The following is a 57,671-nucleotide window of genomic DNA, read 5'->3' on the forward strand; positions in this document are numbered from 1 at the left end:
GGACCGCTCTCCAGGAGCGGTCCGGGGCCCTCGTCGTGCGTAGGCCGGGGCGGCGGGGTTCCTCAGCGCGCCGCCTGCGGGGCGTGCGTACCGCCGCCGCGCGACTGCGGCGGACGCCGGCTGCCCGCGGGGGTGACCGGGGCGCGCTCCGAGCGGGCCGAGTGCGGCCGGGTCTGGAGCTGCGCCTGGGTCTGGAGAGAGGCCGCCTGGTGCGCGGAGCGGCCGCCCGTGTACCGGCTGCCGGCGCCCACCGTCTCGCGGGCCGGGACGGGCTCGGCCGCGCCGGGACGGATCGAGGGAACGACGGTCGGCGCACCGGCAGGAACCGGGGCACCCGCGACGCCCCGGGCGACGGGAACGTACGCCCCACGGGCCCGCCACCGCTCGCGCACCGCGAAGACGAAGGCCTCCGCGCGGGCGATCAGCGGCTCGAACCAGGGCAGCGCCAGCAGGATCAGCAGACCCGCGGCCCAGCCGAGCAGCACATCGCTCAGCCAGTGCGTCCCCAGATAGACGGTGGTCGCGCCGACACCGAGGGCGACCACCGCGGACAGCACCGACAGCCAGCGTCTGGCCCGCGGGGTGGTCGCCAGGTAGGCGAGGATGCCCCAGGTCACGACCGCGTTGGCGGTGTGGCCGGAGGGGAATATATCGCCGCCCGCATACAGCTCGGCCGAGCCGATCTGGGTCGCGTAGTGGGGGCCGAGCCGGCCGAGGCCGATCTTCACCGCGCCCACCGTCACGTTCAGCAGCAGCAGGGCGGCCGCCAGGGCGAGCAGCGGACGCAGGGTGTGCTGGCGCCAGGAGCGCCAGCCCAGCCAGGCCGCCACCATCACCGCCGTCGGGCCGCGCTGGCCCAGGACCACGAAGTAGTCGAGGAAGGCATGCAGCTCGGGCCACTGCTCGTAGGACCGGAAGAGCATCACCTTCCAGTCGAGCAGAACGAGCCAGGACGAGACCAGCACCGCCCAGACGATGGCGATGTAGAACGCCGTCGTCGAGCCGAAGAGAGCCTTGCGGGTCCGGCTCATGCCGGGGATCTCTATCTTCGGCGGCTCCGGTTCCCGGTCCAGCCGGGCGAAGATTCGGTCGATACGCACCCAATCGACATTACCGCGAGTGCGTGACGGGCCCGACCGGTCCCGGCTCTTTGTGATGACCATGTGATGTGGAGTGCGTCTCATCGCGGTGTTATTCCTCGCCGATACGTAAAAGGCCCGGGACCTTCTGCTCTATTCAATGCGTGCGGTTCCCGCAACTCTCCTGGAATCCCGCCGCATTTCCTTGTGCGCGCCGACAGCCGGAATTCTCCTCTCCGCAACCCGCTCCCGGCGGCCGGCGCGGGCACCGCTGCCGCCGGACGCCGGGCAGACCCCCGCCTCCCGGTGGAACCGGGCGCGCCACGCCGAGCGTGGTGTTGCGTGGTGCACACCACACCGGCTCGGACGAATCGGTGAGGGATGGGCCACGCGCCCGAGGGGTGAACTCGCGTACGCTGACGGCTCACTCGCCCGTCGATGCCGGGCCCACCAGGACGTATGGACCGCGTACGTGTCCCAGGGCCTGCCGAGCGCGAGCGTTTTACTGGGAGGTTGTGTAGATGGCAGGGACAGCCACGGCCGGCACGGAGTCGACTGCGGGAGGTCCTTGGCGACGGCTCCTCGCGGGGCGCGGCGCGAACCGGTGGGTCGTCCTCGCGCTGTTGTGCGCAAGCCTCACCCTCGTCGCGCTGGATTCGACGATCCTGCACATCGCGGTCCCCTCGGTCACCGAGGACCTGCGGCCGGGATCCGTGGAACTGCTCTGGATCGTCGACGCGTACCCGCTGATCTGCGCGTCGCTGCTGATCCTCTTCGGCACGCTCGGTGACCGGGTGGGCCGGCGCCGCATCCTGCTGCTCGGTTACGGACTGTTCGGCATCGCCTCCGCGATGGCCGCGCTCGCCGACACCCCGCAGATCCTCATCGCCGCCCGCGCCCTGCTCGGCATCGGCGGCGCGATGATCATGCCCGCCACCCTCTCGATCCTCCGCCAGGTCTTCCCCGACCGGCGCGAGCGGTCGATGGCCATCGGCATCTGGTCGGCGGTCACCGGCATCGGCGCCGCCGCGGGCCCTGTGGTCGGCGGGTTCCTGGTCGAGAACTTCTGGTGGGGCTCGGTCTTCCTGATCAACATCCCGCTGATGGCGGTGCTCCTCCCGCTCGGGCGCCTCCTGCTGCCCGAATCGCGCGGCAGCGGCCAGGGCCCGTGGGACGTCGTCGGCGCGCTGATGGCCTCCGCCGGTGTGCTCGGCGTCGTCTACGGAGTCAAGCGCGCGGGCAGCGGCGACCCCACTCTCTCCGCGCTCACGCTGGGCCCGCTGCTGGTGGGCCTGCTCCTGCTGGTGCTGTTCGTGCGCAGGCAGCGGCGCCGCGCGCACCCCTTGATCGACATGAAGCTGTTCTCCCGGCCCGCCTTCACCACCTCGGTGGGCTGCATCGTGCTCGGCATGCTCGCGCTGGTCGGCCTGGAACTGATCGCCGTGCAGTACCTCCAGCTGGTGCTGGAGCTCAGCCCGCTGGAAACCGGCATGCGGCTGCTGCCGCTGACCTTCGCCGCGATGGTGGCGGGCGCGCTGGGCTCCTATGTGCTGCAGCGCGTCGGACCGCGCGCCATGGTCGCCTTCGGCTTCACGCTCACCGCGGCCTCCGTCACGCTGCTGACGATGATGGGCCAGGAGGACAACCCGGGGCTGCTGGCCTTCGGCTTCGTGCTGCTCGGCTTCGGCCTGCAGGCCACCCTCTTCGGGTCGTACGAGTCGATGCTCAGTGAGGCCCCGGCGGACGCGGCGGGCGGGGCTGCGGCCATCGGCGAGACCTCGTACCAGCTCGGCGCAGGCATGGGCATCGCCCTGCTCGGCAGTGTGATGAACGCCGCGTACGGCCCCGGCCTGAAGAACGTCGACGGCGTCTCCAAGCAGCACAGCGACTACGCCTCCCACTCGCTGGGCGAGGCGTACGAGGTCGCCAGGGAGCTCGGCGGCGCCGCGGGCGCGGCCCTGCGCTCCGCCGCCCGGGCCGCCTTCGTGCACGGACTCCATGTGACGCTGCTGACCAGCGCCGCCCTGCTGCTCGTCGGCGCCGTCGCCGCGCTCAGGCTGCCGAAGAGCATGGAACAGGGCACGGACCGCGAGGACGGCAACGACGGCCAGGACGGACAGGACGGCGGGGGCGCGGCGGACGGCGAGGATGCCAAGGGGGGCACGGACGGGACGGCAGACAAGGCCGACCTCCGCAAGCTCCCGTCCGCGCGGCGCGAGCGCGCCGACGCGTCGGCAGGCCTGGACTGAGGAGGCGGCGGGCCGTAACGTCGGCCCGGAGCTTTAACTACCACCGCTAGTTAAAGGCCCGGTGCCGCTGGTGGAAGCTCCGCAGCCGCCTCACTGACCGAGCCGCCAGTTCCCCGAGCCGCCGGAGGGCCCGCATGTCCGCACGTCCCGCGAAGCTGCCGCCGTTCGACCCCGCCGACCCGCTCGGCATCGACGACCTGCTCACCCCCGAGGACCTCGCGGTCCGGGCGACCGTCCGCGACTGGGCGGCCGACCGGGTCCTGCCGCACATCGCCGACTGGTACGAACGCGGCGAACTCCCCGGAATCCGCGAGCTGGCCCGCGAACTCGGTTCGATCGGCGCGCTCGGCATGTCCCTGACCGGCTACGGATGTGCGGGCGCCACCGCCGTCCAGTACGGGCTGGCCTGCCTGGAGCTGGAGGCCGCCGACTCCGGGATCCGCTCGCTCGTCTCCGTACAGGGCTCGCTCGCCATGTACGCGATCCGGCGCTTCGGCTCCGAGGAGCAGAAGCAGCGCTGGCTCCCCTCCATGGCGTCCGGCGAGACCATCGGCTGCTTCGGCCTCACCGAACCCGATCACGGCTCCGACCCGGCCGGCATGCGGACGTACGCGAAGCGGGACGGCGCCGACTGGGTGCTCACCGGCCGCAAGATGTGGATCACCAACGGTTCGGTGGCCGGGGTCGCCGTCGTCTGGGCGCAGACCGACGAGGGCATCCGCGGCTTCGTCGTCCCCACCGACGCCCCCGGCTTCAGCGCCCCGGAGATCCATCACAAGTGGTCGCTGCGCGCCTCGGTGACCAGCGAGCTGGTCATGGACGAGGTGCGGCTGCCCGCCGACGCCGTACTCCCGGAGGTCGTGGGACTGAAGGGGCCGCTGAGCTGCCTGAGCCACGCGCGGTACGGAATCGTCTGGGGCTCGATGGGCGCCGCGCGCTCCTGTTTCGAGGCGGCGGTCGGCTACGCGAAGACACGCGAACAGTTCGGCAGGCCCATCGGCGGTTTCCAGCTCACCCAGGCCAAGCTCGCCGACATGGCGGTCGAGCTGCACAAGGGCCTGCTGCTGGCCCATCACCTCGGGCTGCGCATGGACGCCGGGAAGCTCCGCCCCGAGCAGGTCAGTTTCGGCAAGCTCAACAACGTCCGTGAGGCGATCGAGATCTGCCGCACCAGCCGCACGATCCTCGGCGCCAACGGGATCTCGCTGGAGTACCCGGTGATGCGGCACGCCACCAATCTGGAGTCGGTGCTCACCTACGAGGGCACCGTGGAGATGCACCAGCTGGTGCTGGGCAAGGCGCTCACCGGACTCGACGCGTTCCGCTAGCGGGAACCGGGGCCGATGGGCGCCCTGCCTGATCGGTGGACACAGTGCCGGTCCGGGGGATTCCCCGGGCCGGTGGCCGGGAGCGGAGGTCCGCCCATCAGCTCTGGTTGAAGAAGCCGCCGGTTTGGCGGCCGGCGGTCTCGCCGTTGACGATGCTCGTGTTGGCGGGGGTCAGCAGGAAGACCCTGGTGGCCACGCGCTCGATGGAGCCGCGCAGACCGAAGGTCAGCCCGGCTGCGAAGTCGACGACGCGCTTGGCGTCACCCGGCTCCATGGCCGTCAGATTCACGATCACCGGGACACCGTCCCGGAAGAGCTCGCCGATGCCTCGCGCGTCCCGGAAGCCGTCCGGGGTGACGGTCGCGATGCGACGGCCCTTGTCCTCGGCCGCCTCGGAGACGACACGGACCCGGGGGTCCGTGACCCAGGGCTCGGGTGTCTCGTTGGTTCCCTCGGCGTACTCGTCGTCGTAGTAGCGGTCGTCGTCGCTGTCCTCGACGAGTCCGAGCCAGGCACTCGCCTTGCGCACCGATCCCATGAACGCCTCCTTTCACCGCGGTCTGCTTGTGTTCCGCTCCCCCCATGGTCGTCCATCATGCGGATTGCGCGCCAAGTGGATAGTCGGCGCGCAGGGTTTTCGTTGCGGTACTGGTGCAGAAGTTATGGCGATTTCTCTGGGTTCCGTCGTTGCGGGAGCGGCCGGGCGGGTGTAAATCGGATCATCGGGCCAGACGGGTGAGCAGGGGGACGGACGGGTGAACATACGCCCTCTGTACGATGCCTGACGGACTGTCCAGTGAGTGAGGCACCGCAGTACGGGGGCGCAATTGTTCGGCATCGTCAGACCCTGCTCGCACCGGCTCGGCGAAGGCCTGAAAACGGAGTGGATGGCTCATCTCTGCGGGCTGTGTCTGGCACTTCGCCGCGACCACGGCCAGTTCTCCCGGGTCGTCACCAACTACGACGGCCTGATCGCCTCGGTTCTGACGGAGGCTCAGTCCGTACGGACCACGGACTGGCGGCGCACCGCGGGATTGTGCCCGCTGCGTGCCATGCGTTCCGCGCCGGTCGCACAGGGTGAGGGCGCCAGACTCGCCGCCGCCGTTTCGCTGGTGCTCGCCTCGGCCAAGGTGCGCGACCACGTCGCTGACGGGGACGGGCTGTTGGCCCGCCGCCCCCTCGCCCTCGCCGCGCGCAGGATCGCCAGGAGCTGGGACAGGGCCGGGGCCAGGGCGGGCGCCTCGCTCGGCTTCGACACGTCGGTCCTGGTGGACGCGGTCGACCGGCAGGGAGGCATCGAGGCCCTCGCGGGCATCGGCACCCCGCTCCTGTTCGTGACCGAACCCACCGAGACCGCCACCGCGGCCGCGTTCGCGCACACCGCCGTGCTCGCCGGGCGGCCGGGCAACGCGGCCCCGCTCGCCGAGGCGGGCAAGCTCTTCGGCCGGCTCGCGCACCTGCTGGACGCCGTGGAGGACCAGGCAGCTGATGACGCGTCAGGTGCGTGGAACCCGCTGACCGCCACCGGTACCTCCCGCGCGGAGGCGCGCCGGCTGTGCGACGACGCGGTGCACGGGGTGCGGCTCGCGCTGCGCGAAGCGGAGTTCGTGGACTCCAAGCTGGTGCACGTACTGCTCGCGCACGAACTCCACGAGTCGGTGAACCGGGTCTTCGGCACGACCGGATGCGCGCACGCGGCCGAGGGCCACGAGGGACGGGTACAGGCCCACGGGTCGCCGCCGCCCGGAGGCGGACAGCAGCCGGGACACCCGGGGCAGGGCGGACCGTACGGTTCCGTCAATCCGTACGGCGGTGGTGGTGCCGGCGATCCGTACAGCGGCAACCCGTACGGCAGCGGACCGGGGCAGGGAGTGCCGCCGGGCGGTGGAGGGGACGGCGGGGGAGGGCTGCCGGGTGGGCAGGCGATGCCGCCGGAGGGGAAGAAACCGCGCGGCTTCTGGGCCGGGTGCGCGGTGGCGATCGGGCTGTGCTGCACGTGCAAAGTCTGCTGCGCGACCGAGTTCGAGGGCCCGTGGTCGCGGAAGAAGCGCAAGGGCTGCTGCGAGAAGTGCGACTGCGGCAACTGCGACTGCGGTTGCTGCGACTGCTGTGACTGCAGCTGCTGAGCCTGCCGCGCGGTGACCGTGCGGGCCGCAGGGGCCGCCGGCCGCCCGGATTCGGGCGATTGTCCGAGCCGTATGGAAGGCTGGCCGCATGACCAGCCGCAGCGACAACAGGGGTGCGCAGGCACCGGAGGACCCGCGGCGGGAGTGGGAGCGCTGGCACGCCCAGCGCGTCGAGACGGTCTCCGCGCCGTACGGACCGCTCTCCCTCTCCGGCACCCACTGGCTCGCCGACCACCCGGACGGCCACATCGGGGGCGTACCGGGGACGTGGCGGCAGGACGGCACCGAGGTGGTGCTGGGCGCGGAGGAGCATGACGGGATCAGTGTCGACGCAGAGCCGTTCACCGGGGAGGTGCGGCTCACCGCCGACCGGGGACCGGTCTCCCGCTCGCGGGTATCCACCGACGGTCGGCGCCTCGTGGTGCTCAGCCGGGAGGGCCAGTGGGCGGTCCGCGACTTCGACCCGCGGTCCGCGGCGCGGCGCGCCTTCGCGGGGATCGAGGCCGCCCCGTACGACCCGGCCTGGGTGCTGCCCGGCAGGTTCGTGCCGTACGGGGAGAGCCGTACCGTCCAGGTCGAGAACGCCGACGGGCGCTCGCGAGGTCTCGGCCTGGCAGGCGAGGTCGTCTTCGGGCACGACGGCGGAGAGCACTCGCTGCACGTCGCGGTCGAGGACGACGGCTCGCTGTGGGCGGTCTTCGCCGACGCGGACAGCGGGAGGAACAGCTACCGGTTCCGCTTCCTGCGGCCCGCCGCCCCGGACGCCGACGGCACGGTGAGCGTGGACTTCAACCGGTCGCTGCTGCCGCCGTGCGCCTTCGCCGACCACTTCATCTGCCCCTTTCCGCCGCCCGGCAACACGCTGCCCTTCGGGGTCCCGGCCGGAGAGCTCAACTCGCGGGAGAGGTAACGCCCCGGGCGCTGCGGGCGGTCCGGCCGGCCCCGGCGGGCGGACGGTCCGGCTCGTTCCCGGCGGGCGGACGGTCCGGCTCGTTCCCGGCAGCCCCGGCAGCCCCCGCAGCCCCACCGGCACCGGGGCTGCCGTACGCCGCGCCCGTCCGTTCGCGCCACTGGGGCCCCGTGCGACCGCACAAGGCCGAAACGCGCCCTTGCGCGGGCCTGGGGCGCGCCGAATACTCCCGAGACAGCGCTTGTCAGGAGCACAGCGAGTGGCCGCTGCACCGCCCGGCTGCCCGCGCGTCTCCTGCTGCGCCTCACGGGCCCCGGGAATGACCCGATTCCGCACCGGGCCCCCGATTCCCCTCGGGAGGAACGCAAGTGAGGAAAGAGCGCACCACCCCCCGCAGTACGGCGAGACGTGTCCGGTTCACGGCCGTGGCGGCAGGACTCGCCGCCGCCGCTGCTCTCGCCATACCGAACGCCCAGGCCCAACCCGCCCCCACCGTCTCCGCACTGAGCGCCGACCAGCTCGCGTCCGCCCAGGCCGCCGTCCTGGCAGCGGACGTGCCGGGCACCGCCTGGCACGTCGACCAGTCCACCCGCACTCTCGTCGTCACCGCCGACAGCACCGTCTCCGGCACGGAACTCACGCGGATCAGGCAGGCGGCGGGCGACCAGGCACGCGGGCTGCGCATCGAGCGCACTCCGGGCAAGTTCTCCAAACTCCTGTCGGGCGGCGACGCCATCTACGCGCCCAGCTGGCGTTGTTCGCTCGGCTTCAACGTCCGCAGCGGCACCACGTACTACGCCCTGACCGCCGGGCACTGCACCGACGGCTTCCCGGACTGGTACACCAACTCCGCCCGTACGACTCGGATCGGGCCCACCACCGGGTCCAGCTTCCCCGGCAACGACTACGGCATCCTGCGCTACGACAACGCCTCGGTCGCCCACCCGGGCACCGTCGGCAACGTCGACATCACCAGTGCAGCCAACGCCACCGTCGGGATGAGCGTCACCCGGCGCGGCTCCACGACGGGCACCCACAGCGGCACCGTCAACGGGCTCAACGCCACGGTCAACTACGGCAACGGCGACGTCGTCTACGGCATGATCCGCACCAATGTGTGTGCCGAACCCGGCGACAGCGGTGGTCCGCTGTACTCGGGCAGCCGGGCCATCGGTCTCACCTCGGGCGGCAGTGGCAACTGCCGGACCGGCGGAACGACCTTCTTCCAGCCCGTAACGGAGGCGCTGAGCGCATACGGGGTCAGCATCTACTGACCGGCGGCGGCCACCGTTCCCCGGCCGCTTCCGGAACAACTCCACCGCAGCCGGCAGCAGGCAGGCCCCCGTTCCGGACTCCTCCGGGGCGGGGGCCTTTCCGCGTGCCGGGGAGGGGGAGAGCCCGGTGACACGAGTGCGTGGTGAGCATGTCAAGGGGAGGGGAGTGAGTGGTGCTTGTCGTGTGCGCGTACTGAAGTCGACCTTGTGTGCGCCCTGTTGCGCTGTGAATAGTGGGGCCTCACCCGGGCCCAACCCCCACACTTCCGGGTCCGGACCCCCCACAGGAGGTCACTTGTGAAGCACCGACGCATACCCAAGCGGCGCGCCGCGGCGGCAGGTACCGCCGTCGTCGCCCTGGTCGCCACGGGCATCACGTTCCAGACCGCGAACGCCAGCGAAGGCAGTGCCCCCACGCCTGCCCCCCAGACGCTGTCCGCGGCGGGTGCCACGCAGCTCGCCTCGTCACTGACCAAGCAGCTCGGCGCCGAAGCGGCCGGTGCGTACTTCGACGCGAAGGCGAAGTCGCTCGTGGTCAACGTCACCGACGAGGCGGCGGCCGAGACCGTCCGCGCGGCCGGCGGACGGGCCAGAATCGTCGCGCACACGCTGGCCGAGCTGAAGTCCGCCCGTACGACGCTGGCGGGCAAGGCGTCGATCCCGGGCACGTCCTGGGCCAGCGACCCGGTCAGCAACAAGATCGTCGTGACGGCCGACCGCACGGTCAAGGGCGCGGCACTCGCCAAGCTCACCAAGACCGTCAAGGAACTCGGCCCGAAGGCCACGCTCAAGCAGTCCAAGGGGGAGTTCAGGCCGCTCATCGCGGGCGGTGACGCCATCTACGGCGGCAGCTCGCGCTGCTCGCTGGGCTTCAACGTGACCAAGGGCGGCGAGCCGCACTTCCTGACGGCCGGCCACTGCACCGCGGGCATCCAGAGCTGGTCCGACAAGCAGGGCGGCGCGGCGATCGGCACCACCACCGACTCCAATTTCCCGGGCAGCGACTACGGCCTGGTGAAGTACAGCGGCGACACCCCCCACCCGAGCGAGGTGAACCTCTACAACGGCTCCACCCAGGCCATCACCAAGGCGGGCGACGCGACCGTCGGCCAGAAGGTGCAGCGCAGTGGTTCCACCACCCAGCTGCACGACGGTGAGGTCACCGGCCTCGACGCCACCGTGAACTACGGCAACGGACAGGTCGTCAACGGGCTCATCCAGACCACGGTCTGCGCCGAGCCCGGCGACAGCGGCGGCGCGCTCTTCGCGGGCGACACCGCGCTCGGCCTGACCTCCGGCGGCAGCGGCGACTGCTCGGCCGGCGGCGAGACCTTCTTCCAGCCGGTGACCGCGGCGCTCGCCGCGACGGGCACCGAGATCGGCTGACCGAGGCCGCACGGGGGCGCAGCCCCGGTCCGCACACGCCGTGCGGACCGGGGCTCTGTCGTGCCCTACCGCTTGGGCCAGTACCAGAGCGGTTCGTCCAGCGGGCCCTCGCGGCCCGCGACCGTCGTCTGCCCGAAGTCCTTCACCAGCTCGATCGTGTGCAGGTCGATGCGGGCCCGGCGCGTCCCCTCGGCCAGGGCGTCGGCGAGGGGGCGGGCGTGGGTGACCACGACCAGCTGGATGTGCTCGCTCGCGGTGAGGATCAGGTCGGCGAGCGGGCGCAGCAGGTCCGGGTGGAGGCTGGTCTCCGGCTCGTTGAGAACCAGCAGCGCCGGTGGGCGCGGGGTGAGCAGCGCCGCCACCCACAGCAGGTAGCGCAGGGTGCCGTCGGAGAGTTCGGCGGCACCCAGCGGACGGAGCAGACCGTGCTGGCGGAGCTCCAGCTGGAAACGGCCACCGTGGGAGGCGACGGAGACCCGGCTGCCCGGGAAGGCGGCGTCCACCGCCTCGTCCATCGCCGCGTGGTCGCCGATCTCGCGGATCGTCTGGAGCGCGGCCGCCAGATCCGAACCGTCGGCGCTCAGCACCGGGGTCCGGGTGCCGACCTGCGCGGCCCGTGCCGGGGCGTGGGCGTCCGTACGGACGTGGTCGTAGAACCGCCAGTCCCGTATCCGCTCGCGCAACAGCAGCAGGTCCGGGGCGAGCTGGGGGTCCGCGAGCTCGCTCAGCATGCTGTCGTACGGGCGGACCGCCCCCTGTGAGCGGTGCCAGCCCCCGGACGCCGTCCGCACCTTCACCGCCGGTCCTGAACGCTCCGAAAGGAGGGCGGCCGGGCGCAGCACCGGGCCCGCCCAGGTGCACTCGCGCTTGATCTCCGGGTCGCCGCCGAACATGGACCTGTCGCCCGCGGACTGCCGGCCGAAGTCGATCGCGTACCCGAACTCGTCGCCCGCGAAGCCCAGGCGCAGGTTCACCGGCTCCTGGCGGACCACCGCCTGCACGGGGTAGCGACCCTCGCGGACGTCGCGGCCGGTCTTCTCAGGACCCGCCCAGAGCGTGGAGTCCAGCCCGCCCTCCCGGGCCAGGGCCGCCACCGCGCCGTTGCGCGAGGAGTCGGCGAGCAGGCGCAGAGCCCGGTAGAGGCTCGACTTGCCGGTGCCGTTCGCGCCCGTGACGACATTGACCCGGCCAAGCTCGACGACCAGCTTCCTGAGGGAGCGGTAGTTCTCGACCGCGAGAGTGGTGATCATGCGGTGCAGCCTCTCAGCCGCCACTGACAATTCGGGACGGGCCTGTGGAAAACCCGCTCCGGTGCGGCTTCAGTGCCCTGCGGGTACGGGAGGCCTCAGGAGCCCTTCGGGTACTGGGTGGCACCGGGGCCTTCGCCGCCCTCCACGACCGGCCTGCGCAGCGAGGACATGACCAGCGTGACGACCGTGCCGACGATTGCCCAGATCGCCAGGACCTGGAGGGGGCCGGAGACGGCGTTGCCCTTGAAGTACGCGATGGAGCGCGCCGCCCAGGTGCCCGCGCCCGGCGGCAGGGCCGCACCGATCGTCTGCCAGAACGGCGGCAACATCGGCGCGGGGAACGCGCCGCCCGCACTCGGATTGCCGCCGATCACCACGACGAGCACCGCGAGTCCGATGCCGACGATCCCGGTCAGCGACTGGAGCGCCAGCGTCAGCGCGCCGACCGCGAACACCACCAGCGCACCCAGCCCCCACAGAGCCATGACACTGCCCGGCAGCGCACCGAGGACCGGCCCGACGATGACCGCACCGCCCAGACCGCCCAGGACCGAGTACACCGCCATCGAGCCGAGACGGATGCCCGCCCGCCGCGGGGTGGCCGCCCGCGAACCGGCGCTGATCGCCAGGATCGACGCGCACAGATAGCCGCCCACGCACCAGCCGACCACCAGGTAGAACGCGGACAGCCCCTCGAAGTCCTCCGAGGAGGCCGGGGCCACGTCGACCGTCTTCAGGGTGCGCTGCTGCGCGGCCCCGAACTTCTCCCCGATCGTGCCGAGCGCCTTCGACAGGGCCGCGCCGCCGCCGGAGGCGATCAGCAGGGTGTCCTGCTTGCCGGCCGGGTCGTACAGCAGAGCGCCGTCGATCTTCCGGTCCATGATCTGCTCGCGGGCTTCCGCCTCGGAGGTCACCTGGCGTGCGTCCAGCGGGTCGCCGGACAGCTGGTTGAGCTGTGTCACCAGCTTGTCGGCGGCCTCGGGAGGTGCCTGCCCCGGCACCACCACGCCGAACGCGACGTCCCTGGGCTTCGGGTGGTGCAGTGCACCCACGTACGACGTGATGAACAGCAGCTGCAGGGCGAGGCAGCCGATCACCAGCAGGGCGGCCCGCGGGGTGACGGCTTGCTTCAAATCGGCGGCGAGACTCATGCCCCCACGCTCGCGGTCCCTCCCCGCCACGGCAGGCGGGGAGGGACCGAACGGGTGAGGGGGCCGTCAGCGCCCGTGCCTCATGGGGTCAGCCCCCGTGCCTCATGGGGTCAGCGCCGTGCCTCACGGGGGCAGCGCCGTGCTCCATGGGGTCAGCGTCCGTGACGCCCGCCCGTGGCCGCCTTGCGGCGCACCGTGCCGAACATCACCGCGGCACCGAGCGCCAGCACCGCCGCACCGCCGACGGCGATGTACGGGGTGGTGCTGTCGCCGCCGGTCTCGGCGAGGTTCTCACCGGCCGGAGCCTGCGCGGGGGTCTGTCCGGCGCCCTGCGGGGCCGGTGCGTTGGCGTCCGGGGCGGTCGCCGGGGCGTCGGCCTTCGGGGCCTGCGGCTTGCTGACCGCGTCGCCGCTGCCACCCGCGTTGCCGGCGTTGGTCGTGTGGTCGGAGTCGCCGTGGCCCTTGTGCTCGACCGAGGACTTGTCGGCGCCCGCGGCGATGTCCGCCTCGGTCGGGGCGGAGGCGACCGGGGCGGGAGCGGTGCCCGCGCCGGTTCCCGTACCCGTACCCGTGCCTGTGCCTGTGCCTGCGCCCGGGCCGGCGGTGTCCTTGCCGAAGACCACGTCGGAGCAGGTGTAGAACGCCTCCGGGCTGTCCGAACGCTGCCACACGCTGTAGACGAGGTGGCGGCCGGACTTCTTCGGGATCGTGCCGTCGAAGACGTAGTCGCCGGCCTCCATCCTGGGGTCGGTGACCTTGGCGAACGGCTGGGCCTCCAGGTCCGACCACTTCAACGGCTTTGCCGGGTCGTAGCCGTCCTTGGTGATGTACAGCTCGAAGGAGCCCTTGTGCGGGGCGGTGCCCTTGTAACGGAAGGTGTGCTTCCCGGAGGCCAGCTTCGACGAGGGCCAGTCGGCGCGCGCCAGGTCCAGGCCCTTGTACTTGTCGTTGCCCGCGCTGCACAGCTTGCCGTCGGGGATGAGCGCCTTGTGGTTGCCTGCGGCGTTGGCGATGTTCACCGCGTTCCAGTCGTAGAACGCCTGGACTCCGCTGGCGGCGACAGCCTCCTTGCACGCCGCCGACTTCGGGCTCTCCGGACCCTCCGCGTAACAGGCGGAGACCCGGCTGACCGGGTCGGTCATGGATCCGTGCGCGGCGGCGGGCGAAGCGGCGAGACCGGTCAGGGCGAGCGGGGCGAGACCGAGTGCGGCGACGGTGGCGGCCTTGCGACGAGCGGTGGACATCGTGAGGAACTCCTTGGCAGGGGATGCATCCGTAGCCGGGGGAGAGGGGGGAAGATCTCTCCCGGCGCAACAGCACGCTAGACCCCTGAAACCGCGAAATCCCCTGCTGAGGGCGGGTGATGGCGTTCTTTATGGCCCGCTTAAGGACCCACTCAGTGACGATTAAGAAGGCTGCCCCAGAGCGCCGGGCACGTAACCGTCAGTGAGCCGCAGGGGAGCCGTCGCCGGCGAGCGGAAGAGGCCGAGTCGCGGAGTGACCGCCGGCGCCCGGCAGTACCGGTGCCGACGCGCGTGGAGGCCTCATGCCACCCACGTGACGCGCGTGACCGTCTCACGCCACCCACGTGACGTGCGTGACCGTCTCACGCCACCCGTGCGACGCGTGGTCGTCTCACGCCACCCACCGGTACCGACGCTCCGGACGCCCCGTGCCCCCGTACCGCAGGGTGACCTCGGCCCGGCCCGTCGCCGTGAAGTACTCCAGGTACCGGCGCGCACTCACCCGCGACAGCGCCCCGCCCTCCGCGCACTCGGACGCCGAGAGCCCGTCCGGGTGGGCCCGCAACGTCCGCTCCACCAGCTCCGCGGTGTGCGCGGCCAGACCCTTGGGAAGCTCCCGCGAGCCGGGCGGCCGGGTCCCGAACAGCTGGTCCACATCCTCCTGCCGCGCCTGCCCGTGCAGGGCGAGCGAGTCGAACCGGGTCCGCAGCGCCGCCACGTGCCGTAGCTGCTCTCGCAGGGCCGCCTGGTGGAACGGCTTGATCAGATAGTGCAGGGCGCCGGCCCGCAGCGCCGCCCGCACGATGCCCGCATCCCGCGCCGCCGTGATGAACAGGGCGTCCGCCGTCGGCCGCTCCGCGTCCAGCGCCTCCGCGGCCCGCAGCCCGCGCAGCACATCGAGCCCGTCCATGTCGGGCAGATACACGTCGAGCAGTACGAGGTCCGGGCGCAGCCGCTCCGCCGCCCGCAGTGCGTCGGCACCGCTGTGGGCGACCCCGACGACGGAGAAACCGTCCATCGCGGACACACAGCGGCTGTGCACCTTCGCCACCATGAAGTCGTCGTCCACCACCAGCACATTCGTCACCCGCCCACGCTAGGGCGCGACCACAAGGACCACAACGTCCGTTGGTTCCGGAACGGCGACAGCTCCTTAACGCCCCGGCAACATGTCCCCACCCCCTACCTCTCCGTAGGACACCCCCCATACCCCGGTATGGCCACCCCCTTCCCCCCCGTACGACTTCCGAAAGGCGGCGCCCGTGCGTTTGCGCACCCCCCTCGCCCTGGCCGGGGCGGCATCCCTGGTGCTCGTGGGGCCACCGCTGCTCACCACGGGCAGCGGCTCCGACACCGGCACCCAGATCCCCGGACTGCGCTTCATGGTCCCCAACACACCCGGCGGCGGCTACGACATCACCGCCCGTACCGCGGCCAAGAACGCGGAGGAGGCCGGGCTCTCCTCCGGCATCGAGGTCTTCAACCTTCCCGGCGCGGGCGGTACGGTCGGCCTCTCCCGCCTCGCCTCCGACCACGGCAACGGCAAGGCCGCCATGACGATGGGCCTCGGCGTGGTCGGTGCCGTGCACACGAACAAGGCGCCCAAGACCCTCGCCGACACCACCCCGATCGCCCGGCTCACCGAGGAGCAGGACATCGTCGTGGTCGGCAAGGACTCCCCGTACAAGAGCATCAAGGACCTCGTCGCCGCCTGGAAGGCCAACCCGGCCAAGGTGCCCGTCGGCGGCGGCTCCGCGCCCGGCGGGCCCGACCACCTGGCGCCGATGCTGATGGCGCGCGCCGCCGGCATCAAGCCGAAGGACGTCAATTACGTGCCCTTCGACGGCGGCGGTGAGCTGCTCGCCTCCATCCTCGGCAACAAGGTCGCCTTCGGTGTCTCGGGCGTCGGCGAGTACCTGGACCAGATCAAGGCCGGTGAACTGCGGCTGCTGGCCGTCACGGGGCCCAAGCGGGTCCCCGGACTGGACGCCCCGACCCTGCGCGAGTCCGGCCTCGACACGGACTTCACCAACTGGCGCGGTGTCGTCGCCCCGCCCGGCATCACCGACGCGGAACGCACCAAGCTGATCGCCCTCTTCGAGAAGCTGCACGCCTCGGGGCAGTGGAAGGACTCGATGAAGAAGAACGGCTGGGACGACGCCTTCCTCACGGGGGAGAAGTTCGGCGACTTCCTGGCCGAGGAGGACAAGCGCGTGGACTCCGTACTGAAGGAGCTCGGACTGTGAACTCCCCGGAGAAATCCCCCAGTTCCCCCGAAAAGTCCCCCAGCTCACCCGAGAAGTCTCTTGGCTCGCCCGAGAAGGCCCCCCTCTCCACCGGGAAGTCGTCGACCGAGATGTCGTCGACCGGGACGTCGTCGACCGGGGCCGCCTCGACCGGGACCTCGCGGGGGCCCGCGCCGGCCAGCCGCGCCGCCTGGCTGCGCGAACACTCCGAACTCGGCGTCGGCGTGCTGCTGTTCGTGATCGGCGTCCTGGTCCTCACCGACGCCCTGACCATGCACGTCGAGATCGCCCAGCGCGGTCCTGTCGGCCCGACCACCGTGCCTCTCGTCGTCGGCGGCGCGCTGATCCTGGTCGCCGTACTCCTCGCCGTCGACGTACTGCGCGGCGGGCGCGGCGAGGCCGAGGGGGGCGAGGACATCGACCTGTCCGAGCCCGCCGACTGGCGCACCGTGCTGCTGCTCGCGGGAGTCTTCCTCGGCAACGCCGTCCTGATCGGCCCGCTCGGCTTCCCGATCTCCGGCGCGCTGCTCTTCTGGGGCTCCGCGTACGCGCTCGGCAGCCGCCACGCCAGCCGCGACCCGCTGATCGCGGCCGGCCTCGCCCTCTTCACCTACTTCGTCTTCAACAACCTGCTGGGTGTCCCGCTGCCGGGCGGCCCCCTGATGGGAGTGCTGTAAAAACTCATGGACTCCCTGAACTCCCTGATGGACGGTTTCGGAACCGCCCTCACTCCGATCAATCTGCTCTGGGCCGCCGTCGGCGTCCTCCTCGGCACCGCCATCGGCGTGCTCCCGGGCATCGGCCCCGCCATGGCCGTCGCGCTGCTGCTCCCCGTGACGTACGGGCTGGAACCCACCGGCGCGTTCATCATGTTCGCGGGCATCTACTACGGCGCGATGTTCGGCGGTTCGACCACCTCGATCCTGCTCAACACCCCGGGTGAGAGCGCCGCGGTCGTCGCCGCCATGGAAGGCCATCCGATGGCCAAGGCGGGCCGTGGCGCCCAGGCCCTGGCCGCCGCCGCCATCGGGCACTTCGCGGGCGGCATGATCGGCACGATCCTGCTGGTCGCGCTCGCGCCCGCCGTCGCCGCGCTCGCCGTCGACATCGGCGCACCCGACTACTTCGCGATCATGGTGCTCGCCTTCATCGCGGTCACCTCCGTCCTCGGCTCCTCCCGCATCCGCGGGCTCGCCTCCCTGCTCATCGGTCTCACCATCGGACTCGTCGGCCTCGACCAGATGACCGGGCAGTCCCGCCTCACCTTCGGCTCGCTCGAACTCGCCGACGGCGTGGACGTAGTGATCGTCGCGGTCGGCCTCTTCGCCATCGGCGAGGCGCTCTGGGTCGCCGCCCACCTGCGGCGCGGTGGCGTGGACGCGATCCCGGTCGGCCGCCCGTGGCTGGGGAAGGCGGACGTCAGGCGCACCTGGAAGTCCTGGCTGCGCGGCCCGCTGATCGGCTTCCCGTTCGGTGCGATCCCGGCCGGCGGCGCAGAGATCCCCACCTTCCTGTCGTACGTCACCGAAAAGCGCCTGTCGAAGCACAGGGACGAGTTCGGCAAGGGCGCCATCGAGGGCGTCGCGGGCCCGGAGTCCGCCGCCTCCGCCTCCGCCGCCGGAACCCTCGTCTCGATGCTCACCCTCGGCCTGCCCACCACGGCCGTCGCCGCCGTGATGCTGGCCGCCTTCCAGCAGTACGGAATCCAGCCGGGCCCGCTCCTCTTCGAGCGTGAACCCGAGCTGGTCTGGGGCCTGATCGCGTCCCTGTTCGTCGGCATGGTGCTGCTGCTCGCCCTGAACCTGCCCCTCGCCCCGCTCTGGGCGAAGCTGCTGCGCATCCCGCGCCCCTATCTCTACGCGGGCATCCTCTTCTTCGCCTCCGTCGGCGCGTACGCGGTCGGCGGCGAGGCACTGGACCTGGTGGTGCTGCTGATCATCGGCCTGATCGGCTTCGGCATGCGGCGGTACGGACTTCCCGTCCTGCCCGCCGTGATCGGAGTCATCCTCGGTCCGGCAGCAGAACAGCAGCTGCGGCGTGCCCTCCAGATCAGTGACGGCAGCGTGAGCGGGCTGGTCAACACGCCCTTCTCGATCACCGTGTACGCGATCGTGGTGCTGTTGCTGGCGTGGCCGCTGCTGCGGAGGCTGCCCTTCCTGCGGCGCGGAGCGGCCTGACGCCGGGGCTGCCGGTTCCGCCCCGACTACCCCGTCCCCCTGGGCGTCGGGGCCGCCCCCGGGGGCGCGGGGGTCCCCCTGCTCGAGCGAAGCCGAGAGCTTGGGGGAGGGCGGGCAAGGGGGCGGCCCCCGGCGGAGCCGTGCACCTGGGCCCCGCCCCACCCCGGCCCCCGCCGCCAAGGTTCCGCTCCGTTCCCGGGCTGGTCCGCTGCGCGGGGCCTCACCCCGCCCCTTCCCGACTGCGACACTTTGCGGCTCCGCCGCGCGGGTGGCTCCGCCCCAGACCCCGGGGTGGCGAGCCCGGCCAGGGCAGGCGGGGGAGTGCGGCTCGCCCGTGGCTGGCCGCGCAGTTCCCCGCGCCCCTGACGGGGCGCACCTGGCGCGGCGGAGCCGCACAAAGACACAGCCCCGCGCGGCGGAGCCGCACAGTGATGCAGCTCCGCGACCCCCGCGATGGATCGCAGTATTGGACTGGGTGATCCATAACCTGTGCTACGGTCCTCCATATGGCACGACCGCGGACATTCGACGAAGGCCGCGCCCTGGAAGCCGCCATGCGCGCCTTCTGGGCGAAGGGGTACGAAGCGACCTCCACCCAGGATCTGTGCGAGGCGACCGGGCTCGGCCGCAGCAGCATCTACAACACCTTCAGCAGCAAGCGGGACCTCTTCCTGCGTGCGCTGACGCACTACGTCGACATGATGAACGCCCGGCAGGCCGCCCTTCTGGAGGATGCCTCGATGTCCGGGGCGGACCGCATCCGCGCCCTGTTCGCGCTGGTCATCGACGGAGAGTTCGAGGTCAGGGAGAAGGGGCGCAGTATCGGCTGCCTGACCGTCAATACCACCGTCGAACTGGCCCGCTACGACGAGCCCGAGGTGGCCGCGCTTCTCGAACGCGACCTCGCCCGTCGCCTCGCCACCTTCCGGGCGGCCGTGGAGGCGGGTCGGCGGGACGGGTCCGTCGTCTCCGGGCGGGGTGCGGACTCGCTCGCCAGGTACCTCAACGCCGTCATCGGTGGCATGCGGGTCTCCGCCCAGGGGGGCGCGGACCGGGCGACGCTGGAGGCGATCGCGGAGTCGGCGCTGGATGCCCTGACGTGCTGACGTGCTGGATGCCCTGACGCCCTGACCGCTGTTCATCTGTGCCGTGCTTTCTTTCCGTGCCGTGCTGTCTGCGGCACTTTCTTTTGTCCTTGTTCTGTACTGATCTATCCAAAACCGCGATGTGAAGGAGCAACCTGCCGTGCCTCTCGCCATATACGTCCTCGCCGTGGGCGTCTTCGCCATGGTGACCAGTGAGTTCGTGGTTGCCGGACTGATGCCGCAGATGGCGGCCGGTCTGGACGTCACCATTCCGCAGATCGGCTACCTCATCACCGCGTTCGCGGTGGCGATGGCGGTCGGCGGGCCCGTCCTGACCATGACGGTCGTCAGACTCCCGCAGAAGAAGGCGCTGATGCTGCTCTTCGCGGTCTTCCTGCTGGGCAACGTCGCAGCCGCCACCGCCGTCGACTACACGGTGATGCTGCTCGCGCGTCTGGTCACCGGCACCGCGTCGGCCGCCTTCTTCGGGGTCGCGCTCTCGCTGTGCGCCCAGCTCGTACGCCCCGAACTGCGCGGCCGGGCCGCCTCCGTGGCACTCAACGGGCTGATGCTCGGCACCCTCCTCGGGCTGCCCATGGCGACGCTGATCGGGGAACGCCTGGGCTGGCGGGCCGCGTTCTGGGTCATCACCGGGCTGACGGTGCTGGCCGCCGCGGCCACCGCCGTCGGGGTCCCGGCACTGGGGCGGGCCGAGAGCGGTGGCGACCTCCGTCAGGAGCTGACGGTGTTCCGCGACCGACGCTTCTGGCTGGCCGTTTCCACCAGCACCCTGATCATCGGCGCCACCTTCTCCGCGTTCTCCTACTTCAATCCGATCCTCACCGAGATCACCGGCTTCGCCACCGGCACAGTCCCCCTGCTCCTCGTCGCGTACGGAGCCGCCACCGTCGTCGGCAACATGATCGTCGGCCGTCTCGCCGACCGGTACACCTTGCCCGTCCTCGCCACCGGCCTCGCTCTGAACCTCCTCTTCCTCACCGGCTTCGCCCTGCTGGCCGAACTCCCGCTCCCTGCCGTCCTGTTCATGCTGGGCATCGGTTTCGTCGGTGTGACCATGAACCCGGCGATGATCACCCGGGTGCAGCGTGTCGCGAACGCCCGCCCCTTCGTCAACACCGTCCACGCCTCCTTCATCACGCTGGGCGTCGTCATCGGCTCCTCGGCCGGCGGTCTGATGATCGGCCTGTGGGGGCTGCGGTCGCCGCTGTGGCTGGGGGCGGCGCTGGCGGTGCTCGGCCTGCTGACGCTCGTACCGGAACTCACGAAGCGGCGGCCGACCGCCCCCGCGCCCTCCGCGGACCGGTTGTCGGAGGCGGATGCCACCATCGGTGCATGAAGCGCGAGAACCGGCATTCCGTGCCCGTGCCCCGGCACTCCGAGGTGGTCGACGTCCATCTGATCCTCCGCAGGGGCGCGGACGTGCTCCTGGCCCGTCGCGCCAACACCGGATACGCGGACGGGCTGTTGCACGCCCCGTCCGGGCACGTCGAGGACGGCGAGGACGTGCGCGCCGCAATGATCCGAGAGACAGCGGAGGAGGTCGGCGTCACGCTCGCCCACGCCGACCTGTCCGTGGCCCTGGTGATGCAGCACCGGGGCCCGGGCGGCCGGCCGCGCACCGGCTGGTTCTTCGAGGCGCGGTACGACCCCGCGGCCCCGCCCGCCAACCGCGAACCCGACAAGTGCTCAGGCCTGTCCTGGCACCCGCTCACCGCGCTCCCGGACGACATGGTGGCGTACTGCAGGGCGGGCCTCGACGCGTACCGGCAGGGGCAGCGCTTCGTACTGCACTGGCACGAGGACGACGACCCGATCGCGTACGAGGAGTCGGTACGCGCCCGTAAAGTGCCGCTCCGCGAGTCCGGGGCATCGGGCTCGGTCCATCACATCGAGCTCTGGGTGCCGGACCTGGCCGCGGGGGAGCGGAGCTGGGGCTGGCTGCTCGGCGAGCTGGGTTACGTGCCGTACCAGCACTGGGAGTCGGGGCGGAGCTGGCGGCTCGGGGGCACGTACGTCGTCCTGGAGCAGTCGCCCGCCCTGCACGGGGACAGACACGACCGCCTGGCCCCCGGGCTCAACCACCTCGCCCTGCGCATCCGGGACGCGGCGGCGCTGGACGCGCTGGTGGCGGCCGCCCCGGAGCACGGCTGGACCCTCCTCTTCCCGGACCGGCACCCGTACGCGGGAGGGGAAGGTCACCGTGCGGCCTACCTGGAGGACCGATCCGGATACGAGGTGGAGATCGTCGCCGACAACGACCAGTAGGGGAACGGGTGTGCGGTTGGATGGGGTGCATGAGACATGGAGTGCGGAGGGCGTCGGCCATGCTGCTGCTTCCCCTGGTGCTGGCCGGGTGCGGGAGCGAGGTGGCCGGCGGGGCGCAGGTGGACCGGGCCACGCTGGAGGAGCGGGCGGGGGAGTCCGTGCTGGAGCACGTCTACGTCACCGAGATACCCGGGTACACCCTGGCCGAGCAGTCCGTCAACGTCGTCGGCCACGACGGCTTCTCGGGCACCTATGTGTCGAAGCAGGGCGGACGGGTCCAACTGTCGGTCGATCGGGGACAGTTGCCGGTGCACGGCTGCGACGGGTGCGTGCGGGACGGAGACCACTGGTACAGCTCCACCGGCGGTGACAGCGTGTACCTGCGCGCCGAGGGCGGACACGTCGTGCGGCTCACCGGCTCCGGCGGCGTCGCACGGGACGTCGTCAGGACGGCCGCGGAGAATGCGCACCACGCGAGCCCCGAAGAGATGGACGCCGTCCTGCCGGAGGCCGGATCCGGAACGCAGAGCGGTGGCGGCCCCACCGACGGCGGCACAGCCACGAGTGGGGGACCGGTCGAGCGGGGCGACCTGCCGCCGGTGGGCGACGGGGCGCCCCGTAACGACGTGGGAGCCAGCGGCTGAGGCAGGCCGCCGACCAGGTACTGGCGACTGAGGCGGGCGGCTGACCGGGGGCGGCTGAGGCGGGCGGCCGACCAGGTGCCGGCGGCCGAGGCGGGCGGTCGACAGGGGGCCGTCGGCCGGACCGGATGCCGGTGGCCGTGGTCAGCCGGCGTCGCCGCCGAGCAGCAGATCGGTGAACCGCTCCGACCGGGCGGCGAGTTCGAGGGAGTCCAGGGTGCGGGAGGCCTCGGCGGCCGCCGCCGGGTCGCGTTCCGCGAGGCCGCTCGCGGCGAACTCGTCCTCGTCGAGCCGCAGCACGGTAACGCCGTCCGCCGAACGCCACAGATCGAGGTCCAGGTCCTCGACCTCCACCGTGCCGTCCGCGTGGACGACGGCGGGGCGGGCCACGTCGCAGTACCAGCCCTTGAGCGTGCCGTCCCCGGTACGGACCTCCTTCACCGCGTACCACCGGTCCCGCCAGTAGTGCTCGGTGAAGACGTCGCCCGGGGCGAACGTGACGAATCCGAAGTCCTTGACGGTCTCCCGGGCCCAGGCAGCGCGCACGGTGAGGTGGGTGCCGTCGTCGGAGAGCAGGGTGGCGGGGTAGCGGATCTTGGTCCGGCCGGCCTTGGTGAGGGCGATCTCCACGGTGGCGGTACCTTCCGTCGGGCGAGGTGTGTCAGGTGAGTGCACGGGTGTACTCCACAGCGGTGGCGCAGCGCTCGTAGCCGAACCAGGCGTTGACCGCGAGCATGGGCTTGTTGGTGTCGTCGTTGCTGGTGAAGGCCTCCACGAAGCCCGCCGCACGCGACCGGTGCAGTGAGTCGACCTTCGCGGCCTTTGCCAGACCGAGCCCCCGGAACTCCCGCCGCACACCGGTCATGCCGGACACGTAGCGCGCCCCGCCGTCGGTGTGGGCGAAGGTGAAGGCCGCGACCGTGCCGTCCCCGGACCGCACCAGGGTGCTCAGCGTGCGGTCCAGGAGCGGATCGTTCCAGGTGCTGTTCAGCCAGTCGTCGTAGTCGTCGAGGACGGTCTGCGTCGACCCGGGTTCGTCCAGGGTGACCTCGGCGTCCGCGTCGTAGAGCGGCCGCGGGTCGTCACCGAGGGCGGTGGCGCCGGTGAGGACCAACCCGGCGGGAAGTGCCGGGGGCGTGGGCAGAGTGCCCGCCGCCAGATCCAGCCGCTGGTAGTGCAGGGAGTGGGCCCTGGTGTAGCCGCGCCGCTCCGCGAAGTCCCGGTCCGCGGGGCCGCTCGCCCAGGCGTGCAGGGTGGTCGCACCCTGGGCGGTCAGGTACTCCTCCGCCGCGCGGAGCAGCGCCGACCCGACGCCGCGGCCCCGGTGGCCGGGGTGGACCTGCGGGGAGCCGAAGCCGTGGCCGGGCTCGGCGCTCTCGTAGACCATGCCGCAGTGCACGACACCGACCACTTCGCCGGTCGCCTCGTCCTCGGCGAGCAGCAGGTGGTTCCTGGCGGCCGGGTTGTCGGTGGCCATCCCGACGGAGACGGCCTCGGCGGTGGTGACGATGTACGGGGTGGTGAGGCTGCGGATCCGGACGATGGATTCGGCGTCCTGCGAACCGGGACGGTACTCGCGGAAAATCACGGTCATGCGCGGGACGTTACGGACCGCCCGTGGCGTGCGCCTCTTCTTTTCGTACGTTCTTTTCGTACGGCGCGTACGGCTTGCACGGCTCGTACGGCATGCACGGCGAGGTCGTGCGGTGCGCGAGACTTGGGGGGTGACCTCGCAGAAGCAGACCCTGAGGATCGTCGTGGACGTCGACGACTCCGTCGCCCCGTACGAGCAACTCCGCGGCCAGGTGGCCGAACAGGCCCGCTCCGGCAGGCTGCCGGTCGGCTACAGACTTCCGACGGTACGTGGCCTGGCGGCGGAACTGGGACTCGCGGCCAACACCGTGGCCAAGGCGTACCGGGCCCTGGAGTCGGACGGCGTGATCGAGACGCGCGGCCGGAACGGAACGTTCGTCGCGGCGGCGGGCGATGCGGCGGAACGGGAGGCGGCCCTGGCGGCGAGGGAATTCGCGGACCGGGCACGTCGGCTGGGCCTCGGCCCGGAGTCCGCCCTGAAGGCGGCCAACGAGGCGATCCGGGCAGCGTACGCGGGCTGACGCGCTTGTCCGGGCGCCGCCCGGCCCAGGCTCCCGGGCGGGACTCTGCCCCGGCCCCTGTACCGGGGCTCCGCCCCGGCCCCCGTGCCGGCCCGGCCACGGTCGGTGTGCTGTCCGCGGGTTCGAGGGGGCTGGTCGCGCAGTTCCCCGCGCCCCCGACCCCCCCCCGCCGGGCAGCCTCTACAGGTACAGCCCCGCGCCTTCTCCCTGCCCCCTCTCCACCGCCCCCGGTGACGCCCCCCTGCGCAGAGCGAAGAGTTCCGCCAGGGTGGCCCCCTCGCGGCCGATCCCCTCCTCCGTGCCGAGCCAGTCCACCGACTCGCGCCGGGTGAGTCCGCCCACCTCGATCCGTGCCAGGCACCGCCCCGGCCGTACCACCGCCGGGTGCAGGCGCTCCAGGTCCTCGTTGGTGGTGACGCCCACCAGGACGTTGCGGCCCTGGCCCAGCAGGCCGTCCGTCAGGTTCAGCAGCCGGGACAGCGCCTGGCCCGCCGTGTGCTTCGCCTCGCCCCTGATCAGCTCGTCGCAGTCCTCCAGCAGCAACAGCCGCCAGCGGGACTTGCCCGCCGGACCCTCGTCCTCGCCGATGGCGATGTCCATCAGGTAGCCGATGTCGTTGAACAACCGCTCCGGATCCAGCACGCAGTCCACCTGGCACCAGTCCCGCCACGACCGGGCCAGCGTCCGCAGCGCGCTCGTCTTGCCCGTCCCCGGTGGCCCGTGCAGCAACAGGAGCCGGCCCGAGATGTCGTCCGGGGTCACCTTCATCAGCCGGTCCATCGCATCGGCCACCGGCGCCGCGTAGTGGGCGCGCACCTCCTCCCAGGTACCGGCCGAGATCTGCCGGGTCGTACGGTGCGGGCCGCGCCTCGGGGACACGTACCAGAAGCCCATCGTGACCGCCTCCGGCTCCGGCTCCGGCTCGTCCTGGGCGCCCTCCGTCGCCTCGCCGAGCACCTTCTCCGCCAGCTCCGCCGAGGTCGCGGTGACCGTGACGTCCGCACCCCGGTTCCAGCGCGACACCAGCAGCGTCCAGCCGTCGCCCTCCGCGAGCAGCGCGCTGCGGTCGTCGTCCCTCGCGGCGCGCAGCACCCGCGCCCCGGCCGGCAGCAGGGCCGCTCCCTGCCTGACCCGGTCCACCGAGGAGCTGTGCGCGTACGGCTGCTCCCCGGTGGCGAACCGGCCCAGGAACAGGGCGTCCACCACGTCCGAGGGCGAATCGGAGTCGTCGACGTTCAGCCGCAGCGGCAGCGCGGCTTCGAGCCGTACGGGCTCGTTTCCCAGCTCATCGCTCTCCGGACGCACGTACTCACGGTTCGCAGACATGCCGGACATGATCCGGCACCCGGCCACCGGGTGCACGGTCTTTTCCCCCGGAACGCGACCCCGCACCGGCAGTTCCCCACAGTGCCGCCGCAATCACAACTCCCGCGGCTACCCTGGCAGGTGATGGGACGTCATGGGTGGCACACGGGGGCTCGGCGGTGGCGGTTCGCCGCGCTGATCGGTGTGGGCATGGCCGCACTCGCACTCGTCCTGACCATGTGCGCCGGCTGGCCGCCCGGCGGCGACGGCAAGAACGACGACGCCGGCACCTCGGCCGACGGCGCACGCGTGCACGGCACCCCGCCCGCCGCCCCCCGGCAGCCCGTCCCCGAACTCGGATGGGGCTTCACCCACACCCAGTACAGCGCCGACAGCGGCAACGAGGCCGCCCGCGCCCGCGCCGGGAAGCTGCTCTCCGACGCCCGGCTGCCGCAGATCCAGCACCTCATGGGATGGGGGTCGAACAACCCCGAACCCTCCCCGGGCCGCTACCAGTTCGGCGAGATGGACAGCCGCATCGACCTGATCCGCAGGTCCGGCGGCACTCCTGTCGTCACCCTGTGCTGCGCCCCGGACTGGATGAAGGGCGGCAGGGCCGGTGCCGGTCACACCGACTGGAGCAAGGAGGCCCTGGAGACCGCGCCGAGCCGTGAGCACTACGCGGACTTCGCCAAGCTTGCCGGGGTGGTGGCCCGCCGCTACCCGGACGTCAAGCACTTCATCGTCTGGAACGAGTTCAAGGGCTTCTTCGACGACGGCGCCAAGCGCTGGAACCACGAGGGGTACACCGAGCTCTACAACCTCGTGCACGCCGAGCTGAAGAAGGCCGGCAAGGACATCCTGGTGGGCGGCCCCTACCTCGTCATGGACAGCCACGAGCCGCGCGCCCAGGAGAACGCCTCCGCCGTCAAGGGCCCCTGGGGAAGCATCGACCAGCGCTCGCTCGACGCCTTCACGTACTGGAACAAGCACAAGACGGGTGCGGACTTCGTCGTCGTCGACGGCTCCAGTTACACCCGCGACGACGAACTGCTGCCCGACCCCTTCCTGGCCACCGAGAAGTTCACCGCCGTCAGCAAGTGGGTGCGCCGGCAGACCGGGGGCGGGCTGCCACTGTGGTGGGCCGAGTACTACGTCGAGCCCGGCGACGACAGGGACGCGCGCGACGGCTGGAGCGAGCCCCGCCGCGCCGCCGTCCACGCCACCGGCATGATCGCCCTGGTGCGCGGCGGCACCGGCACCGCCTTCTACTGGAACCCGCAGAACAAGGGCGCCCGGTGCGCCGGCTGCCTGTGGACCTCCACCGAACTCGACGGCGGCGGCGTACAGCTGCCCATGATGAAGCTGATCGCGCGGTTCGCCAGGGAGTTCCCGCCCGGCACCCGCTACGACGACCGGGTGGCCGTCGCCCCCGGCGACGCGGCCCGGGTGCGCGTGCTGGCGAGCGAGCGGACCGTCCTCGTCGTGAACACCCTCGACCGGGCCCTGCGGACCGAGGTCGACGGCCAGGACCTCGACCTGAACGCGTACGAGGTGCGCTGGCTCACCCGCCGCTGAAAACCGGGCTCACCCGCCGCTGACAACCGGACACGAGCGCCGCTGACAACCGGGCTCACCCACCGCTGACAACCGGACTCACCCGCCGGGCGGCCCCGGGTACGGCCCGCCGGACAGCTCCTACGCCGCCTACGCCGCCCCGATCCCCGACAGCGTGAGCACCCGGATCACCAGAGCCGCCAGCAGCACCGCCAGCAGCGGCAGCGAGAACCAGAACGTGGACTGCATCCACTGGAGCTTGCGCACCCCCTCCGGCCTCGCCACCCGCACCATCTCCCGGGCCGTCAGCAGCAGGATCAGCGCGCCGGCGGCCAGCGCTCCCACCACCGACCACGGCGTCCACGTCACCCGCGGTCCCGCCGGTCCCGGATCCGCCTTCTCGACCGGTCCCCGCGGCTGCTCACGCAGCGCGTACAGAGACACGTCGGGGTTGCTGAGGACCTTCCTCAGCTCGGGCCTGGCGTCCAGGTTCCGCAGCAGACGCTTCTCCCAGGTGGCCGAGTAGCCCGAGTCCAGCTGGAGGTAGACCACCTGACTCCGGTTGACCATCAGGTACGAGTTCGGGCCGGCGTCCTTGAGCGCCTTGACCAGGGAGGCCACCAGCACCGGGTCGCGCGGCGCCCGGGTGGGCTCGTACTGGACCTTCTCCATGTCCTTGGCGCCCCACGGCAACGCGGGCGTCACGTTGTCGACGACGTCGTCGCTCATCCACAGCAGCCGGGTGGTCGGCTCGTCGTGCGCGTACACGTACTCCATCGCCGCGACCTCGCCCGCCCTGATCCGCTCGAACGCCTCGTTGCCCCAGCGGGCCACCAGGAATCCGCCGATCAGTACGAGTCCGGCCAGCAGTGCGGCCAGCGGGGCCAGGCTGGTGCGGTCCGCGTCGCGCTCGGCGGCACTCGCTCCGGTACGGGGGAAGAAGCCGAGTCCGGCGAGCAGGGCGGCACCCGGCAGCGCGAACATGAACACGCGCAGCGCCATCTCGCCGCCGTAGCTCTGCATCCCGAGGCCCAGGAACGGGAGGAACGCCAGCACCACGAGGGAACGTTCGCCGTAGCCCGCGAAGCGCCGGCGCGAGATGCCCCAGCAGGCCAGCGCCATCACCCCGCCCGCCATCGCCACCCGCACGTAGAGCACCAGCTTGTGGGCGGAACTGCCGCCCTCGATGCGGCCCGCCACCGACGAGGAGACGTTGTCGCCGAGCCCGCCGATCCCGCCGAAGAGCTCGTCGAAGTGCCCCGACCAGTACGGCTCCGCGAAGAAACCGATCCACACCGCGACGAGGACGCCGAATAGGACCGGCAGCCCGCGCAGCGTGGAGCGGCGGCACATCACCAGCACCGCCGCGACCCCCAGCATCACGAACGGGGTCAGCTGGTGCGCCGGGACCGTCCCCGCGAACAGGGCGATCAGGACGGCCAGCAGCACCGCTTTCTCACGCCGCCCGGCCGGCCGCACCTCGGCCTCGCCGGGGCGCCGCCTGGTCCAGATGACCCCGGGCTCGCGGAACCACACGAGCAGGATGGCCACGAAGACCAGGTAGAGGAGGTACGTGTAGCCCTGCGGCGAGAAGTAGTCCTGGCCCACCCAGCCGCTCAGGACGAAGAACCAGGCCCCCGTCCACTTCGCCCGCCAGCTCGCCCGCATCGACCTCATCAGGAGGAACAGCGGTGCCAGATAGAGGAGTTGCATGAACAGGGGCCACCAGCGGATCACCTCCGTCAGGTCGGAGACGCCGCACGCCCCGGCCACGAACGCCGCCGCCGCGAAGAACCCGGGCCAGCTCCACCGGGCATCCAGGTCCGGCACCGAGGAGCCGGTGCGGTCGATGTAGTCGAGGAAGCCGAGGTGCTGCCAGGCCGTCGCGAAGCGCGGCACGGCCTCCAGGACCGCCGGCAGCGCGTGCAGCGAGACGACCGTGGCGATCAGCGCGGTGGCCAGCAGCGCGGTCCTGGGGCGCGCCGTCCACAGCAGCGACGCGAACGCCACCGCGAGCAGCGCCGCCCCCACCAGCGTGACCGCCGGGAGTACGGAGACCAGCCCGAGCCCGCCGATCCGCTCCAGGTCCGCCTCGCCGATGCCCCGCAACGGCACCCAGTACAGCAGCAGTGCGCACGCCAGCAGAGCGAGCGCGCCGAGTTCGGGCAGACGCCCGCGCAGCAGGGCGCGCAGGCGGCGCGGCGGGGGAGAGGCGTCCGGGACCGGGGGGCCGTCCGGATCCGCGGAGGCGTCCGGGTGCGCAGGGCTGACCGGATCCGGCAGTCCGTTCGTGCCGCCGGGCCTGTCCGCCGCCCGCACCGCGGCCGGGTCCGGCTTCTCGCTCTCCTCGGCGGACGGTGTCGCGGCCGGGGTCGACGCGGTCGAAGCGGCAGCCGAAGTGGTGCGCGGGACGGGCGGCTCGGCATGCCGGTCCGGTGGCGGCGCTGCGGGCGGCACCCGCAGCGCCCAGGTCGGCCTGTGCTCCTGCGCGCCCTCGTCCTCCTTCGTCATGCCCTGTACGACACCGGAGGCGCTCCGGGGGATGTACAGCCCGGCCGCCGGAGTTTCCGGGCCGATCCGCATGTCCGGCCGGCGCTCCTGGTGGTCGAAGTCGGCCGCCGTGCCCAACGGCAGCGTGGTGGCCTCGCCCCACGCCGTCCGCAACGCCCAGCGCGGGCCCGAGCGGGGCGGCTGCTCCAGGGCAGGACCGGCAGCGGCGCTCTCCCCGGCCCCGTCCGCAGCGGCACTCTCGTCCGTCTCGTCCGTCTCGTCCGTCTCGTCCGTCTCGCCGGTCTCCGCGCTCCCGTCCGTCGCTGTCGCGCCCCCGTCCGCCGCATGCCCGTCCTCGGCCCCGGACGCCTCCCGGGACCCGGCGCGCGCCGCCTCCACCTGGGCTGCCACCGCCTCCGCCGGGGCCGCGCGTACCACCGCGTACAGCTTGAAGGCCGCGACGGAGGCGATCACCGCGAGGCTGGAGACCTCCGCGATGCCCGCCCCCGTCAGTCCCGTCCGGGGCAGCAGGACCAGCGTCAGCCCCAGCACCAGCACGCACAACGCGCCCTGGAGGCACGCGAGTCCGCTCGTGCGGCTCTGCGCGCGCAGCACCGCGAAGTACACCTCGATGACCACCCGCAGCAGAGCCCCGACGGCGAACCAGCGCAGCAGCCCGGTCGCCGCCTGCGCGTATCCGTCACCGAAGACCCGCAGGATGTACGGCGCGCCGAAGAACAGCACCGCAGCCACCGGCAGCATCAGCTTCGCCATCCTGACCAGCGCCGCCCGGCAGTTGCGGGCCAGCGACGCCGGGTCGTGCGCCCCCTCGACGGTGAGTGAGGCCCCCATGTTGATGGCGAGCAGATTGACCGTGCCACCGATGGTGGTGGTGATGTAGAAGTACGCGTTGTCGGACGAGCTGACCTGCGAGGCGACGATCACCGGTACCAGATAGACCACGGCCAGCGAGAACAGCGAACCGGTGTAGTCACCGGCCAGGAACCGCCCCATCTGCCGTGCCGTCGGCGGCTCGGTCAGCCCCTCGGTGGCCCGGACGTGCCGGGGCACCAGCCTGCGGAACACCAGGAACCCCAGCGGGATCACCGACACCGCGATCGCCGCGACCCACGAGACGAAGACCCCGGCCGTCGGGACCGACGTCGCGATCAGCACCAGGAGCACCAGCTTGACCGCCGAGAAGACAGTGTTGCCCACGGGCACCCACCACGCGCTGCGCAGCCCCGTCAGCACCCCGTCCTGGAGGGTCAGCAGCGACCACATCACCACGGCGAGGACGAAGCCGAGCCCGTTCAGCGGCCCGTGCAGAAAGCCGTACGAAGGACCCCAGAAGTCGAGCGTCAGCAGGAAGACCCCCGCCGCCACCGCCACGGCCAGCGAACTTCCCGCGTACGTACGGAACACCAGACGCCCGGTCCGGCGGCCCGCGACCGGGATGAACCGTGCGAGGGCGCCGGTGAGGGTGAGCGCGGCCAGCCCGGCCAGGAGCTTCATCGCCGCGATCGCCGCCGACCCCTGGCCGACCGCGGACGGCGCGTAGTACCGGGCCGCGGCCAGCCAGAAGCTCAGGCCGAGCAGTGCGCTGACACCCGTATTGAGCATCAGCGCATAGGCGTTGCGGAAGAGCGGACTCCCGCCGCCCCGCCCGCCACCCGACGGTCCGGCCCCGGAAGAGGCGCCACCGGACCACCCGGCCCCGGGAGGCCCGGCACCGGGCAGCCGCAGCCGGCGCCCCCGCGGGCGCTGCCCGGTCCCTGCCCGGTTCTCCCCGGTGCCGTTCCCGGCCCGGGCGGTGGTGGTGTCAGACACGGCCGGCGGCTGCCTCTCGTGCCCGCCGCGCGAGGCGGAGGGCGGAGCGGGACCGGCGCACCACCGCGTACCCCCGGGTCAGGACGCGCTCGCGGGCGAGGTCGCGGTGACGGGCACCGTTCTCCACCAGGCGGCCGAACCGCTCGATGCCGGTGGAGCGGCGGACCGTCAGCCGGTGCAGGGCGAACGGGCCCTGGCGGGGGTCGGCGAGCGCGTTGTTGACCGCGAGGGCCTGCGCGAAACCGGCGTCCCGCACCGCCTGCCGCACCCGTCGGCTGGAGTAGCCGTACGGGTGGGCGAACGACACGGGGGCGCCGCCCACCTCGTCCGCGACGATTTCCCGGCAGCGCAGCACCTCGAACCGCAGCCGGGCGTCGTCCAGCTGGTCCAGCTGCGGATGGGAGTGGCTGTGCCCGCCGATCTCCGCGCTGGCCGCGGCCAGCCGGCGCACCTGGTCCCAGTCGAGCATGGTGTCCGGCGCGCCGGGACCCTCCTCGTCCCCGCGCAGCCAGAGCGTCGTGACGAACAGGCTGGAGCGGAAGCCGTACCTGGCGAGGACCGGCAGGGCGTGCCGGTGCACCCCCTCGTACCCGTCGTCGAAGGTGATCAGCACCGGCTTCGGCGGCAGTACGGCACGGCTGCCGCGCCACGCCGCCCCCAGCTCCCCGGTGGTGAGCGGGGTGAAGCCCTGCGCGTCCAGGAGCTCCATCTGCGCGGCGAAGGCCTCCGGCGACACGGAGAGCCCGTACGCGGCCCTGGACGGCCGGTGTCCCACCGCGTGGTACATCAGGACCGGCACCGGTGCGGTGCCCCCGCTCGTTCCTGAGCTGCCTCTCGTACTCATGGGTGCGCCCCCTCGCGTCCCTCGCAATCCCCTGTTTCCCCGGCCGCTGCCCCCGCAGGTTCTCCGGCCGCGACCGCCGCCCCCGCCGGCTCGGCGGGGGCGATCGGTGCCACCGAGAACCCGCCGCCTCCCCTGCGGGCCCGGATGCTGCCCCGTACGTACCCGCTCACCGCGGCGGCCACTCCGGACACGATGGCCGCGGCGCGGCCCGCCCCGCCGGGCCGGCCAAGGGCCGCGTCCCGCAGTCCGCGCAGTACGCCCGCGGGCAGCACCCGGGCGGTGTAGCGGCGCTCCGACTCAAGGCCCCTGCCCGCGCCCACACTTCGGGACACCAGGGCCTTCGACAGGCCCTCGGCGTACGTCCTGGAGCGGAAGTAGCGGTACGTCTCCCGGCCGCGGGGGACCTTGTGGTGGATCACCGCCCGGTCGTCGATCAGGAGCACCGCGTCGGGGAGCGCCCTGCTGAGCCTGATGCACAGCTCGGTCTCCTCGCAGCCCAGCGGGCGCTTGTCACCGTCCCGGCCGATGCCGGTGGCGAAACCGCCCGCCGCGGCGAAGGCGGTCCTGCGGAACGAGGCGTTGCCGCCCAGCACGTTGCGCACCCGCACCCGGCCGGCCGGGAGGCCCCTGTACGTACAGCCGACGACCCAGTCGAACTCCTCGGGGAACCAGGCCGGCCTGCGGCCGGACGCCCAGGCGGGCATGGTCCGGCCGCCGACCGCCATCACCCGCGGGTCGGCGTACCCGGCGGCGAAGTGCAGCAGCCAGTCCCGCTCGGCGACCGCGTCGTCGTCGAGGAAGGCGACGATCTCGCCGCGGGCAGCGGCGATGCCGGTGTTGCGGCCTGCCGAGAGGCCGCGGGGACCCGCGTTCGCGAGCACCCGCACCTCCTCGTGCGCCTCCTTGAACTCCCGTACCAGGCGCTCGTACAGCCCCGGGTGGTGGTCCACGACCAGCAGCGTCTCCACCGCAGGCCGGGACTGCGCGCGCACCGAGGAGACCGCCGCGAGGATGTCCTCCCAGCGGTCCTCGGTGTACACGCAGATCACCACGGAGATGCCGGGCGGAGGAGCGTCTCTCACCACACCTCTCCCCGGCCGATCACGCGGCGGGGAGCCACCGCGGGCAGAGGCAGGTGACGCCGGCCGTGCCGCTTGCCGCGTTCCTTGAGGATCACCGCCAGCACCCGCAGCCCGTCGCGGACGGCCCGCAGGTTGCTCGTCCCGTGGATGCGCTCGAACTCGTGGCTGGGTATCTCCTGCACCCTCAGGCCGGCCTTGACGACCCGGATGTTCATCAGGGTCTCCACCTCGAAGCCGGTGCAGTCGAGGTCGATCTTGTCGAGGCAGTGCCGCCAGAAGGCGTTGTAGCCGTAGCACAGGTCGGTGTAGCGGGCGCCGAACTTGGCGTTGACCACCGAGCACAGCACCCAGTTGCCCAGTTTGCGGACCGGGGTCATGTCGTCGGTGCCGCCGCCGTTCGCGAAGCGCGAGCCCTTCGCGAAGTCGGCGCCGGAGACGAGGGCGGAGACGTAGGAGACGATCTCCTGCCCGTCGGCCGAGCCGTCCGCGTCGACCATCACGATGATGTCGCCGGTGCAGGCGGCGAAACCCGTGATCAGCGCATCGCCCTTGCCCTTTCCCGTCTGCCGTACGACCTTGACGTCGGGCCACAGCTCCCGGGCGACCCGCACGGTGCCGTCGGTGGAATTCCCGTCCACCAGAACGACTTCGTGAATCCAGTCCGGAAGCGACTTGAAGACATACGGAAGGTTCTCCGCCTCATTCATGGCGGGGATCACCACGCTCACCGGAACGGTGATCGCGAGGTGTGAGGAGATCGGCCGGTACTTCAGGCTTTTCTTGATCGCGCCCGTGCGGCTGTTGCCGTTCGTGGACGGCTCGCTGAGTGGATCCTGGCCGGGTACCGCAGGTCGGAGAAATGAGCTCATGAGTCTTTTCCCTCTCCACCGGTGGACCGCCCGCCCCCGGGCGGTCCGGATGAGTTTCCGGTTCGAAAGGGGGGTTTCACCCCGGCCATGACGGAATGGCACTCCGTACTGGCTGGGTGAGCCTGCTATTGCTCTGCGCGGAACGTGCCCCGGCAACCATCTTGCTCGCCGAGCACGGCACCCCCCTGCCGCGCTCCCGCTCCGGCCTCCCTCGCGACGCTTGAGCCCTCCCCTAGAGCCGCTTTGCTTGATGGGCCGGTACGGGTGAAGTACGACGGTATGGAGGGTGGGGACCCGATGGCAAGACCTGGAACGAAGCCCCGCTCTTTTGTGACCCCGTTATTACTTGGACGGTCGTATCCGGAATCTCCCCGATCGGATTTCCCCCATCCGTTTGAGCAACTTGTCCGCTGGTTCGAACAATTCCGGCCGCTCAACCACCGTGTTCCGCAAGGCCCGCACCGGTGCGCGGTGTGCCCGGTGGCTGAATGCCACGGGATGCCGACGCATCACCCATCCCTCGGAAACCATGATCTCCCGGGTCTTGAGGGCATCTTTGTACTCTTTCTGGCCCCGCCCCAGATCTATGTACGCGATCCCTTCGGCGGCAGCGGCTTCAGCGATCTTTAGTTGCATGAGCAACCCCGGCGAATATTTTGCGAAATGCGGGTCGTAGGCCGGGAACCAATTCGCGATGATCCGTTCTGAGCGCGGTCCGAAGTGTGCCGCGACGGGCCGGCCGTCCGCGTACAGGACGGACAGCAGCCCCGCGAAGGAGCCGGTACGGGTGTGGAAGAGCTGCTCGACCAGGCGGGTGATCCACTCCTGGGAGAAGCGGTCGCTGCGCCCGGTCCTGCGGTACTGCGCGGACTTCCACCGCATCAGCGTCCGCAACGCCGCCGGATCGCGTGCGTCGTGCACGTAGGTCACGTCGCCGACCTGCCGCGCCAGCCTGCGCTCCTTGGCGAGGGTGGACTTGAGGAACTTCGGCGAGTGGGCGCGCAGATGGGCGAGATACGCCTCGTAGCCGTCGAGGGTGTCGATCACCGGGGACGCGAACCGCCCGGTCGCACCCGTCTCGAACGCGTCCTGCCCCTGGGCCAGGTGGTCGAACTCCCACACCGCGAGCCCGCACGCCCGCAGCAGCTGCCGCGCGTCCCAGCGGAAGCCGGGGCGGTGTACGACGCCCTGACTGTCGGACACGCCCAGGCCCAGCGCCCGGCCCACCCCCGTGCCCGTGCGCTGGTAAGCGAAGAAGGCGGCGGCCTCGCCCTGCTCGCGCACCACCGCGATCCGCACCCCGCGCCGGCACCGGCCCAGCGCCAGCGCGAACTCCGGGGAGAGGAACGGGTTCGCCAGCTCCGGCACACCGTGCAGATGCGCCGTGGACTGCATCGCGGTCCAGGCCGCCCGGTCCGCCGAGGTGAGTTCGCCGGGACGGTACACGCAGAGGTCCACGTCAGGGTGCCTGCCTTTGCGCCGGACGGCCGGCTCGGCGCCGGAGAGCGGTGAGCGGGAAGAGCAGGAGGAGCAGCACACTGACCGCGGCGACCGCCGCGATCCCGCCCCTGACCGACCAGAGGTGCAGGGCCAGCATCGCCTGCGCGAGAAGAAGGTTGAGCGCGAGCGCCGCCGCGAGGGACACCACCACGCGCCCGAGCGGGTCCAGCGCCCGCAGCCACACCGCCACGGCCGCACCGGGCGCGGCCACCAGGAAGACGACGGTGAAGGGCGCGCGCAGGGCTGACGACGCGTCGGTGAACGCGAGGAACGCCCCCGCCGCGGACACCACCGCCGCCGCTCCCGCCACGGCAGGCAGCAGGTCGGGGCCGCGGAAGCCGCGTCGGTCGTCGCCGGCTGACGGTTCGTCACTGATCATCTGCATGGGCGACTTTGCCCCCCGGAGTGCCGGATGCCGGGCTTCAATGTCGCGCAGCCCGTCGAACCCGTCAAGGACGCGTAGAAAGCGTGGAGAAGATCCCGGCCCAATGTTCTTGGCATGAACACTACCGGCGAGTTCCTGGGGCTGGTAGGACATTCGAGGCGGCCCGGTCACTGTGATTTGGCCTGCTCAGGGAGGTTCCATGAAATTGTCCCGCTTTACGGCGTTCTCATGTTCATTCCTGCTTGCCGGCGTCGTCGCCCTCACCGGGGCGAGCGCGGCGCAGGCGAACCAGCAGGTCCAGGCCGTCGACTACGTGGCCCTCGGCGACTCGTACTCCTCGGGAGTCGGCGCGGGCAGCTACGACGGCAGCAGCTGCAAGCGCAGCAGCAAGGCCTTCCCGGCGCTCTGGGCAGCCAAGTCGGCGCCCGCGAGCTTCAAGTTCGCCGCGTGCAGCGGCGCCCGTACCGGCGATGTGACCAGCGGTCAGCTGAGCTCGCTCAGCGCGGCGACCGATCTCGTCAGTATCACCGTCGGCGGCAACGACGCGGGCTTCGCCGACGTCATGACCACCTGCGTCCTGCAGGGCGAGTCCGCCTGCATCTCACGGGTCAACACGGCGCGCGCATACGTCGACACCACTCTGCCGGGCCTGCTCGACTCGGTGTACGACGGCATCAGAGCCAAGGCACCGTCCGCCCGCGTGGTGGTCCTCGGCTACCCGCGGTTCTACAAGATCGCGGGCACCTGCTCCGTCGGACTCAGCGAGAAGTCCCGGAGCGCGATCAACGCGGCGGCCGACCATCTCAACACCGCCACCGCCAAGCGGGCCGCCGACCACGGCTACACCTTCGCCGGCGTGGCCGGCAGCTTCACCGGCCACGAGATCTGCACCCCGGCGCCGTGGCTGCACAGCCTGAAGTGGACCAACATCGGTGAGTCCTACCACCCGACCGCCGCAGGGCAGTCGGGCGGATACCTGCCGGTCTTCACCTCGGCGGCGTAGGGACTCCGGTACCGGGGTCCCCTCAGTACGGCGTGACCGGCGGCGAGGAGCCCGTGCCCGTGGTGGGCGTGGGCTCCTTGTCGCAGGTCACCGAGAACGGGGCAGGCCCGGAGGTCACCTCGCGCGGGCTCCGGACCTTGAGCAGGACCGAGTCCTGCCAGGCCGCGCCCGCCCTGTGCGTCAACTCGGTATGACTGACCTGCTGGTCGGTGGTCCCGGCGGGGAAGTCCAGCGTCCTCCACTCACCGTCCGAGGTCTCCCCGCTGCGGGTCGTCCACTGGTACTCGACCTTCACGGGCGAACGGGCCACGGTGACCGTCGCGGAAAAGGCGGGCGCCTCGCCCTCCGGCGCCGGGCACCTTCCCGTGTAACTGCCGCTCACCACGTGGACGCTCACCCGCACCGTCTGCCGCTGCGGCGGCGGGGTCGTCCTCCCTCCGCTGCTTCCGGGGGAGTGGCCGGGGCCGGCGGAGTTGTGGTCCCCGGCCGAGCCGCCGTTGTCTCCGGTGCCGGTGCTGCCGGTCGTGCCCCTGGTGCCGGTGGGGGAGGGGAGACCCCCGGAGCCGCCGACGGCACCCGAGACGCTCCCACCCCCGGCGCTGCCACCGCCTGCGCTGCCCGCGCTCTTCTCGGGCCTGGTCAGGACGTACACCAGGGCGAAGACGCCGATCAGCAGCACCGCGACGAGCGCCGCGAGCAGCGCGGTGGTGCGCTGCGGCCGTGTGGGCGTCGCGGCCGTCGTGCCCGCCACCGGGCTGTGACCCCCGGTGCCGGGGCCACCGGCGGGGTGGATCCCCGTGCCGGGGCCACCGGCCGGGAGGGGTACTGGCACCGGCCGGGGCGTGGGCCGTGGTGTGGAGGCCGTGACGGTCGGGCTGGTGTGCGGCCCCGCGCCGACCGAGTCCGACACCGTCCCCCCTGCGGCCACCACGCGCAACTGCCGCTCCGCCTCCGGCGCGGACATCCGCTCGGCGGGCTCCTTGCGCAGCAGCCCCTCGATCACCGGCCGCAGCGCACCCGCCCGGACCGGCGGCGGCAGTTCCTCGTCGACCACCGCGCGCAGCGTGGACAGCGGGGTGTCCAGCCGGAACGGCGAACTCCCCTCCACCGCCGCGTACAGCAGGACCCCCAGCGACCACAGGTCCGACTCAGGCCCCGGTGTGCGCCCCAGCGCCCGCTCCGGCGCCAGGAACTCCGGCGAGCCGATCAGCTCGCCGGTCATCGTCAGCGCGGACGTGCCCTCCACCATGGCGATGCCGAAGTCGGTGAGGACGATCCGCCCGTCGTTCCCGATCAGTACGTTGCCCGGCTTGACGTCCCGGTGCAGCACGCCGGCCAGGTGCGCGGCCCGCAGCGCCGCGAGCACCTCCGCGCCGATGCCGGCGGCCCGCTGCGGGGCGAGGGCCCCCTCGGCGTCCAGCACGTCGGACAGGCTCAGCCCCCGTACCAGCTCCATGACGATCCAGGGGCGGCCGTCCTCGGTGGCCACGTCGTACACCGTGACGACGTTGCGGTGCGAGATCCGGGCCGCCGCCCACGCCTCCCGCTCCAGTCGCGCGTACAGCCGGAACTGGTCGCTGCCGCCGAGCCCGGCCGGGGCCCGCACCTCCTTGACGGCCACCTCACGGCCCAGCACCTCGTCCCTGGCCCGCCAGACGACACCCATACCGCCCTGCCCCAAGGGGGCCAGAAGGCGGTATCGGCCCGTCACCACCCTTCCCTCACCCGGCACTTCGCTCACAGGCGTCAGTCCCCCGATCCGCAGCGGAGCGGCATCATGGTCGAAACCCCTCCAAGTTAGCTCAACTCCGCGCCGGTGCTGCCTCCTTGAACGATTACGTTCCGTCAACGCCGGTACCGCTGAGAGGAATCACACGGGCGGGATACACGTGTGTGATGCGGGGGAGATAGGGTTAACCTGCCCGGTGACGGGTGCCCTCGTACGGGTGGGGAGTGACATGGAACAGATAACGGTGCGCAGCAGGCCTCGGGTGCCTGCCATCACATGCGGGAGCAGTGCGACCAGTTCGCGGCTCGACCGCCACCTCGCAGTGCTCGGCGGTCCCGCCCTGCCACAGCGCGAGACGGCGGAAGCCACGATGCTGATGCGTGAACTGACCTCGCGTGAGGTGCCGCGCACACGCAACACCAGCAGGGGGACGCGTATCTCGCGGGTCTCCCTCTTCGCGCCGCTCAGGCGGCTGCGACGGTCGTTGTTCGGGAGCCGCGGCTGAATCAGCCGTTTCCCGCGAACGCTGCTGCACAGAGCATCGCTCTTCGGTGAGAGCGCCGCTCCGGCAACCCGGTGACCCCCCGCCTGTCCATCCGTCATTCCCTGGGCAGGGGGCCACGGGCCCGGGCCGGCGCTTTCGCTGTGTGCGGCCCCGGCAGGCCCCCGGTGGCCCCGCTGGGCTGTCCCCGCTGGGCCGCGCTTCCCGGCACGTGATGTCCGGGCCGGGTGCCTACAGCAGGGCGAACTGCCCGCCCGGCCCCTCCTCGTGGTGGTCCAGGACCGATGCCGGGCGCCGCGCCGTCACGGGGACGGGCAGGATCCCCGCCGTGTGCAGCTCGGCGCGGCCGAGCGTGCCGTACGAGCCGGGCTCGGGACGGCCGGCCACCGCCCGGGCGTACAGCGTCAGGACCGTCACCAGCTCCAGCAGCTCGGAGTTCCACTCCTGGGGCCAGGCACCGGGGCCGATGGCGTCCAGCGGGCCCTGCGGGCCCGGGCGGCGTTCCTCGAACCAGCGCTCCAGGACGCGGACCCCGCCCACCTCGAAGTTCCAGGCCTCCGCCGGCACCGGCGAGATGCAGCCCGTCGCACCGAGCAGCAGTGCCGCTTCCTCGTGGTCGTACGCCAGTGAGCCGGGCAGGGGCCCGACGGCCGACCGTACGTAGGGCCGCTGGCCGCCCGGCAGCCTGGGGCGGGCCGTGCCCTGGGCGCCGCGCGTCAGCACGGCGAGCAGATGGTGACCCAACTCGACTCCGGAGAGCCACACTTGAGGATCGCTCGGCAGTGGCACGACAGCGCCCAGGGGCGAGGGCTGGGCCACGGCCAGGGCCCAGGCGAGCACGTCCCGGGGAGTGACCTCGCGGCCGTAGCGGTCCGCGAGGAAGGCCCGCAGGCCCGGGGCCAGGTTGGGCTCCTGCCCGCCGGGGCGGCGGTAGAGCGGGCGGATGCGGCCCGGCCGGCCGGCGGGGGAGCGGCCGTCGGGCAGGAGCGCGGTGGCGAGCAGGGCGGGCCCCGCCGCTCCGGTGACGTAACCCTGTTCGACGGCGAAGAGCTGGTGGGCGGGGTCGGTGACCCGCCAGAGTTCGGGGCGGGCGGTGTCGATCAGCCGGTGGTCGGGGATCAGCCACTGTTCGTCGAAGGCGCCGTGCAGGACGCGCACGGGAGGCGGGCAGCGGCCCGACTCGGCGGCGAAGCGGGTGGTGGCGGTGCGCTGGCCGGGCAGGGCGGCGACCGAGGTGCGCGGGGTGCGCCGCCGGGTGGGGGAGAAGAGGGTGTCGCGCTCCGTCCCCTCGGCCCGCGTCACCGCGTCCCAGCGGGCCCGCAGGGACGCCGGGTCGGGGCCCATCACCCAGCTCCGGCCCAGGCGCAGCGGCGCCACGGACCACGGCATCAGATCGTCCAGCAGGAGGGGCTGCGGCGTCCCGGCAACATCGCTCACGCCCCGCATCGTAGGCGCTCGGGGCGTGCGGGGCCGACCCCCTCAAGGGGGGCCGGGAGCCGGCAGCGGGCCGGGAGCTGTCAGCGGGCCGGGAGCCGTGCGGGCCGGGAGCCGTCCAGCGGGCCGGGAGCCGTCAGTCGGCCTCCACCGTCACCGAGAAGGAGAACCGGTCGCCCCGGTAGCGGATCCGCGCCACGTCCACCACCCGGCCCTCCACGTCGTACGTGACCCCGGTGTAGTGCAGGATCGGCGAGAGCAGCGGGACGTTCAGCAGTTCCGCGGTCTCCGGGTCGGCGAGCCGGGCCTCGATGGTGTCGGTGATGCGGCTGATGCGCACGCCCACGGTGTCGCGCAGCACCTTGGTCATCGGCCAGCGCTCCAGGTCCTCGGCCCTGATGTGCTCCGCGACGTCGGGGCGGACCGCGTTCTGCGCCCAGTTGGTGGGCTCGCCTGTCTCCGCGTCGTGGCGCAGCCGCCGGTACGTCATCACCTCGGCCACCTCCCCGAAGTACTCGGCCAGCTCGCCGGGGACCGGCATCGGGCCGTGCCCGAGCAGGGTCGTCGGCTCGCCCGACTGCTGGGCCACGACCGCGTCGATCGAGCCGAGGAGGCGGCGCGGGGCGCCCCGCCTCGCCCCCGGCTCGATGAAGGTGCCGCGCCGCCGGTGCCTGCTGATCAGGCCCTCCGTCTCCAGCTCCTTGAGCGCCTGGCGCATCGTGAGGACGCTGACCCCGTAGTGCGCGGCCAGCCGCTCCTCGGTGGGCAGTCGCAGCGAGGCGTCCGGGGTGCGGCCCAGTATCGAGGCGCGCAGCGACTGGGAGACCTGGTACCAGAGGGGGAGCTTCCGGTTCAGGACGAGGGAGTCGGGGGCGAAGGCGGTCACGGTCGGCTCTCCGTAAGGGGGTTACGGGCGGAAGTGGCGTTCAAGACCCTGCCACACCGCGTCGTACGACGCCTGGAGGTGTCCGGCCGTCGCAGCCTGCCCGGTCGCCGTCACCGGCCAGCGCGTCTCGAACATGAACGCCAGGCCGTCGTCGATCTTCTGCGGCTTCAGCTCCGCCGCGCTCGCCCGGTCGAAGGTCTCCCGGTCGGGACCGTGCGCGGACATCATGTTGTGCAGGGACCCGCCGCCGGGCACGAAACCCTCCGCCTTGGCGTCGTACGCGCCCTCGATCAGGCCCATGTACTCGCTCATCACGTTGCGGTGGAAGTACGGCGGGCGGAAGGTGTCCTCGCCGACCAGCCAGCGCGGGGCGAAGACCACGAAGTCGACGCCCGCCAGGCCCGGGGTGTCCGACGGCGAGGTGAGGACCGTGAAGATCGACGGGTCCGGGTGGTCGTAGGAGATCGAACCGATGACGTTGAAGCGGTGCAGGTCGTAGACGTACGGGACGTGGTTGCCGTGCCAGGCGACGACGTCGAGCGGCGAGTGGTCGTAGGTCGCCGACCAGAGGTTGCCGCAGAACTTGTTGACCACCTCCACCGGGCCCTCGACGTCCTCGTACGCGGCGACGGGCGCACGGAAGTCCCGGGCGTTGGCCAGGCCGTTGGAGCCGATCGGGCCGAGGTCGGGGAGCTGGAAGGGAGCGCCGTAGTTCTCGCAGACGTATCCCCGGGCGGTGGCGTCCAGCAGCTCCACGCGGAAGCGGACGCCGCGCGGGATCAGGGCCACCTCGCCGGGCTCGGCGCGCAGCAGGCCCAGCTCCGTGCGGATCAGTAGTCCGCCGTGCTCGGGGACGATCAGCAGCTCGCCGTCGGAGTCGCTGAACACACGGTGCAGCATGGGGAAGTTGGCATGGTAGAGGTGGATCGCCATGCCAGTGCGCTGGGTGACGTCGCCGTTGCCGCCGAGCGTCCACAGGCCTGCCAGGAAGTCGGTGCCGGGGGCGGGGGCGGGCAGCGGGTTCCAGCGCAGCCGGTTGGGGTCGGGCACCGTCTCGGTGAAGGGGGCGCTGCGCAGATTTCCGTTGCCGGCGCGCAGGAACGGCGGATGGGCCGCGGAGGGACGGATCCGGTACAGCCACGACCTGCGGTTGTGCGCCCGGGGCTCGGTGAAGGCGGAGCCGCTGAGCTGTTCCGCGTAAAGACCCAGCGGGGCCCGCTGGGGAGAGTTGCGCCCGTGCGGCAGCGCGCCCGGTACGGCCTCCGAGCTGTGCTCGTTGCCGAACCCGGGGGAGTAGGCCAGGGCCTGTGCGGTCTTCCTGGCCTGCTCGGTGCCGTGCCCGCTGTCGCTCATCATCCGCTCCCGGTGCCACTGTCGAAAGAATCCTATGGACAACTGTAGGAATCAGGGGCCGGGGCGTCAACGGGAAACCGGAGGCATCCTCACCCGCAGCGGGTGGTGCGCGGGGGGATCCCAGAACATGAACATTGCTCTACTCTCTCGCACATGTCGTGGACACGCCGGTTACGTACGTGCCTGGTCGGCCTCCTGGCCCTTGCCCTCGCCCTGCTCGCCGCGCCGGCCGCCCACGCCCACGAGGAACGCCCCGTCGCCTTCCCCGACGGCTCGGGAAGCGTCCCCGTGCTCCGCGGCGGCGAGCCGGACCTCATCGTCTGCAAGACCGACAGGGCGGACTTCGAACGGCGCATCGCCGCCTTCCCGCAGCCGCTCAAGACCCGTAACCGCGCGCTCTTCACCCGCTGCGCCGCGTCCGGGTACCGGCATCTGCAACAGGCCGTCGACGCGGTGAACAGGCCGGGCATGAACATCGCGGTGCTGCCCGGCCTCTACGAGGAGGAGCCCTCGCTCCCCGCGCCGGGCGGAGCCTGCGCCCGGCTGAAGGCCCGCACGTCGCAGCTCGGCTACCAGATCCTGTCGTTCGCCCAGCAGCAGCGGTGCCCGCACAACCCGAACCTGGTGGCGATCCTGGGTAAGAAGGACCTCCAGATCGAGGGCACCGGTGCCCGGCGCACCGACGTCGTCATCGACGCCGGTTACCGCAAGCTCAACGCGGTCCGCGCGGACGAGTCCGACGGGGTCTACTTCAAGAACTTCACCGCCCAGCGCACCACCTTCAACTCGCTCTACGTCCTGGCGGGCGACGGCTTCGTCATCGACGACGTACTGACCCGCTGGAACGACGAGTACGGCTTCCTGACCTTCGCCAGTGACCACGGCCTCTACAAGAACTGCGAGTCCTACGGGAACGGCGACTCCGGGATCTACCCGGGCAGCGCCTCCGACATCAACAACGGGCGCGGCTACGACGTCCCCCGCTACTCCATCGAGATCACCGGCTGCCGCAGCCACCACAACATGGTCGGCTACTCGGGCACGGCGGGCGATTCCGTCTACGTGCACGACAACGAGTTCGACCACAACATGGGCGGCGCCTCGATGGACAGCGCCTTCCCCGGCCACCCCGGACTCCCCCAGAACCACGCCAGGTTCGAACGCAACCTGATCCACGACAACAACGCTGACTACTACCCGTACGTCGCCGACGGCACCTGCGCCAGACCGCCCGCCGAGCGCGGCTACGAACGCGGCGTGGTCTGCCCCCAGATCTCCATGCCGTCGGGCACGGGCATCATCACCGCGGGCGGCAACTGGAACCGCTACGAGAACAACTGGGTGTACGGGAACCGGCGCGCCGGCTTCTTCCTCAACGCCGTCCCCGCGTTCATCCGGGGGGAGGAGGCGTGGTCGAAACAGACCGACACCTCGCACCACAACCGGTACGCCGGGAACGTCCTGGGCAAGGACAGGGCCGGCCGGTCCCTGCCCAACGGCACCGACGTCTGGTGGGACGGGCAGGGCGGCGGCAACTGCTGGGACCCCGGCTCCGGGGCCAGCACCCCGCGCACGCTGCCCGAGTGCGGGGCGCGCCCCGGCGACCTGTCCGGCGGCTCGGACCGCCTGGTCGGGGAGCCCGTCAAACTGGCCCAGCTAATGGTCTGCTCCGACTACAGCGTGCAGACCAGGCGGCTGCCGGCCGGCTGCGACTGGTACGGCGCCACCGGCATCGCCCGCATCGAGACGCAGCTCGCGCTCGCCACGTCGGCGGTACTGGCCCTGGTCGGGGGAGTGCTGTGGTGGCGCAGGCTGCGCCACCACCGGATTGCCACCGCGGCCACCGTGCTGGGTGCGGCGGGCCTCGTACTGGAGGTGGCGGCCTCGACCACGCAGCTGACCGCCACCCACCTCCCCGCCGTGGCGCTGCTGCTGACCGGCGTCTGGTGGACGGCCATCGGCCTCGCCCTGCGTGCCGGGCGCCCGTGGCTCGGCGGGACCACGGTCGCCCTCGGCGTCCTGACACTGCTCGATGCCTTCGACAAGGCCGTGGTGATGATCCCCTGGATCCCGCTGGGCCCGGCCTGGATCCGCGGGATGCTCGCGGTGGTGTGGGTGCTCTGGGCGGTCGTCGCCGCCGGCCGGCACGCCCCGGAGCCCGGGCCCGGGACGGCCCAGGAGCGTGCGGAGGCCACCGCATGAGGCGCCCGGGCACCACAGCGCCGCGCACCGCCGGCGGACAGCTCGCCACCGCACCGCTCCCCACCGTCCTGCTCCCCGCCGTCCTTCTCGCTGCCGCCTTGGCCGCCGTCGCCCTGCTGGCCGGATGCGGCGGCCGGGCCGCCACCCACCACAAGCCGGGCACCGGCCACGAGGTGGCCACCGGGCCGGCGGGCCGGCTCCTGGACACCAGGGACGCGCAGGGCCACCGGCTGCGGGAGGCCGCCGCCGCACAGGCCCCCGAGGTGGCGCTCACCGTGCGTCCCGACTCCGAGGGCGGCTGGAACATCCAACTGGCCGTCCAGCGCTTCCGGTTCACCCCGGACAGCACCGGCGGCGCGGCACTCCCCGGCAGCGGCCACGCCCGTCTCTCCCTCAACGGGCGCGAACTGGCCCGCCTCTACGGCCCCTGGTTCCACCTGCCGCCCGGGGCCGTGCCCCCGGGCGCCCACACCCTCACCGTGCGCCTGCACGCCGACGACCACACCGTCTGGGCAGTGCGCGGCACACCGGTGGAGGGCACGGCGCCCCTCACCCCGGCGACACCCGGAACCACACCTTCGGGGGCCGAACCTTCCGGAAGTGCGCCCCCCGGACGTGCGCCTCCCGGACGTGCGCCTCCCGTGACCGCGCCTCCCGGGGCCGCACCCTCCATGGCCGTACCAGGAAGCACGGAACCGGCCGCCCCGGCACCCCCCAAAGCCGACCGGACCGTGCGCATCGCCGTCGCGGACGGCAAGGTCGCCCCGGCCCCCGGCCGCATCGCCCTCAAGAAGGGGCAGCGCATCGAACTCGCCGTCGTCAGCGACAAGGACGACACCCTGCACATCCACGGCTACGACCGGAAGGTGGAGCTGCCGGCCGGGCGGCTCGTCAGCTACGCGTTCGTCGTCGACCGCGCCGGACTCTTCGAGGTCGAAACCCACGGATCCGACCTGCTCCTGACCCAGCTCGTCGTGCGGTGAACCCCTTCGCGCGCGGCGTCGGTTTCGCGCAGGAGCTGCGCGCTTTCGTGCACGGCACGGGATCTCCGTACGATCTGCGCCCCTTCGTGCACGGCGTGGGATCCCCGGACGATCTGCGCCCACTCGCGCACGGCGTGGGTTTCGCGCAGGAGCTGCGCCCCTTCGCGCACAGCGCGGGACCCCCCTGCGATCTGCGCACCCTCGCACACGGCGTCGGATCCTCGCACGACCTGCCCCTCTCGCCCTTCTACGCCTTCGCCGGAGCCTTCGCCGCGCTCCTCATCTCCTTCCTCGCGCTCGGCCTGCTCTGGTCCACCTCCCGGTTCCGCGGCGACCGCGCGGGCCGCCCGGTCCCCGCCCCGCTCCAGCGCCTCGCGGACGCCCCGGCCACCCGGACGGCACTGCGCGTGCTGGGCCTGGCGGCCGCCCTGTTCGTGCTGGGCCACCTGCTGTTCGGCCCCGACGACCCGGACCGCAACCCCGCACCCGGCGCGGTGCACGTCCTGCTCTGGGTCGGCCTGGTCCCCGCCTCCCTCCTGCTGGGTCCCGTCTGGCGCCTCCTCAACCCGCTGCGCACGCTCCACCTGCTGCTCTGCCGCGCCCTCGGGCGCGACCCCGCCGCCGGCCGTCCGCTCCCGCCGGGCACGGGTCTGTGGCCGGCCGCCGCCGGACTGCTGGCCTACACCTGGCTCGAACTCGTGGCCCCCGACCCCGCGTCACGCACCGCCCTGCTGGCCTTCCTCACCGGCTGCGCCGCCCTCCACCTGGCCGGCGCCGCCCGGTACGGGGACCGCTGGTTCGCCGGCGCGGACGCCTTCGAGGTGTACTCCACCCTGCTCGCCCGCCTCTCCCCGCTGGGCAGGCGCCGCGACGGCCGCCTCGTGCTGCGCTCCCCCCTCAACGGCCTCGACGCGACCGAACAGCGCCCCGGCCTGGTCGCCGTCCTGTGCGTTCTGCTCGGCTCCACCGCGTACGACGGTTTCTCCGACGCCCCGTCCTGGATCGCCACCGTCCAGACCTCGCCACTGGGCCGCGTTCCCACGGCCACCCTCGGACTGCTCGGCGCCGTCGCCCTGGTCGCGGCGCTCTACAGCCTGTGCGCCGGAGCTGTCCGGCTGATCTCCGGCCCCTCCGCCGGGCAGCGGCTCGCGCACCCGCGCACCGCCTTCGCGCACTCCCTGCTCCCCATCGCACTCGGCTATCTGACCGCCCACTACGTCACCCTGCTGGCCGGCGAAGGGCCACGCACCGTCCTGCTGGCACTCGGCACCGACCATCCGGCCCCGCCCGAACCGCCCCTGTCACCCGGCCTCCTCGCCGCCCTCCAGGTGTCCGCCGTCATCGCCGGCCATGTGTGCGGCGTGGTCGCCGCCCACGACAGGTCCGTCCGGCTCTTCCCGCCGCACCGCGCCGTCGCGGGCCAGCTCCCGCTGCTGGTCCTGATGATCGTTTACACCACGGGAGGGCTCGGCCTGCTGCTCGCCTGAGGGGCCGCCCCGCCGAAGCCCGGGACCCGTAGCTCCGTGCCCGTTCTGCCCCGCGGCCCTCCGCGCGGACGGCAGGAGCGGCATCATGGAGCCCGTGCCCCCAGAGTCCGCAGCCGGTCCAGACCTCCCCGCAGGCCCCCAACTGCCCGACAGTTCCCGGCTGTCCGCCGGTACGCGGTCCCCGGCGGGCCCCACCGGCCGGCCGGTGCTGCGCCGTGAGCCCGTGCAGCAGCGCAGTGCCGAGCGCCTCGCCAGGATTCTGGAGGCCTGCGCCGAACTCCTCGACGAGACCGGCTACGAAGAGCTGTCCACCCGCTCCGTCGCGACCCGCGCCGGCGTTCCCATCGGCTCCGTCTACCGGTTCTTCCCCAACAAGCGCGCCATGGCCGACGCACTGGCCCAGCGCAATCTCGACCTCTACGCCCTGGCCATCGCCCGCCGCCTGGAGACGATCGAGCCCGCCGACTGGCGCGCTGCTGTCGACGCGGTCCTCGACGAGTACCTGGTCATGAAGCGCACCCTCCCGGGCTTCGCCCTGGTCGAGTTCACCGCGCCGGCGGGGGCGGGCGACCCCGACTCCCGGGTCGCCGACCGCCTCGTCGGCCTGCTGCAGGCCCACCTGGGCCGCACGCCCGACGCGGCCCTGCACCGAGTCGTCGCCGTCGCCGTCGAAGCCGCCGACTCCGTACTTCAACTCGCTTTCCGCACGGACCCGTTGGGCGATCCGGACATCATCGCCGAAACCCGTGCCCTGCTGTGCGCCTACCTCGCCGGGGTTCTCGACTGACACCTCGCCGAAGTGCGTACCGGTCGGTATGCTCGGCTGCGCCCATGCGCCACCGACGCCGCCACGGGGAGAACCCATGCCCGACAGCTCCCGCACCGCCCCGCGCATCTGCCCGCTCTGCGAAGCCACCTGCGGACTGACCCTCACCCTGGAGGGTTCGCGCGTCACCGGTGCCCGCGGCGACGCGGACGACATCTTCAGCCGCGGCTTCATCTGCCCCAAGGGCGCCGCCTTCGGCGCTCTCGACTCCGACCCCGACCGGCTGTCCGCCCCCCTGATCCGGGTCGACGGGACACTCAGGGAGGCGAGCTGGACCGAGGCCTTCGACCTGATCGCGGCCCGCGTCCGGCCGCTCGTCGAGGAGCACGGGGGCAACGCCGTCGGCGTCGTCCTCGGCAACCCCAACGTCCACACCATGGCGGGCGCCCTGTACCCGCCCGCCCTGCTCGCCGCGCTCGGCACCCGCAACCTGTTCACCGCGAGCACGGTCGACCAGATGCCCAAGCACGTGTCCAGCGGGCTGCTCTTCGGTGACCCCTTCGCCATCCCGGTACCCGACCTGGACCGCACCGACCACCTCCTGCTGCTCGGCGCCAACCCGCTGGAATCCAACGGGAGCCTGTGCACCGCCCCCGACTTCCCCGGCAAGCTGAAGGCCCTGCGGGCCCGCGGCGGCACCCTCACGGTGGTCGACCCGCGCCGCACCCGTACCGCCAAGCTGGCCGACCGGCACCTCGCGATCCGCCCCGGCGCGGACGCGGCGCTGCTCGCGGCCCTGGCGCACGTCCTCTTCGAGGAGAAGCTGGTGGCGCTCGGGGAGCTCGCAGGGCAGGTGCAGGGTCTCGACGAAGTCGCTTCGGCGGTCGAGGAGTTCACCCCCGAGGCGGTCGCCGGGGTGTGCGACGTACCGGCGGACGAGATCCGCGCGGTGGCACGCGAGCTGGCGGCGGCGCCCACGGCCGCGGTGTACGGGCGGGTGGGCAACTCCACGGTGGAGTTCGGGACGCTCGCCAACTGGCTCATCGACGTACTGAACGTCCTGACCGGCAACCTGGACCGCCCCGGCGGCGCGCTCTTCCCGCTCTCCGCCACCTCGCCGAAGCCGCGTACCCCCGGCCCCGGAAGGGGATTCGACCTCGGCAGGTGGCGCAGCAGGGTCGGCGGACACCCCGAGGCCAAGGGGGAACTGCCGCTCGCCGCCCTCGCCGAGGAGATCGCCACCCCGGGGGAGGGGCGCATCCGCGCACTGATCTCCATCGCCGCCAACCCCGTCCTCTCCGCACCCGACGGCGACCGGCTCGACGCGGCGCTCGCCGAAGGACTGGACTTCATGGTCTGCGTCGATCCGTACCTCAACGAGACCTCCCGCCACGCGGACGTCGTCCTGCCGCCCCCGCCGCCCTCCCGCAGCGCCCACTTCGACTTCGCCTTCAACGGCTTCGCCGTCCACGACCAGGTCCGCTACACACCGGCCGCCCTTCCCCTCGAACCGGGCAGGATGGACGAGTGCGAGATCCACGCCAGGCTGGTGCTCGCGGTCGGCGGCATGCACGGGGCCGACCCCGCCACCGTGGACGAGTCGGTCATCACGCGTACGCTCGCGAAGGCCGGAGCCCCGGCGGAACTGGCCGGGCGCCTCACCGGCGGCAGCGGGCCCGAGCGCCGCCTCGACCTGATGCTGAGGCTCGGCCCGTACGAAGGACTGACCCTGGAGAAGCTCAGGGCGGCCCCGCACGGCATCGACCTCGGCCCGCTCAAGCCGCGGCTCGGCCAGGTCCTGAAGACCCGCAGCGGCCTCGTCGAACTCCTGCCCGACCCCATCGCCGCGGATCTGCCGCGACTGCGCAGGGCACTGGGGGAGCGGCGCGGAGAGCGCGCCCTGGTCCTGGTCGGCCGCAGGCACCTGCGCTCCAACAACAGCTGGATGCACAACGTCCCCGCCCTGAACCGCGGCTCCAACCACTGCACCCTCCAGGTCCACCCCGACGACGCGCGGCGGCTCGGCCTGACGGACGGCGCGAGCGCCAGGATCACCGGGGACGGCGGGGCCGTGGAGGCTCCGGTGGAGATCACCGACACGGTACGCAGCGGAGTGGTGAGCCTGCCGCACGGCTGGGGCCACGACCGGCCGGGCACCCGGCTGAGCGTCGCGGAGGCGCGGCCGGGCGTCAACGTCAACCAGCTTCTGGACGGGTCCCGTCTTGACCCGCTGTCGGGGACGGCCGTACTGAACGGCTTCCCGGTGGAGGTGACGGCGGCGGGCCGGGAGCCGGGCAGCCGCATCGGATGACCCCGGCGCGCAGCCGCCGCTGACGTGGGCCGGCCGCTGACGTGGGCCGGCCGCTGACGTGGGCCGGCCGCCGACGTGGGCCGGCCGTCGAGGTGGATCGGCCGCCGATGTGGCCGGGGCCGCCTCTGGCGCCGAAAAACTAACACCGCTAGTTTGGGGTCCGGACGACGACCGGCCCGGTGCAGGAGGAAGACCATGGCAACGCAGGCACACGACGGCATGTACATAGGCGGGGAGTGGCGCCCCGCCGTGGGTAAGGACACCATCCCCGTGGTGAATCCTGCCGACGAGCAGGTCATCGCGTACGTCCCGGCCGGTACGGCGGCCGATGTGGACGCCGCCGTGAGCGCGGCGCGGGCCGCGTTCCCCGGCTGGGCGGCCACCCCGCAGGCCGATCGGGCCGCACTGATCGGTGCGCTGCGCGACGGTCTCGCCGCCCGCAAGGACGAGATCGCGGCGACGGTCACCGCCGAACTCGGGGCCCCGCCCGCGCTCGCCGAGGCCGTGCACGCCGGGCTGCCGGTCCTGGTCGCGGGTTCGTACGCGGAACTGGCCGCGACGTACCCCTTCGAGGAGAAGCTCGGCAACTCGACCGTCTACTCCGAGCCGGTCGGCGTGGTGGGTGCGATCACACCCTGGAACTACCCGCTGCACCAGATCGTCGCCAAGGTGGCACCCGCCCTGGCGGCCGGCTGCACGGTCGTCCTCAAGCCCGCCGAGGACACCCCGCTGACCGCGCAGCTCTTCGCCGAGGTGGTGCACGCGGCGGGCCTGCCCGCCGGGGTGTTCAACCTGGTGACCGGACTCGGCCCGGTCGCGGGCCAGGCGCTGGCCGGGCACGAGGGCGTCGACCTGGTGTCCTTCACCGGCTCGACCGCCGTCGGTCGGCAGATCGGCGCGACCGCGGGAGCGGCCGTCAAGCGGGTCGCCCTGGAACTGGGCGGCAAGTCCGCGAACGTCATCCTGCCCGGCGCCGACCTGGCCAAGGCGGTCAACGTCGGCGTCGCCAACGTCATGTCCAACTCCGGCCAGACGTGCAGCGCGTGGACCCGCATGCTGGTCCACCGGGACAGTTACGACGAGGCGGTCTCGCTCGCCGCCGACGCGGTCGCCAAGTACGCGCCGGGCGAGCGCGTCGGCCCGCTGGTCAACGCCAAGCAGCAGGAACGGGTGCGCGGTTACATCGCGAAGGGCATCGAGGAGGGCGCCCGGGTGGCGGCCGGCGGCCCCGAGGCCCCCTTCGACAAGGGCTACTACGTCTCACCGACCGTCTTCGCCGACGTCACCCCCGAGATGACCATCGCCCAGGAGGAGATCTTCGGCCCGGTGCTCTCGATCCTCCGCTACGAGGACGAGGCCGACGCCCTGCGCATCGCCAACGGCACGGTGTACGGGCTGGCCGGGGCGGTCTGGGCGGCGGACCGGGAGACGGCGGCGGCGTTCGCCCGGACCATGGACACCGGCCAGGTCGACATCAACGGAGGCCGCTTCAACCCGCTTGCCCCCTTCGGCGGTTACAAGCAGTCCGGCGTGGGCCGCGAACTGGGCCCCCACGGCCTCTCCGAATACCTCCACACCAAATCCCTCCAGTTCTGACCCTTCCACCTGCCCCCTCCCCAGCCCCCTTGGGCGGCGGGGCCGCCCCCCGGGGGCGGAACGGGCGGGCAAGGGGGCGGCCCCCGGCGGAGCCGAACACCTCGGTCCCGCCCACCCGGGGTCCCGCCCCACCAGGGCCCCGGCACCCCGCCCCGCACCCCACCCCACTCCGCCCGCACCCCCGCCTCCTGGAGCCCAAATGACCCGCGCCGCCATCATCCGCGCCCCCCACGCCCCCCTCGAAGTCACCGACATCGACCTCCCCGCCCCCGCCCCCGGCCAGGTCCGCCTCCGCCTCGCCGCCGCCGGCGTCTGCCACTCCGACCTCTCCCTCACCAACGGCACCATGCGCCTTCCCCTGCCCGCCGTCCTCGGCCACGAGGGCGCCGGCACCGTGACGGCCGTGGGCGAGGGCGTCACCCACCTCGCCCCCGGCGACGACGTGGTCCTCAACTGGGCGCCGTCCTGCGGCAGCTGCCACGCCTGCGAGCTCGGCGAGGTCTGGCTCTGCGCCGACGCGCTGACCGGCGCCGGCAACGTACACGCCCGTACCCGGCCCTCCGCGGACGGCACCGACTCCGGCACCGACCTGCACCCCGGCCTCAATGTCGCCGCTTTCGCCGAGGAGACCGTCGTCGCTGCGAAGTGCGTACTCCCCGCCCCGGCCGGCATTCCGCTCACCGACGCCGCGCTCCTCGGCTGCGCCGTCCTCACCGGGTACGGCGCCGTCCACCACAGCGCCCGCGTCCGCGAGGGCGAGACCGTCGTCGTGTACGGCGTCGGCGGCGTCGGTCTCGCCGCGATCCAGTCCGCCCGCATCGCCGGTGCCGCGCAGATCGTCGCCGTGGACGTCTCCCCGGCCAAGGAGGAACTGGCCACCGCGGCCGGGGCCACCGACTACCTCATCGCCTCCGACACCACCGCCAAGGACGTCCGCAGGCTCACCGGGGGCCACGGTGCCGACGTGGCCATCGAGTGCGTGGGCCGCGCCACCACCATCCGTACCGCCTGGGAGTCCACCCGGCGCGGCGGCCGCACCACCGTCGTCGGCATCGGCGGCAAGGACCAGCAGGTCACCTTCCACGCGCTGGAGCTCTTCCACTGGGGCCGCACGCTCAGCGGCTGCGTGTACGGAAACAGCGACCCGGCCCGCGACCTCCCGGTACTCGCCGAGCACGTCCGGGCGGGCCGCCTCGACCTGGCGTCGATGGTCACCGAGCACATCGCCCTGGACGGCATCCCGGCCGCATTCGACAACATGCTCGCGGGCAAGGGCGGCCGGGCGCTGGTGGTCTTCCCCTGAGTCCTGGTGGTCTTCCCCGGGTGCCGTGCGGAGCCGGGTCCCCGGGGGAAGCGGCCGGGCACTCTCGGCTAGACCTTCCCGGCCTCGGTGGGGGCGTCCTTGGCCCCCGCCGGAGCGGTCCTCACCGGAGCGGTCCCCGCCGGAGCGGCTCCCACCGCAGCGGCCTCCGTAGCCCCCACCGGCGCCACCGCCCGCCGCGACCGCGAGCGGGACACCGTCACCCCCGCCAGGCACACCACGCCACCGAGCAGCGTGATCCAGCCCGGAATCTCGTCCAGCAGCAACCAGGACATCAGCACCACGATCGCGGGCACCGCGTACGTGGTCGCGCCCATCTTTCCCGCCGTCGTCCGCTTCAGCGCGTACGCCCAGGTGGTGAAGGCCAGAGCGGTCGGGAAGACACCCAGGTAGACCATGTTGAGCGTCGCCGACAGCGGCGCGTGGGCGAGGTCGTCGACCAGTTGGCCGGAGAACGGCAGGCAGGCCACCGCCCCGATCAGGCACCCGTACGCCGTCGCCTGGAGCGGACTGGCGTGCACCAGCGCGGGTTTCTGCGCGACCACGCCGATCGCGTACGCCACGGCGGCCAGCAGACAGAGCGCCACGCCCAGCAGCGACGTACCACCGCTGCCCGACATCGAGATGCCGACGATCGCGGCACCCGCGAAAGACACCGCCATCCCGGCCAGCAGGCGCGGCGGCAGCCCCTCGCCCAGGAACCGTCCTGCCAGCAGCGCCATCAGGATCGGCGCCACGTTCACCACCAGCGAGGCCGTACCCGCGTCGACCAGCTGCTCGCCCCAGTTGAGGAGGACCGCGTAGCCGCCGAACCACAGCAGGCCGGACACGATGATCCCCGGCCAGGCGGCGCGCGGCGGCAGGCCCTCCCTGCGTATCAGCAGGAGCGCGACCAGGACGAGCGAGCCGGAGAGCAGCCGGCCGAGCGCCAGCGCCCCCGGTGCGTAGGATTCGCCGGCGCTGCGGATCGAGACGAAGGCCGACGCCCACAGGACGACGGTGACCCCGGCGGCGACCAGCGCGAGCGGCTCGGAGCGGGCCTCGGAACGTGCCGAGGGGGAGGGAGAGTTGGTCATGCCGCGATGCTAGGGCATGAACAGTTCGGTTGTCACCGAAGTATGTCCGCGTCGATGCCCAGCAGGTCGTGCAGGGCCCGCTCGCCCGCCGGTGTGACCCGTACCGCGCGCTCGGTGCCGATCCGTTCGCACCACTGCTTCGCGAGGGCGTGACGGCACAGCTCCGCGCCCGCGATGCCCGAGAGGTGGCGCTTGCGTTCGGTCCAGTCCAGGCACGCACTGACGGTCGGCCGGCGGGCCCTGGGCTTTTCCAGCTGGAGGCCGAGCGCCCCGAACCACGCCAGGCCCGCGTCGGTGAGTGCGAAGCTGCGCTCGGCCAGCAGCAGGCCGCGCCGCCCCATCGCCTCCGTGACGGCGATGCCCAGACGCCCGGCGAGATGGTCGTAACAGGTGCGGCCCCGCGCCATGGCGTTGCTCGCGCCGGCGGCGCGCAGGCTGTGCGGGCTGTCGCGGCCCGGGATCGCGTGCCCGGCGACCGCCTCGATCAGCTGGGCGACGGTGCTGTCCGCCAGCCGTACGTAGCGGTGCCGCCCCTGGCGTTCCTCGGCGAGCAGTCCGGCCGTGACGAGTCGGCCCAGGTGCTCGCTCGCGGTGGAGGCGGCGACACCCGCCTGCCGGGCGAGCTCGCTCGCGGTCCAGGCGCGGCCGTCCAGCAGGGAGAGCAGGAAGACGGCGCGGGTCTCGTCGGCCAGCAGGGAGGCGAAGGAGGCCAGCCGCGCCCCGGGCGACGCGTGGGTGCCGGAAGCGGAGGGAGGGGAAGTAGGCGCCATCCCTCCAGAGTGCCCTACAAACCCTTCGGCGCGGACCGAACTGTGCGGAGGGCGTCGTACTGGCACTCCAGCCCGTCCAGCAGGGCCCGCAGCCCGGTCGCGAAGGCGCCCTCGTCGACCTTCTCCTGATGCTCGGCGAGCAGATGCGCCTGCCCCAGGTGCGGATAGTCCGCCGGGTCGTACGCCGCCTCGTCGTCGACGAAACCGCGCGCGAAGGACCCCAGTGCCGACCCGGTGATGAAGTAGCGCATCAGCGCCCCGATGTACGTCGCCTGCGCGGGCGGCCAGCCGGCCCGCACCATCGCCCCGAACACCGCGTCGGCCACCTTCAGTCCGGCGGGCCTGCGCCCGGGGCCGCTCGCCAGGACCGGAACGATGTGCGGGTGCTCGGTGAGCGCCGCACGGTACGAGAGGGCCCACGCGTGCAGCGCCGCCCGCCAGTCGCGGGGGTCGCCCTCCTCGAACATCGACAGGTCGACCTTGGCGGAGACCGCGTCCGCGACCGCCTCCAGGATCTCGTCCTTGTTGCGGAAGTGGTTGTAGAGGGAGGGGCCGCTGACCCCGAGCTCGGCCGCGAGCCGCCGGGTGGAGACCGCGTCCAGGCCCTCGGAGTCCACGAGCGCGCTCGCCGTCTCGACGATGCGGTCTCTGCTCAACAGGGGCTTGCGCGGTCGGGCCATGCGGCTCATAGTAGGGCTGCGCATCAGAAACTAGCAGTGCTAATTTAAATCTGGACCGACCCTTCCGGAGTACTGCGCGCTCCGGCGACCCGCATTCCCCCGACCAGCGAGGTGGCAGCCGTGAACCTGGAACTCAGCGAGGAACAGAGTGCCGTCCGGCAGCTCGCCCGCGACTTCGTCGCCCGCGAGGTCACCCCGCACGTCGTCGCGTGGGACCGCGCGGAGAACGTGGACCGGGGAATCGTGAAGAAGCTGGGCGCGCTCGGCTTCCTCGGCCTCACGGTCCCCGAGGAGTACGGCGGCTCCGGTGGCGACCACCTCGCCTACTGCCTGGTCACCGAGGAACTCGGCCGCGGCGACTCCTCGGTGCGCGGCATCGTCTCCGTATCGCTGGGTCTGGTCGCCAAGACGATCGCCGCCTGGGGGAGCGAGGAGCAGAAGCGGCAGTGGCTGCCGGGGCTCACCTCGGGCGAGAGTCTCGGCTGCTTCGGCCTGACCGAACCCGGCACCGGGTCGGACGCCGGCAACCTGAGCACCCGGGCCGTCCGGGACGGCGAGGACTTCGTCGTCAACGGCACCAAGACGTTCATCACCAACGGCACCTGGGCCGACGTCGTCCTGCTGTTCGCCCGCTCCACCGGCGCTCCCGGTCACAAGGGCGTCTCCGCCTTCCTCGTGCCCACCGACACCCCCGGTCTGAGCCGCCGCACGCTCCACGGCAAGCTGGGCCTGCGCGGCCAGGCCACCGCCGAACTCGTCTTCGAGGATGTCCGGGTGCCCGCCTCCGCACTGCTCGCGCCCGAGGGAAAGGGCTTCTCGGTCGCCATGTCCGCCCTCGCCAAGGGCCGGATGTCGGTGGCGGTCGGCTGTGTGGGCATCGCACAGGCGGCGCTGGAGGCGGCCCTGGCGTACGCCGGTGAGCGCGAGCAGTTCGGCAAGACCATCGCCCACCACCAGCTCGTCCAGGAGCTGATCACGGACATCGCGGTCGACGTGGACGCCGCCCGCCTGCTGACCTGGCGCGTCGCCGACCTGATCGACCGCGGCAAGCCCTTCGTCACCGAGGCCTCCAAGGCCAAGCTGTTCGCCTCCGAGGCCGCCGTCCGCGCCGCCAACAACGCCCTCCAGGTGCACGGCGGTTACGGATACATCGACGAGTACCCG

Annotated in this window: 46 protein-coding genes and 1 pseudogene (1 of these 47 running past the window's edge); 25 read left to right on the top strand and 22 right to left on the bottom strand. The window is 72.3% G+C overall.

Going from position 1 to position 57,671, the window contains the following annotated elements:
• Positions 1-62 precede the first annotated feature (62 nt).
• On the bottom strand, positions 63-1,100 hold the full coding sequence (locus tag ACFWVV_RS25835) for a phosphatase PAP2 family protein (RefSeq protein ID WP_384349340.1): 1,038 nt from the start codon (positions 1,098-1,100) through the stop codon (positions 63-65).
• Between the two features lie 500 nt (positions 1,101-1,600).
• Between ACFWVV_RS25835 and ACFWVV_RS25840 the strand changes: the two genes are divergently transcribed.
• Together ACFWVV_RS25840 and ACFWVV_RS25845 are read left to right on the top strand one after the other, a co-directional pair.
• Positions 1,601-3,328: an MFS transporter gene (locus tag ACFWVV_RS25840; RefSeq protein WP_384349337.1), complete on the top strand. Its 1,728-nt coding sequence runs from the start codon at positions 1,601-1,603 to the stop codon at positions 3,326-3,328.
• 134 nt (positions 3,329-3,462) lie between these two features.
• Complete coding sequence (locus ACFWVV_RS25845) at positions 3,463-4,656, top strand: acyl-CoA dehydrogenase family protein (RefSeq protein WP_384349334.1); 1,194 nt, start codon at positions 3,463-3,465, stop codon at positions 4,654-4,656.
• A gap of 97 nt (positions 4,657-4,753) precedes the next feature.
• Here ACFWVV_RS25845 and ACFWVV_RS25850 read toward each other — a convergent pair whose 3' ends face one another.
• Positions 4,754-5,194, bottom strand: coding sequence for a cell division protein SepF (locus ACFWVV_RS25850; protein WP_384349331.1), 441 nt, complete (start codon positions 5,192-5,194; stop codon positions 4,754-4,756).
• Positions 5,195-5,483: 289 nt separating this feature from the next.
• Here ACFWVV_RS25850 and ACFWVV_RS25855 point away from each other — a divergent pair, with 289 nt between their 5' ends.
• The 4 genes from ACFWVV_RS25855 to ACFWVV_RS25870 all read left to right on the top strand — a co-directional run bounded on the left by ACFWVV_RS25855 (position 5,484) and on the right by ACFWVV_RS25870 (position 10,352).
• The gene (locus ACFWVV_RS25855; protein ID WP_384349468.1) at positions 5,484-6,782 is read left to right on the top strand and encodes a DUF5685 family protein; all 1,299 of its coding nucleotides are present in this window, start codon (positions 5,484-5,486) and stop codon (positions 6,780-6,782) included.
• Between the two features lie 88 nt (positions 6,783-6,870).
• Positions 6,871-7,692, top strand: a complete 822-nt coding sequence (locus tag ACFWVV_RS25860; protein ID WP_384349328.1) for a DUF1684 domain-containing protein — start codon at positions 6,871-6,873, stop codon at positions 7,690-7,692.
• Between the two features lie 368 nt (positions 7,693-8,060).
• A complete protein-coding gene (locus ACFWVV_RS25865) occupies positions 8,061-8,966 on the top strand; it encodes a S1 family peptidase (protein WP_384349325.1) in 906 nt (301 codons plus the stop codon).
• 297 nt (positions 8,967-9,263) lie between these two features.
• Positions 9,264-10,352, top strand: a complete 1,089-nt coding sequence (locus tag ACFWVV_RS25870) for a S1 family peptidase (RefSeq protein WP_384349322.1) — start codon at positions 9,264-9,266, stop codon at positions 10,350-10,352.
• A 65-nt stretch (positions 10,353-10,417) separates the two neighbouring features.
• Here ACFWVV_RS25870 and ACFWVV_RS25875 read toward each other — a convergent pair whose 3' ends face one another.
• The 4 genes from ACFWVV_RS25875 to ACFWVV_RS25890 form a co-directional block, all read right to left on the bottom strand.
• The gene (locus ACFWVV_RS25875) at positions 10,418-11,602 is read right to left on the bottom strand and encodes an AAA family ATPase (protein WP_384349319.1); all 1,185 of its coding nucleotides are present in this window, start codon (positions 11,600-11,602) and stop codon (positions 10,418-10,420) included.
• Positions 11,603-11,697: 95 nt separating this feature from the next.
• Positions 11,698-12,753 carry a DUF3533 domain-containing protein gene (locus ACFWVV_RS25880; RefSeq protein ID WP_384349316.1) on the bottom strand — a complete coding sequence of 352 codons (1,056 nt, stop codon included), beginning with the start codon at positions 12,751-12,753 and terminating at the stop codon, positions 11,698-11,700.
• Positions 12,754-12,905: 152 nt separating this feature from the next.
• Complete coding sequence (locus tag ACFWVV_RS25885) at positions 12,906-13,997, bottom strand: lytic polysaccharide monooxygenase (RefSeq protein ID WP_384349313.1); 1,092 nt, start codon at positions 13,995-13,997, stop codon at positions 12,906-12,908.
• A gap of 391 nt (positions 13,998-14,388) precedes the next feature.
• The gene (locus tag ACFWVV_RS25890) at positions 14,389-15,084 is read right to left on the bottom strand and encodes a response regulator (protein ID WP_384349310.1); all 696 of its coding nucleotides are present in this window, start codon (positions 15,082-15,084) and stop codon (positions 14,389-14,391) included.
• A 175-nt stretch (positions 15,085-15,259) separates the two neighbouring features.
• Between ACFWVV_RS25890 and ACFWVV_RS25895 the strand changes: the two genes are divergently transcribed.
• The 7 genes and pseudogenes from ACFWVV_RS25895 (at position 15,260) to ACFWVV_RS25925 (ending at position 22,435) form a co-directional block, all read left to right on the top strand.
• A complete protein-coding gene (locus ACFWVV_RS25895) occupies positions 15,260-16,243 on the top strand; it encodes a Bug family tripartite tricarboxylate transporter substrate binding protein (RefSeq protein WP_384349307.1) in 984 nt (327 codons plus the stop codon).
• Positions 16,244-16,353: 110 nt separating this feature from the next.
• Complete coding sequence (locus ACFWVV_RS25900) at positions 16,354-16,920, top strand: tripartite tricarboxylate transporter TctB family protein (protein WP_384349465.1); 567 nt, start codon at positions 16,354-16,356, stop codon at positions 16,918-16,920.
• Positions 16,921-16,926: 6 nt separating this feature from the next.
• Complete coding sequence (locus ACFWVV_RS25905; protein WP_384349304.1) at positions 16,927-18,420, top strand: tripartite tricarboxylate transporter permease; 1,494 nt, start codon at positions 16,927-16,929, stop codon at positions 18,418-18,420.
• A 506-nt stretch (positions 18,421-18,926) separates the two neighbouring features.
• Complete coding sequence (locus ACFWVV_RS25910; protein ID WP_384349301.1) at positions 18,927-19,526, top strand: TetR/AcrR family transcriptional regulator; 600 nt, start codon at positions 18,927-18,929, stop codon at positions 19,524-19,526.
• A gap of 139 nt (positions 19,527-19,665) precedes the next feature.
• Positions 19,666-20,862, top strand: coding sequence for an MFS transporter (locus ACFWVV_RS25915; RefSeq protein ID WP_384349298.1), 1,197 nt, complete (start codon positions 19,666-19,668; stop codon positions 20,860-20,862).
• A gap of 23 nt (positions 20,863-20,885) precedes the next feature.
• Positions 20,886-21,791, top strand: a pseudogene (locus ACFWVV_RS25920) (NUDIX domain-containing protein); the annotation flags it as partial.
• A gap of 59 nt (positions 21,792-21,850) precedes the next feature.
• The gene (locus tag ACFWVV_RS25925; RefSeq protein ID WP_384349295.1) at positions 21,851-22,435 is read left to right on the top strand and encodes a hypothetical protein; all 585 of its coding nucleotides are present in this window, start codon (positions 21,851-21,853) and stop codon (positions 22,433-22,435) included.
• A 141-nt stretch (positions 22,436-22,576) separates the two neighbouring features.
• Here ACFWVV_RS25925 and ACFWVV_RS25930 read toward each other — a convergent pair whose 3' ends face one another.
• Both ACFWVV_RS25930 and ACFWVV_RS25935 read right to left on the bottom strand, forming a co-directional pair.
• Positions 22,577-23,062, bottom strand: a complete 486-nt coding sequence (locus ACFWVV_RS25930) for a DUF402 domain-containing protein (protein WP_384349292.1) — start codon at positions 23,060-23,062, stop codon at positions 22,577-22,579.
• Positions 23,063-23,093: 31 nt separating this feature from the next.
• A complete protein-coding gene (locus ACFWVV_RS25935) occupies positions 23,094-24,026 on the bottom strand; it encodes a GNAT family N-acetyltransferase (protein WP_384349289.1) in 933 nt (310 codons plus the stop codon).
• Between the two features lie 130 nt (positions 24,027-24,156).
• Here ACFWVV_RS25935 and ACFWVV_RS25940 point away from each other — a divergent pair, with 130 nt between their 5' ends.
• Complete coding sequence (locus ACFWVV_RS25940) at positions 24,157-24,546, top strand: GntR family transcriptional regulator (protein ID WP_384349286.1); 390 nt, start codon at positions 24,157-24,159, stop codon at positions 24,544-24,546.
• A 180-nt stretch (positions 24,547-24,726) separates the two neighbouring features.
• On the opposite strand, the gene ACFWVV_RS25945 is transcribed toward ACFWVV_RS25940, so the two are convergent.
• On the bottom strand, positions 24,727-25,881 hold the full coding sequence (locus ACFWVV_RS25945; protein ID WP_384349283.1) for a DUF5925 domain-containing protein: 1,155 nt from the start codon (positions 25,879-25,881) through the stop codon (positions 24,727-24,729).
• A 114-nt stretch (positions 25,882-25,995) separates the two neighbouring features.
• Between ACFWVV_RS25945 and ACFWVV_RS25950 the strand changes: the two genes are divergently transcribed.
• A complete protein-coding gene (locus ACFWVV_RS25950; RefSeq protein WP_384349280.1) occupies positions 25,996-27,429 on the top strand; it encodes a xylan 1,4-beta-xylosidase in 1,434 nt (477 codons plus the stop codon).
• Positions 27,430-27,558: 129 nt separating this feature from the next.
• Here ACFWVV_RS25950 and ACFWVV_RS25955 read toward each other — a convergent pair whose 3' ends face one another.
• From ACFWVV_RS25955 to ACFWVV_RS25980, 6 genes are all read right to left on the bottom strand, one after another.
• The gene (locus ACFWVV_RS25955; protein ID WP_384349277.1) at positions 27,559-31,728 is read right to left on the bottom strand and encodes a lipopolysaccharide biosynthesis protein; all 4,170 of its coding nucleotides are present in this window, start codon (positions 31,726-31,728) and stop codon (positions 27,559-27,561) included.
• On the bottom strand, positions 31,721-32,572 hold the full coding sequence (locus ACFWVV_RS25960) for a polysaccharide deacetylase family protein (protein WP_384349274.1): 852 nt from the start codon (positions 32,570-32,572) through the stop codon (positions 31,721-31,723). The genes ACFWVV_RS25955 and ACFWVV_RS25960 overlap by 8 nt, the downstream gene beginning before the upstream one ends.
• A complete protein-coding gene (locus ACFWVV_RS25965; RefSeq protein WP_384349271.1) occupies positions 32,569-33,654 on the bottom strand; it encodes a glycosyltransferase family 2 protein in 1,086 nt (361 codons plus the stop codon). The genes ACFWVV_RS25960 and ACFWVV_RS25965 overlap by 4 nt, the downstream gene beginning before the upstream one ends.
• Complete coding sequence (locus ACFWVV_RS25970) at positions 33,651-34,523, bottom strand: glycosyltransferase family 2 protein (RefSeq protein ID WP_384349268.1); 873 nt, start codon at positions 34,521-34,523, stop codon at positions 33,651-33,653. The genes ACFWVV_RS25965 and ACFWVV_RS25970 overlap by 4 nt, the downstream gene beginning before the upstream one ends.
• A 342-nt stretch (positions 34,524-34,865) precedes the next feature.
• Complete coding sequence (locus ACFWVV_RS25975) at positions 34,866-35,981, bottom strand: GNAT family N-acetyltransferase (RefSeq protein ID WP_384349265.1); 1,116 nt, start codon at positions 35,979-35,981, stop codon at positions 34,866-34,868.
• Position 35,982: 1 nt separating this feature from the next.
• Positions 35,983-36,408 (bottom strand): hypothetical protein, encoded by a 426-nt coding sequence (locus ACFWVV_RS25980; protein WP_384349261.1) that lies wholly within the window; start codon positions 36,406-36,408, stop codon positions 35,983-35,985.
• A gap of 199 nt (positions 36,409-36,607) precedes the next feature.
• On the opposite strand from ACFWVV_RS25980, the gene ACFWVV_RS25985 reads away from it, so the two are divergent.
• Positions 36,608-37,411: an SGNH/GDSL hydrolase family protein gene (locus tag ACFWVV_RS25985; protein ID WP_384349258.1), complete on the top strand. Its 804-nt coding sequence runs from the start codon at positions 36,608-36,610 to the stop codon at positions 37,409-37,411.
• 22 nt (positions 37,412-37,433) lie between these two features.
• Here the strand turns inward: ACFWVV_RS25985 and ACFWVV_RS25990 are convergent, their stop codons facing one another.
• On the bottom strand, positions 37,434-39,125 hold the full coding sequence (locus ACFWVV_RS25990) for a serine/threonine-protein kinase (RefSeq protein ID WP_384349462.1): 1,692 nt from the start codon (positions 39,123-39,125) through the stop codon (positions 37,434-37,436).
• Between the two features lie 244 nt (positions 39,126-39,369).
• Between ACFWVV_RS25990 and ACFWVV_RS25995 the strand changes: the two genes are divergently transcribed.
• Entirely contained in the window at positions 39,370-39,645 is a 276-nt protein-coding gene (locus ACFWVV_RS25995; protein ID WP_384349256.1) for a hypothetical protein, read from the top strand.
• A 228-nt stretch (positions 39,646-39,873) separates the two neighbouring features.
• Here the strand turns inward: ACFWVV_RS25995 and ACFWVV_RS26000 are convergent, their stop codons facing one another.
• The 3 genes from ACFWVV_RS26000 to hmgA form a co-directional block, all read right to left on the bottom strand.
• Positions 39,874-41,088: a type ISP restriction/modification enzyme gene (locus ACFWVV_RS26000; RefSeq protein WP_384349254.1), complete on the bottom strand. Its 1,215-nt coding sequence runs from the start codon at positions 41,086-41,088 to the stop codon at positions 39,874-39,876.
• Positions 41,089-41,212: 124 nt separating this feature from the next.
• A complete protein-coding gene (locus ACFWVV_RS26005; RefSeq protein WP_384349251.1) occupies positions 41,213-41,962 on the bottom strand; it encodes a GntR family transcriptional regulator in 750 nt (249 codons plus the stop codon).
• Positions 41,963-41,983: 21 nt separating this feature from the next.
• Positions 41,984-43,315, bottom strand: a complete 1,332-nt coding sequence (gene hmgA, locus ACFWVV_RS26010) for a homogentisate 1,2-dioxygenase (protein WP_384349248.1) — start codon at positions 43,313-43,315, stop codon at positions 41,984-41,986.
• Positions 43,316-43,468: 153 nt separating this feature from the next.
• On the opposite strand from hmgA, the gene ACFWVV_RS26015 reads away from it, so the two are divergent.
• From ACFWVV_RS26015 to ACFWVV_RS26045, 7 genes are all read left to right on the top strand, one after another.
• Positions 43,469-45,517 carry a right-handed parallel beta-helix repeat-containing protein gene (locus tag ACFWVV_RS26015; protein ID WP_384349246.1) on the top strand — a complete coding sequence of 683 codons (2,049 nt, stop codon included), beginning with the start codon at positions 43,469-43,471 and terminating at the stop codon, positions 45,515-45,517.
• The gene (locus ACFWVV_RS26020; protein WP_384349244.1) at positions 45,514-46,500 is read left to right on the top strand and encodes a hypothetical protein; all 987 of its coding nucleotides are present in this window, start codon (positions 45,514-45,516) and stop codon (positions 46,498-46,500) included. The genes ACFWVV_RS26015 and ACFWVV_RS26020 overlap by 4 nt, the downstream gene beginning before the upstream one ends.
• A gap of 191 nt (positions 46,501-46,691) precedes the next feature.
• Positions 46,692-47,987 carry a hypothetical protein gene (locus ACFWVV_RS26025; RefSeq protein WP_384349458.1) on the top strand — a complete coding sequence of 432 codons (1,296 nt, stop codon included), beginning with the start codon at positions 46,692-46,694 and terminating at the stop codon, positions 47,985-47,987.
• Positions 47,988-48,072: 85 nt separating this feature from the next.
• Positions 48,073-48,774, top strand: a complete 702-nt coding sequence (locus ACFWVV_RS26030) for a TetR/AcrR family transcriptional regulator (protein WP_384349241.1) — start codon at positions 48,073-48,075, stop codon at positions 48,772-48,774.
• Positions 48,775-48,850: 76 nt separating this feature from the next.
• The gene (locus tag ACFWVV_RS26035; protein ID WP_384349239.1) at positions 48,851-51,064 is read left to right on the top strand and encodes a molybdopterin oxidoreductase family protein; all 2,214 of its coding nucleotides are present in this window, start codon (positions 48,851-48,853) and stop codon (positions 51,062-51,064) included.
• Between the two features lie 195 nt (positions 51,065-51,259).
• Positions 51,260-52,660 (top strand): aldehyde dehydrogenase family protein, encoded by a 1,401-nt coding sequence (locus ACFWVV_RS26040; protein WP_384349236.1) that lies wholly within the window; start codon positions 51,260-51,262, stop codon positions 52,658-52,660.
• Between the two features lie 199 nt (positions 52,661-52,859).
• A complete protein-coding gene (locus ACFWVV_RS26045; RefSeq protein WP_384349233.1) occupies positions 52,860-53,963 on the top strand; it encodes a zinc-binding dehydrogenase in 1,104 nt (367 codons plus the stop codon).
• Positions 53,964-54,031: 68 nt separating this feature from the next.
• Here ACFWVV_RS26045 and ACFWVV_RS26050 read toward each other — a convergent pair whose 3' ends face one another.
• The 3 genes from ACFWVV_RS26050 to ACFWVV_RS26060 are packed head-to-tail and all read right to left on the bottom strand — an operon-like array spanning position 54,032 to position 56,507.
• A complete protein-coding gene (locus ACFWVV_RS26050) occupies positions 54,032-55,057 on the bottom strand; it encodes a DMT family transporter (RefSeq protein ID WP_384349230.1) in 1,026 nt (341 codons plus the stop codon).
• Between the two features lie 32 nt (positions 55,058-55,089).
• The gene (locus ACFWVV_RS26055; protein ID WP_384349227.1) at positions 55,090-55,827 is read right to left on the bottom strand and encodes an ArsR/SmtB family transcription factor; all 738 of its coding nucleotides are present in this window, start codon (positions 55,825-55,827) and stop codon (positions 55,090-55,092) included.
• Positions 55,828-55,841: 14 nt separating this feature from the next.
• Positions 55,842-56,507 carry a TetR/AcrR family transcriptional regulator gene (locus ACFWVV_RS26060; protein WP_384349224.1) on the bottom strand — a complete coding sequence of 222 codons (666 nt, stop codon included), beginning with the start codon at positions 56,505-56,507 and terminating at the stop codon, positions 55,842-55,844.
• A gap of 120 nt (positions 56,508-56,627) precedes the next feature.
• Here ACFWVV_RS26060 and ACFWVV_RS26065 point away from each other — a divergent pair, with 120 nt between their 5' ends.
• Positions 56,628-57,671, top strand: partial view of an acyl-CoA dehydrogenase family protein gene (locus ACFWVV_RS26065; protein WP_384349221.1) — the 5' portion only. It continues 108 nt past the right edge of the window; only the first 1,044 of its 1,152 coding nucleotides appear in the window; its start codon is at positions 56,628-56,630; its stop codon lies off the right edge, out of view.

This window comes from Streptomyces sp. NPDC058663 (assembly GCF_042716745.1).
GTDB lineage: Bacteria > Actinomycetota > Actinomycetes > Streptomycetales > Streptomycetaceae > Streptomyces.

Bases quoted from the DNA above. Each gene is read 5' to 3' on its own strand.
- ACFWVV_RS25950 (WP_384349280.1), top strand. From the start codon at position 25,996: ATGGGACGTCATGGGTGGCACACGGGGGCTCGGCGGTGGCGGTTCGCC.
- hmgA (WP_384349248.1), bottom strand. From the start codon at position 43,315: ATGAGCGACAGCGGGCACGGCACCGAGCAGGCCAGGAAGACCGCACAG.
- ACFWVV_RS25900 (WP_384349465.1), top strand. From the start codon at position 16,354: ATGTCGTCGACCGGGACGTCGTCGACCGGGGCCGCCTCGACCGGGACC.
- ACFWVV_RS26060 (WP_384349224.1), bottom strand. From the start codon at position 56,507: ATGGCCCGACCGCGCAAGCCCCTGTTGAGCAGAGACCGCATCGTCGAG.
- ACFWVV_RS25910 (WP_384349301.1), top strand. From the start codon at position 18,927: ATGGCACGACCGCGGACATTCGACGAAGGCCGCGCCCTGGAAGCCGCC.
- ACFWVV_RS25935 (WP_384349289.1), bottom strand. From the start codon at position 24,026: ATGACCGTGATTTTCCGCGAGTACCGTCCCGGTTCGCAGGACGCCGAA.
- ACFWVV_RS25875 (WP_384349319.1), bottom strand. From the start codon at position 11,602: ATGATCACCACTCTCGCGGTCGAGAACTACCGCTCCCTCAGGAAGCTG.
- ACFWVV_RS26020 (WP_384349244.1), top strand. From the start codon at position 45,514: ATGAGGCGCCCGGGCACCACAGCGCCGCGCACCGCCGGCGGACAGCTC.
- ACFWVV_RS25985 (WP_384349258.1), top strand. From the start codon at position 36,608: ATGAAATTGTCCCGCTTTACGGCGTTCTCATGTTCATTCCTGCTTGCC.
- ACFWVV_RS25945 (WP_384349283.1), bottom strand. From the start codon at position 25,881: ATGTCCGGCATGTCTGCGAACCGTGAGTACGTGCGTCCGGAGAGCGAT.
- ACFWVV_RS26055 (WP_384349227.1), bottom strand. From the start codon at position 55,827: ATGGCGCCTACTTCCCCTCCCTCCGCTTCCGGCACCCACGCGTCGCCC.
- ACFWVV_RS25860 (WP_384349328.1), top strand. From the start codon at position 6,871: ATGACCAGCCGCAGCGACAACAGGGGTGCGCAGGCACCGGAGGACCCG.
- ACFWVV_RS25845 (WP_384349334.1), top strand. From the start codon at position 3,463: ATGTCCGCACGTCCCGCGAAGCTGCCGCCGTTCGACCCCGCCGACCCG.
- ACFWVV_RS25880 (WP_384349316.1), bottom strand. From the start codon at position 12,753: ATGAGTCTCGCCGCCGATTTGAAGCAAGCCGTCACCCCGCGGGCCGCC.
- ACFWVV_RS25885 (WP_384349313.1), bottom strand. From the start codon at position 13,997: ATGTCCACCGCTCGTCGCAAGGCCGCCACCGTCGCCGCACTCGGTCTC.
- ACFWVV_RS25960 (WP_384349274.1), bottom strand. From the start codon at position 32,572: ATGAGTACGAGAGGCAGCTCAGGAACGAGCGGGGGCACCGCACCGGTG.
- ACFWVV_RS25925 (WP_384349295.1), top strand. From the start codon at position 21,851: ATGCTGCTGCTTCCCCTGGTGCTGGCCGGGTGCGGGAGCGAGGTGGCC.
- ACFWVV_RS25850 (WP_384349331.1), bottom strand. From the start codon at position 5,194: ATGGGATCGGTGCGCAAGGCGAGTGCCTGGCTCGGACTCGTCGAGGAC.
- ACFWVV_RS26000 (WP_384349254.1), bottom strand. From the start codon at position 41,088: ATGCGGGGCGTGAGCGATGTTGCCGGGACGCCGCAGCCCCTCCTGCTG.
- ACFWVV_RS26045 (WP_384349233.1), top strand. From the start codon at position 52,860: ATGACCCGCGCCGCCATCATCCGCGCCCCCCACGCCCCCCTCGAAGTC.
- ACFWVV_RS26040 (WP_384349236.1), top strand. From the start codon at position 51,260: ATGGCAACGCAGGCACACGACGGCATGTACATAGGCGGGGAGTGGCGC.
- ACFWVV_RS26050 (WP_384349230.1), bottom strand. From the start codon at position 55,057: ATGACCAACTCTCCCTCCCCCTCGGCACGTTCCGAGGCCCGCTCCGAG.
- ACFWVV_RS25995 (WP_384349256.1), top strand. From the start codon at position 39,370: ATGGAACAGATAACGGTGCGCAGCAGGCCTCGGGTGCCTGCCATCACA.
- ACFWVV_RS26030 (WP_384349241.1), top strand. From the start codon at position 48,073: ATGGAGCCCGTGCCCCCAGAGTCCGCAGCCGGTCCAGACCTCCCCGCA.
- ACFWVV_RS25980 (WP_384349261.1), bottom strand. From the start codon at position 36,408: ATGCAGATGATCAGTGACGAACCGTCAGCCGGCGACGACCGACGCGGC.
- ACFWVV_RS25905 (WP_384349304.1), top strand. From the start codon at position 16,927: ATGGACTCCCTGAACTCCCTGATGGACGGTTTCGGAACCGCCCTCACT.
- ACFWVV_RS26015 (WP_384349246.1), top strand. From the start codon at position 43,469: ATGTCGTGGACACGCCGGTTACGTACGTGCCTGGTCGGCCTCCTGGCC.
- ACFWVV_RS26035 (WP_384349239.1), top strand. From the start codon at position 48,851: ATGCCCGACAGCTCCCGCACCGCCCCGCGCATCTGCCCGCTCTGCGAA.
- ACFWVV_RS25970 (WP_384349268.1), bottom strand. From the start codon at position 34,523: ATGAGCTCATTTCTCCGACCTGCGGTACCCGGCCAGGATCCACTCAGC.
- ACFWVV_RS25840 (WP_384349337.1), top strand. From the start codon at position 1,601: ATGGCAGGGACAGCCACGGCCGGCACGGAGTCGACTGCGGGAGGTCCT.